Below are 54,319 nucleotides of genomic sequence, written 5' to 3'. Positions count from 1 at the left end.
TGACTCCGGGGTTGCGCTGCTGCTTCTTGTACGAGGCGTTGGTGATCGCCCACGGCACGGTGTGGTCCTTCTCGCCCGAGATGAGCAGCAGCGGGCCGCGGTCCGGGTTCTCGGAGTCGACCTTCACCTCGGTCCACGGGTTGACGTTGGCGGTCGCCGCCTGGAACAGCGGGGCGCCCGGCGCGGGCACGGCGAAAGTGTCGTACAGCTCCTTGGCCTCCGCCTCGCTGACCGCGTTGGCGAAGCCGTACCGGAACTGGTCGTAGGTCAGCGGCACGGCCCGGTTCCGGTTGGCCGGGTTGCTCAGGACCGGTGCGGCGGAACGCAGCGAGGAGAACGGCAGCGGCAGCACGCCACGGAACGGCGCGGGGTCGATCGCCACGGAGACGGCGGACCGGCCGCGGCCGGCGAGGATCTGCGTGAGCAGTCCGCCGAACGAGTGACCGATCACGGCCGGCTTCCTGTCCAGGCCGACGATCAGCCCCTCCAGGTGGTCGGCGACCTGCCCGACCGTCTTGCCGGCGAGTACCTCGGGGTGGGCGTTGGCCTCGGTGACCGTCTCGGGGTCGTCGGGCCAGGACAGGGAGACCGGCGCGTACCCGGCCTTCTCGAAGTGGGTGACCCAGCGGTCCCAGCTGCTCGGCAGCAGCCACAGTCCGTGGACGAACACGACCGGCGTGCGGCCGGTCGCGTTGGCCCGCTCGATCTGTTGTGCGTCGTGGGTGGACATGCCTTCGACGTTAGGCTCCCGCGGCGCTCCCGCCATCTGTCACATGACTGCATTCACGGACCTGAGCCGCGGCCGGCGGAGCTCGGCCCGGCTGATCACAGCTCCGGTTCGTCGAGTACGCCGTCCAGTGCGAGCCGCATCGCCGCCTCCGTGCTCAACTCCCGTCCCTCGCGCACCGCGTCGGTGAATCCCACCTCGCCGAGGGCCGCGCGGAGATGACGTGCGTACTCCCTGCGGAAGACGGTCGTCTCGATGTCGCCCAGCTGAGGAAGACCGGCCGCATACCAGAGGCGGGTGCCGACGCCCAGGAGCCGGGCGGCGCGTTCGGGTTCGCCGCGGGAGGCCTCCGCGGCGACCAGGAGGTCGGCGACGGCCGCGGCGCCGAGGCGATCGTGGACGCGCCACTTGGCGGCCAGCGCCACGCGCGCGGAGCGCAGGGCGTCGTCCGGCCGCCCGAGTCCGATCCCGGCGAGGGCGACGAAGAAGTCGCCCCAGGCCCGCATCCACAGTTCGCCGTGCTTCGCGCAGTCCGCGCGCAGCCGCTCGGCCACCGCCGCACACCGCTCGAACGCGCCCTGGCCGGCCAGCAGATACGCCTGCAGCGCCAGCGTCAGCAGCTGGAAGAACTCCGCTCCGCCTCCGCCGCCCGGCCCCCGCGGGCTGCTGCCGTACAGCACGGCCGACCGCGCGGACTCGCCGCGCACCGCGAGACTCGCCCCGGTCAACGGCAGGGCGGGCACCGGGAGTCGATGTTCGTGCGCCAGCCACACGTAGGCGGCGCTGACCGACTCGGCCGCTTCCAGATCGTCCGGGTCGACCGTGACCAGACGGTGCGCCCAGATCGCCAGGGCGTGCTCGGGACCGCCGTCGTGCGCCCGGCGCAGCGCTCGCTCCAGGTAGCCGCGCCCCTCGTCGGCGAAGCCGCAGGCGAACCAGAAGTACCAGAGGGTGCCCGCGAGTTCGAGCGCTGTCTCGGGCTCCGGCGCCGCCAGGCACTCCTCCAGCGCGAGCCGCAGGTTGGCGTGTTCCACGGTGAGCCGTTCGGCCCACATCCGCTGGCCCGGGCCCAGCCACTCGGCCTCTCCCTGACGGGCGATCCAGCGGAAGTAGTCGCGGTGACGCAGGCGTACGGCGGCCTGTTCGCCGAGACCGTCGAGCCACTCGGCACCGAAGCCGCGGAGAGTTTCGAGCATGCGGTAACGCCCGGCCACGCCGTCGCCCTCACGGGTCACGATCGACTTCTCGGTGAGCGACGCGAGCAGCGCCAGGATCTCCTCGGCGTCCAACGGGCCACCGTGGCACACGAATTCGGCCGCCTCCACGTCCCAGCCGCCCGCGAACACGGAGAGCCGGGCCCACAGCAGCCGCTCCAGTGGCGTGCACAGTTCATGACTCCAGCCGATCGCCGTGCGCAGCGTCTGGTGCCGGGCGAGCCGTGGCCGGGCGGGCGAGACAAGCAGTTCGAAACGGGAGTCGAGGCCCTCAAGCAGCCGGTCGAGGGGAAATCCGCGCAGCCGCACCGCGGCCAGCTCCAGGGCCAGCGGGATCCCGTCGAGGCGGGCGCAGACCGCCGCCACGTTCGTCCGGTTGGCGTCGGTCAGCGCGAACGACGGCACGGCGGCCGCGGCGCGTGCCGCGAACAGCGCCACCGCGTCGTCGCGTTCGCCGAGCGGCAGCGGCGCCACGGACAGCAGATGCTCACCCGGCACGCCCAGTGGCTGCCTGCTCGTGGCCAGAACCTGTAACTCGGGTACGTGCGCGAGGAGTTCCTGTACAACCCGCGCACACTCGTCCAGTACGTGTTCACAGGTGTCCAGGACGAGCAGCAGCGGCGCGTCGTCGAGATGCTCGCAGACCGCTTCCAGGAGCGGACGGAGCGTCTGCTCGGTCAGCCGGGTCGCCTCGGCCAGGGCGTTCGTCAGCAGGTCCGGGTTCTTCAGGTCGGACAGCTCCACCATCCACACCCCGCCGGAGAACGCGGGCCGTACGGAGTGCGCGGCCCGCAGCGCCAGCCGTGACTTGCCGACCCCGCCGGGGCCGGTGAGGGTGATGAGCCGTGCGGTGTTCAACAGGGCGGTGATTTCGGCCAGTTCGGCTTCGCGGCCGACGAAGGCGTTGGCCTCGGCGGGCAGATTGCCGGTCCTGCCGTTGCGTACCGAGGACGCCATCGTTCCCCCTATACCCGACCGATGGCGGTCACCCTAACCCTCCGGAACGCCCCTGTCCGATCCCCCGGCGGGGTGACCGGGAATCGGACCCGCGCCCTCACGCCGAGCCCGCTTCGGGCGTAGCGTGGACACGACCCGGCACGCCGAGCGGCGACCTTGGGAGGTGCGGGGGATGGAGACTGTGCCCGCATTGAGAGCGGTCGGCCAGATGCGCGCCGGCGACCATCTGCTGCTCGGCTACGACACGGACGAGGAGCGGGAGACCGTACTCGCCGCGTTCCTCCTCGACGGCCTGGCCAGCGGGCACCGCGGGCTGGTGCTCAGCCCGGCCGGCCTGCCGGCCGAGCTCGCCCTCACCTTCCTGGAGGCGCGCGGCTGCCTTGTCGACGACGAACTCGCCGCCGGGCGGCTGACCGTGGACCCGCACCTCGCCACCCCCGAAGGCCTGTGGGACCTCGACGAGGTGATCCGCCGTGAGACGCGACGCGCGGTCGGCGACGGCTATCTCGGCCTGCGCGTGAGCATGGAGATCATGCGCGGCCAGGCGGGCCAGGGCCTCAAGACACTGCACGACAGCGAACTCCTCCTCGAACCCGTCTTCGCGTCCCTGCCGGTGCTCGGCATCTGCCAGTACGACCGCCGCGTCTTCGACGAGGGCGAGCTGGTCCCGCTCGACGGACTGCACCACGGCCGGGTCGCCGCCGACCTCGTCTGGCGTGACGACCTGCTGTCCATCACGCGCACCTTCGCGCCGCCCGGCCTCGCATTCGCCGGAGAGGTCGACGACACGAACGTGACCGCGGTGGCCCGCGCCCTGCACGCCGAGACCGCCCGTGCCCGTGCCCGCCGCGCGAACGGCGTCCGCACCCGGCTCGACCTGCGCGAGCTGCGTTTCATCGACGTCGGCGCGCTGCGCCTGCTGGTCTTCGCGGCCCTGGCCCAGTCCGCGTCCGGCGGCACCCTCGTCCTGCACGGTGTGGCCCCGCACATCCAGCGGCTGATGCGGGTCACCGGCTGGGACCGTGTCCCGGGACTGCGTGTCGAGGAGGGGGACGAGGTGGTGTCATGAGCCGCACCGGATTCGTGCACCAGGCGCTGTGCTACGGCTCGGACGACGAGTTCCTCGAAGGGACCGTCACGTTCGCGCGTGACGGACTCGACTCCGGCGACGCCGTCCTGGCCGTCGTCGCGTCCCGCAACATCACCCCGCTCGGTGAGGCGCTCGGCCACCGCTCCCGCGAGGTGGAGTTCATGGACGCCGACGACTGGTACGGCTGTCCGTCCCGCACCCTGGGCCAGTACAACGCCTACTGCGCCGCCCACGACACCGACGAGACGGGCGCCCCGCGCCGGGTCCGCGTCATCGGGGAGCCCGTCTGGTCGGACCGCACGGACTTCGAGGCCCGAGAGTGGATGCGCTACGAATCGCTGCTCAACGTGGCCTTCGCGGACACCGGCCACTGGATCCTCTGCCCCTACGACGCCCGCGCCCTCCCCGCCGAAGTCGTCCGCACGGCGACCCGAACCCACCCCGAACTCGCCCTGGGTCCACGCATGTCGGCGCCCAGCGGCCGCTACGCCGACCCGGCCGCCTTCTACACCGAGTGCGACGCGGCTCAGCCGTCCGACGTGCCCGCCGGCCGCGACGACGTCCCCTTCACCCGGGGCCGTTCGGCGCACGTACGCCGCGTCCTCTCCGCGTACGCCCGCGGCCTGGGGGTGCCCGAGCAGCAGACGTACGACATGGTGACCGCGGTGCACGAGACGGTGGACAACTCCGTGCGCTACGGGGGCGGCCGAGGTGTCCTGCGCCTGCGCAGCGACCCCGACTACGTGATCTGTGAGGTCTCCGACGACGGCACGCCCACCTCGTGCGGGGCCCCGCCGTTCCCCGGCCATCTGCCTCCCGACCCGAGGGCCGCGAGCGGCCACGGGATGTGGGTGGTACGGCAGTTGAGCGACCTGGTCACGGAGTCGTTCGGCCCCGCGGGCTCCGTTGTGCGCCTCTACTTCAAGAGGAACGCGGCCGTGTGACCGGCGCGCGACCGCCGTCGGAGGCTGTCATCAGCTGCCGGGAAGTTCGCTCACGCCGTGAATGGCCCGGCCGTGCAGGGCGAACTCCTCGGCGGGTGCGACCGGACGCAGCTCCGTAAGCCGCTGGAACAGCGCGGGCACGGCGATCTGGAGTTCGGCGCGGGCCAGTGACTGGCCCAGGCAGTGGTGCGGGCCGTGACCGAAGGACAGGTGGTGCTGGGCATCGCGGGTGATGTCGAAGGCGTCGGGGTCGGGGAAGGCCCGTGGGTCGCGGTTGGCGGCCTGGAGCGAGACGACCACTCCTTCGCCGGCCCGCGCTCCCCTTGGTGACAAGACGTAGCCGTGCGGGTGTGACGCGGCACTCCTGGGACCCTGGTCGTGGGCTTGGGGTGCCGGATCAGCCCTCACGGCTTCGCCCTTGGAGCGCGGAGTCGCCCTCAGAGCGAGCCGTAGAGGGCGTCGATGAGCGCCATCTTCCGGGGATCGTCGGCGATGTGGGGTCCCATGCGGTTCATGACGTAGCCGAGTGAGACCCCCGACTCCGGATCGGCGAGACCGCAGGAGCCGCCGAAGCCGTCATGTCCGAAAGCCTTCGGGTTGGGGCCGTAGGAGCGGTTGGAGCCGCTCAGCCAGAGGCCGAGGCCGATCTCCGTCTCGCTCTCGAAACCGGCCCCGAGTACCAGGTCACGGCAGGCGCCCTGTCCCTCACGGACCCGCTCGGCGGCCTCCGGCGAGAGGACGCTGTGCCCGCCGTACGAACCCCGCCCGGCGAAGATCCCGTACAGCGCGGCGACCGCGCGCGCCGTGCCGTGCCCGTTGAGGGCCGGGAGCTCGGCGGCCCGCCAGGCCGCCGAGCCGGCCTCGGTCGCACCGACCAGGGGATTGGCCAGGGCGGCCAGCGCCACGGGCGCCAACTGGCTGAAGATCGCCGCCTGTTCACTGGACGAGGCGGTCGGCGGATGCACCAGCTCGGCCGCGCGCCCCGCCTCCTTCTCCGGCAGCCCGATGGTGAAGTCGACGCCGAGCGGCCCGGTCACCTCCCGCTCCAGGAACGCGCCCGGCAGCAACCCCGAGACGCGTCGCACCACTTCGCCGACCAGGAAGCCGTACGTCTGCGCGTGGTAGCCCGACCCCGCCGCCGGCTCCGACCAGGGCTCCATCGCCGCCAGCCGCTTCGTGGTGAGCTCCCAGTCGTAGAGCTGCTCGAGCGAGTGCGGCTCGCGCAGTCCGGCGAGACCCGCCCGGTGTGACAGCAGATGCCGTACGAGCACCGACTCCTTGCCCGCCGCTGCGAACTCCGGCCAGTACGCGGCCACCGGCGCGTCGAGGTCGAGGAGCCCGCGGTCTGCCAGGATGTGCGCGCACAGCGCCGTCGGCCCCTTCGTGGTCGACCACACGTTGACCAGCGTGTCCCGCTCCCAGGTACGCGTCCGTGCCGCGTCCGCCCAGCCGCCCCACAGGTCCACCACGGTCTCACCGCCGACGGTGACGGTCACGGCCGCGCCCAGTTCGTCACGCTCCTGGAAGTTCTCCTCGAATGCCGTGTGCACCGCCTCGAAGCCTGTCGCGCAGTGGCCCTGAACCTGGGACATGGGTCCTCCGTCATCCGCCGGGGAAGCCGGGAGCGGACGTGCGACCCGGCACGCCCGAACATACCGACTGGTCGGATGGGGCGGAACCCGCTGTATCCGACGGGCTACCCCAGGAACAGCGGCCCGGTGGGCTCCTGGTGGCCCGTAGCGGTGTGCCAGTAGTCCCGCGTCTCCACGGCCAGACCGTCCGCGTCGAAGCGTACGAAGACGCAGCCGGCCAGTGTCGAAGGGTCCTCGCCCTCTTGAACGAGGACCCTGAACTCGGCGACGGCAAGGCCCTGTTGACCGATCACCGGCGGACCGAACCGCACGTCGACGACCCGCTCGCCGGCGAACGACCAGCGCAGATACGCGGCGAGTTCGGCCCGCCCGCGATGCGGTTCGCGGAACGGCATCGAACGGTGGACGCACCCGTCGGCGTACAACGCCAGCAGCGCGTCCACGTCGTGCTCCGCCCAGGCGCGCTCCCACACCCGGACGAACCGCTCGGCAGCCTCGCGCGTCCGCATCGGGATCGCGGCTGTCTCAGAAGTGCTTGGGCAGCCAGGCCAGCTTGGCGGCCTCCTGGTAAGGGCCGCCGCCCTCGTGGTCGTTGAAGTCGTAGACCTCGATCGCCTTGTCGTCGTGGCCCCACGCGTTGAAGGCGGCGAAGACCGTCGAGGGCGGGCAGGTCTGGTCCTCCAGGGCCGCCGAGAACAGGGCGGGCGCCCGGCCGCGCGTCGCGAAGTGCACCCCGTCGAAGTAGGAGAGCGTTCGCAGCACCTGCTCGGTACGGCCGCGGTGCGTCTTGAGATAGTTGCCGATCTCCCGGTACGGATCACGGTCCGTGAGCCGCGTCGCGCGCGGGTAGTCGCACAGGAACGGCACGTCCGGCGCGACCGCCACCAGGTCCGCCACCAGACCGCCCACCGCGATCGAGATGCCGCCGCCCTGACTCGATCCGACGGCCGCGACACGCGAGGCGTCGACGAGCGGATGCGAGCGGGCCGCCTCCACGGCCCGTACCCCGTCGGTGAACACCCGGCGGTAGTAGTAGTTCTCCGGGTCGTCGATGCCACGCGTCATGAACCCCGGGAACGCAGGCGCGCTGCCCACCGGATCCGGCGTGGCACCGCCGCCGCCCCAGGCGCCGCCCTGGCCCCGGGTGTCCATCACGAAGTGCGCGAAGCCCGCCGACGCCCACAGCAGATGGGTGTGCGGAAGGCCGCGTCCGCCGCCGTAGCCGACGAACTCCACCACCGCCGGCAACGGCGTGTTCGCCCAGGCCGGCAGCGTCAGCCAGCCCCTCACCGGGTGACCGCCGAACCCGGCGAACGTGACGTCGTACACCTTCACGTTCTTCAGGTGCGTCTCGACCGGTTCGAAGCGGGCGTCCAGCTCGTGCTCGCGCGCCTCCTGAAGCGTCTTGCCCCAGAAGGCGTCGAAGTCCTCGGGCTCGACGGACGCGCTGCGATAGTCCCGGAGCTGGTCGAGGGGCAGGTCGAACAGGGCCATGAAAGACCGCCTTCACTACGGATAAGGGTGCGGATGATCACACCGTACGGGGGTGGCCGGAGGGCCGCCAGGCCTTCTCCTCGGACCGGCCGGCCCTGGCTACGATGGCGCCATGCCGTCTGCCGTGGATCTGCTGGTCAAGGCCGCCGAACTGCTCGTCGTGGACGCGGAGCGCGAGATCCCCGGCGGCTGGGTCGCCGTCACGGACGGCAGAGTGGCCTCTGTGGGCGGGCCCGGGACCGAACCGGAGGCCCGCTCGGTGGTCTCCGCGGCCGGGCGGATCGTCACGCCCGGACTGATCAACACGCACCACCACATCTACCAGAACCTCACCCGCTCCTACGCCCCCGCGGTGAACGGCTCCCTCTTCGACTGGCTCACCACGCTCTACCCGCTGTGGGCCGCGCTCGACGAGGAAGCCGTCTACGTGTCGTCGTACGTCGGTATGACCGAGCTGCTGATGGGCGGCTGCACAACCTCGTCCGACCACCTCTACGTCCATCCCCGCCCGCGTCTGGTGGACGCCGAGATCCGCGCCGCACGGGACATCGGGTTCCGCTTCCACGCCACGCGCGGCTCGATGACCCGGTCCGTGGAGGACGGCGGACTGCCGCCCCGGAGCGTCACGCAGACCGAGGAGGAGGTACTCGCCGACAGCGAGCGGCTGATCAAGGCCCACCACGACCCCGAACCGGGCGCACTCGTCCGGGTCGCGCTCGCCCCCTGCTCGCCGTTCTCGGTGACCAAGGAGCTGATGACAGCCACCGCGGAGCTCGCCGAACGGTACGACGTACGGCTGCACACGCATCTCGCCGAGGACCGCGACGAGGACACGTACTGCCTGGAGACGTACGGCTGCCGGCCCGTCGAATACTTCGAGGACACGGGCTGGCTGAGCGATCGCAGCTGGGTCGCGCACTGCATCTACCCGAACGACGCCGAGTTGCGCCGCCTCGCCGGGGCCGGCGTCGGCGTGGCGCACTGCCCCAGCTCCAACATGCTCATCGGCGGCGGCACCGCCCGCGTGAAGGAGATGCGCGAACTGGGCCTGCCGGTCGGCATCGGCTGCGACGGCTCCGCCTCGACGGACCACGCCTCGCTGTGGATGGAGACCCGTGGCGCGCTCCTGCTCGGCCGCTACCGGGGCGGACCCGGCGCGATGACCGCCCGCGACGCGCTCGACATCGCGACCCGTGGTTCGGCCCAATGCCTGGGCCGCGCCGACGAGTTGGGGCATCTGCGGCCGGGCGCCTGCGCCGACCTGGTCGTCTGGGATCTCCACGAGGTCGCGCTCGCGGGCGCGCTGAGCGACCCCGTCGAGGCCTGGTTGCGCTGCGGACCCGGCCGCGCCTGGACCACGGTCGTCGGTGGCCGCGTACTCGTGGACCGGGGCGAGCCCGTACTGCCCGGCCTGCGTGACGCGCTGCGGGAGCACGGGCGCATCGCGCGGCGGATGCAGCGACTCGGGTAACGGTCCGTCCTCGACCGCCGTCCCGAAACACCTGAGACCCGCACCCCGGCGGCGGCACACCCCTCACGGGGCGAGCCCGGGTCTTGCGCGCCACGGCTCCCCCCGGCCGCTCATGCCCAGTGCCGCCGCCACTCGGGTCCCGTACGGGCCCATTCCCGCCCCCACTCGGCCATGCGACGGCGCTCGGCGACCCGGCCCACGACGAAACGCGCGACCAGGACCACACCCGCCACGAAGCCCGTGGTGCACGCGCTCGCCGCCAGGGCGTGCTGCCAGACCGCGGTGGCGTCCGGCGGGGCGGGTACGATCCGGCCCCGGTCGTCCAGCCAGATGTACGTGCGGTCGCCGATCCGGGTATCGGCGGACACCCGGGTCTTCTCCGTACGCGGCCGCTCGCCCGCCTCGGCCCAGCGCACGGTCACCCGGTAGGCCGGCTGCCTGTCGCCGTGGGTGGTGGGCACCGCGGGGGGCGCGTGCTCGATGACCTCGGCACGCACCCGGTGGCGTTCGGCACGCTGCTCCGCGGCCGTGGCCCGCGCTCCGTCGTACGCTCGCCAGCCGGTGGCGATCCCGGCCAGCGGGGCGCCGACGCACAGCAGGACGGCGACGACCAGCGTCGTCCACGCCTCCACCACGTCCGAGCGGCGGCGCAGTGGATTGTGCCGCCATCGCCAGCCGCGCACCCGCGTTTGCATCTCCCGGTCTCCTCACCGCTCTCGTCCTGTCCCCAGAGCCGTGTGCCGCCCGCATCGGCGTACGGCGCCCGGGTTCCCCACAAGGCCGGGCCGACTCCGCGAGGGCGAGGGGCGCACCCGATCCGCGCCCGAATCGGCCCGCGCACGACTGATCCGCGCCCCGTGTGGAACCCGCGTCCCACCCCTCAGAAACAGGAGCCCCACCATGGCGAAGGGCCGCATGGCAGCGCTCGACGCGCACTGGCGTGCCGCCAACTGCCTGGCGGTCGGCCAGATCCATCTGCTGGCCGATCCCCTCCCGACCGAGCCCCTGAAGCCCGATCACATCAAGCCGAGGCTGCTCGGCCACTGGGGCACCTCGCCCGGGCTCACCCTGGTGCACACCCATCTCAACCGGGTCATCACCGGGCGTGACCTCGACGCGATCTGTGTCTGGGGGCCGGGCCACGGCGGCCCCGCGGTGCCGGCCGACTCCTGGTTGGAAGGCAGCTACACGCAGACGTACCCGGACATCACACGGGACGCATCCGGCATGGAGCGACTTTTCAGGCAATTCTCCTTTCCGGGCGGAGTGCCCAGCCATGTCGCACCCGAAACTCCGGGCTCGATCCACGAGGGCGGCGAGCTGGGCCACTCGCTCGCCCATGCCTACGGGGCGGCCTTCGACAACCCGAACCTGCTGGTCGCCTGCGTGATCGGGGACGGGGCGGCGGAGACGGGCCCGCTGGCCGCGTCCCGGCACTCCAACAAGTTCCTCGACCCCGTGCACGACGGGGCCGTCCCGCCGGTCCTCCACCTCAACGGCTACAAGAACGAGCGGAACGTCATGAACGAAGAAGAGCGAAAGGTACGAAGCATGAGCTTCGAAAGGCACGAGCCATGAGCAAGGACACCCGGAGCGTCACCGTCGGCATCGACGGCTCCCTCACCAGCCTGGACGCCGCCGACTGGGCGGCACGTGAGGCCGAGCGCCGCCGGATCGCCCTGCGGCTGCTGCACGCGGGCGACGAACCAGCCGCACCCGCTTGGTCCCCGGGCGCCCGGCCCGCCCGCACCATCCTCGACCACGCGGCCGTCCAACTGTCGTACGCCCACCCGGCGTTGGACATCATCGCCCGCCGCACCGGCACCCCGGCCGTCCCGGCGCTGCTCGCCGCCGCCGAGGAATCGGAGATGCTGGTCGTCGGCTCCCGCGGCTTCAGCGGCTTCGCCGGGTTCCTGGTCGGCTCGGTCGCGCTCGCCGTGGCCTCCGATGCGGAACACCCGGTGGTGCTGGTGCGCGCCGGTGAACTCCCCGAGGACGAACGTGTGCCCGTCGACGAGACCACCTCGCCCACCCAGGCCCCGTACCTGCCGGTGGTCCTCGGCCTCGACCTGGCGCACCCCGCCGACGACCTCATCGGCTACGCCTTCGACACGGCCGCCGTCCGTGCGGCACCCGTGCAAGTCGTGCACACCTGGACGCTGCCCTCGCCGCGCGGCTACCTCACCGGCGTGCGGACGCCGGCCGACACGGCCGAGCAGGAAGACGCCAAGTGGCGTTCCCTGGCGGCGATCCTCCAGCCGTGGCGCCACAAGTTCCCGGAGACGACCGTCTCCGAGTACGTGCTGTACGGGCACGCCGCGCACCACCTGCTACAGGCCTCCACCCGGGCGGGACTGCTGGTCATCGGCCGCCGCATCAGGGGCGGAACCGGCCGCCTGGGCCGCGAGGCCCACTCCGTGATCCACCACTCCATGTGCCCGGTCGCGGTGGTCCCCCATGAATGAGGGCCTCCCGTCTGGCCCCAGGGCGATCAGCCGAAGCGTTCGATCCGGATACGGTCCACCGGCTGGCCCGCGTCCACCAGCAGGCGTGAGGCATGCTCGGCGAAGTCGTTCGAGCCGCACACATAGGCCTCCCACCCACCCTCGGGCCGGTCGGCCAGGAGTGCCGCCACATGTGCGGCCGACACACGCCCCACCGGCACGCCCTCCGGCGCGCCGCGTGTGAACACGGGCGTGGTCTCGGAGCCGTACTCCGGTGCGTAGATCAGCTCCTCGGGGCTACGCGCCGAGACGAGCAGCCGCAGCGGCACCGACAGCCCTCGAGCGCGATGATGGCGGACCATCGACATCAGCGGTACGACACCGGAGCCCGCGCCGATGAGCAGGGCCGGCCGGTCGCCGGGCCAGGCGAAGAACCCGCTGAGCGGTCCGCGCACCTCGACCTCGTCGCCGGGCTCGGCGACTGTGTGGAACCAGCCGGACACCTCACCGCCGGCGACATGGTCGAGGGTGAGCTCGATGTGCCCGGCGTCGTCGGGCGGCGAGGCGATCGAGTAATGCCGCTGGGCGACGTAGCCGTCGCCCGCCCTGAGCCGCAGCATCAGGTGCTGCCCGGGCAGGTGACCCGTCCAGCCGGGCACGACGAACCGGAAGGTCGCCGCGCGCGGGGTCTCCCGGCGGATCTCGGTGAGCGTGGCGCGCTGCCAGGCGGCCGCCGCCTGCCCGCTCACGGCGATCCGGCCGGGCACGGCGAAACGGGACGGAGGCGTGAAGGACGCCGGGGGTGTGGCGGCCGAGGGTATGAACGCCGTCGAGGGCGTGGAGATCTCAGTCACCGGAGTAGCGCTGCTCTTCCCAGGGGTTGCCGCGGTGGTGGTAGCCGTTCTGCTCCCAGAAGCCCGGCTCGTCGTGGCCGAGGATCCGGACGCCCGCGATCCACTTGGCGCTCTTCCAGAAGTACAGGTGCGGCACGAGCAGTCGCGCCGGACCACCGTGCTCGGCGGGCAGCGGCTCGTCGCCGTACTCCCAGACGATCCAGGCGCGCCCGCCGGTCAGATCCGCCAGCGGGAGGTTCGTGGTGTAGCCGGTGTGCGAGTAGGCGACGGCGTGCGTGGCCTCCGGCGCCGGGCGGACGAGATCGAGGAACGCGTCGAGCGACACGCCCCCGAAGCGCACCCCGAACTTCGACCAGCTCGTCACGCAGTGGATGTCGCCCTCGTACGCCGACGGCGGCAGCGCGTGCGCCTCGTCCCAGGTCCAGGTGCGTTCCTCGGCGACCAGGCCGTCAACGGTGAACGTCCAGTCCGCGGGCGCCAGTTCGGGCGTGACCTCGGCGGACAGGACGGGCCAGTCGTCGCCCGTGTCGTACTGACCGGGCGGCAGTCCGGCATCGGGGACGCGTGGGCGCCCGGTGAAGCCTCGGGTGACGTTCATGCGGGTAGTGCCTCCAGGCCGTCGGAGCCGCGGCCCTTGATCGTCGCGTACGTCATTCCACGGTACCGGGCCCGTCCGCGCATCCCGCCCCCGGATCGTTGCGGCCGTATGAACACCCCGCCGCCCGCAGCCCCGGGAATAGCAGCCCCGTGATCTTCCTTGCCGATAATGCCCACCTCGGCGCGAAGGAGAGTGAGGGAGCAATGCCCAAGGCGTACGTCTTCACGCGGTACGGCGGTCCGGAGACAGAAGCGCTCGTCGACCAGGACCGGCCGGCCCCCGGGCCCGGCCAACTGCTGGTCGCCGTACGGGCGGCGGGCGTGAACCCCGTCGACTGGAAGCAGCGCGTCGGTTACCAGCGTCCCGGCCAGCAGCGGCGCGAGCTGCCCGCCGTGTTCGGCAACGAGGCCTCCGGGGTCGTCGAGGAGATCGGTGACGGCGTCACCGGCTTCGCGGTCGGTGACGAGGTCTTCGGCAACCCGGTCGCAGGCGGATACGCCGAGTACGCGCTGTTCCCCGTGACGGTGATCGCGCACAAGCCCGCCGACATCTCCTTCACCGACGCCGCGGCCCTGCCCGTCGCGGCGGCGACCGCGTACGACGGAATCCGCCAGCTGGACCTGCCGGCCGGCGCGACCCTGCTGGTCACGGGCGCGGGCGGCGGGGTCGGGGTCGCGGCCGCGCAGATCGCCCACGCCGACGGGGTGCGCGTCATCGGTGTCGCCGGCGGGGGCAAGAAGGACCTGGTCGAGTCGCTCGGGGCCGTGCACGTGCCGTCAGGTCCGGACTTCGTCGAGGGCGTACGCGCCGTGGCGCCCGGCGGGGTGGACGCCGTCTACGACCTGGTCGGCGGGGAAGTCCTGGAAGCCGCGGCCGAGTTGCTGACGGACCGGACGAAGTTGATCACCGCGGGCGGCAAGGACATCGTGGCGCGGCTCGGTGGCTCACCCGTCGTACGGGCCCGTACCGCCGCCGTGCTCGACGAAGTGGCCAAGCTTGTGGTCGACGGCTCGCTGCGGCCTCTCGTGACGCGGACCTTCCCGCTGGAGCGGGCGGCCGAGGCCCTGCGAACCGTCGAGGACGGCCACGCCCGCGGCAAGATCGTGATCGAGGTCGGCATATGAGCGTCCGGGCACGGTGGGAGGCCGAGCGGAGCTCCAGTCGGGGGCGGCATCCGCTGGACAACCCCGCGTACGCCTCGCTGACCGGCCCGCACGCCCACTTCGCCGAGCGTCGAGGTCGCGTGCTGCGCTACCCCGTCGACATGGCGCCCTGGCTGGCCCTGCCCGACGACCCGGACGCCTACGACTGGGCGGACGTCGCGGAGCTCGCGGGCCCGGGCCAGGAGATCGTGCTGGCCGCCTTCAGTGGGGAGATCCCGGCCGGCTGGGACGTGACGTTCGACATGGAGGGCGTACAGCTCGTGGACGACGGGCTGGCCGCCGCACCGGACCCGGAGGCCGTACGGCTCGGTCCGGCCGACGTCCCGGAGATGCTGGCTCTGGTCGAGCGCACCAGACCCGGTCCGTTCCTGCCGCGTACCATCGAACACGGCACGTATCTCGGGATCCGCCGGGGCGGCGCCCTCATCGCCATGGCGGGGGAGCGGCTGCACCCGCCGGGCTGGACCGAGATCAGCGCGGTCTGCACTGACCCGGACTTCCGTGGCGAAGGCCTGGCCGCCCGGCTGACCCTGGCCGTCGCCCACGGCGTACGCACCCGCGGCGAGACTTCGTTCCTGCACGCCCATGCCGGCAACACCGGCGCCATCCGGCTCTACGAGTCGCTGGGCTTCCGGCTGCGGCGCAGGACGAGGTTCGTGGGGGCGCGGGTGCCGGAACGGCTGGGGGACGGGCAGGTGGTGGGGTCGGGTGGTGACTCTCTCAGGGAGCCGACCGGGTAGCGGCCGCCCCCCGCCGACCGCGTTCGCGCGTCGCCTCAGTCGCCGCGGGCGCGGCCTCACGCGGCATCCCGCCCGCCCCGTTGTACCGCAGCAGATACCCCGCGAACCGCTCCAGATCCTCCTCGGGCCAGCCCACCAGCCGCTCACGGAACGCCACCCGGCGGCTCACGGTCACCTGGGCGAGGATCTCCGTCCCGGCCGGCGTCAGGTGGAGTACCTGGACACGCTGGTCCTGCGGATCGGCACGCCGCTCGATCAGTCCGGCCTCTTCGAGAGCCCCCACCTGCCGACTCACGGTGGACTTGTCCAGGGCGTAGTGCGCGGCCAGGTCGGTGGCCCGGCAGCCGCCGCTCTCCTCCAGATGACCGAGCAGCGTGTACGAGACCAGGGACAGCTCTGGATGCAGCCGTCCCGCCGATGCCCGGGCACGCCGAGCGAAGGCCGTCATCTCGCGGTGGATCGTCTCGATGGCCTCGTCGGCTGCGTTCATGGCTCTTCCCTTCCAGTTCAAGTTGCATACTACAACTAGTGGTTGTGTAATGCAACTAGATGGCTTTGGTGGGGTCCGAGAATGAGGTGAAGGCGTCCGTGCGCACAGCCGGGATCCGAACTTCGCCAGAGGCCGCGGCCGTGTAATGTTGCCGTCCGGCTGTGGATCGCCCCAGCCGTTGAGGGACCAAGGAGGTGAGCCCCATTACCGCTGTGTCAGTTCGGGTGCTCTCGCCTCAAGGCCTCACCGGCATCAGGTGACCTCGAGGGCGCCCTTCGGCTTCCCGAAAGGCTCTCGGCTTCCATGCCACCTTCTTCCGCTTCTCACGCAACGGTCGTCACCGCGCTTCGTTCCGCGGGCTGTGTCTTCGCCGAGGACGAGGCGCGGCTGATCGTCTCCACCGCCCGTACTCCGGTTCAGCTCGCCGCCATGGTGGACCGCCGCGTCGCGGGCCTGCCCCTCGAACACGTCCTGGGCTGGGCCGAGTTCAGCGGCCTGCGCATTTCTGTGCGGCCCGGGGTCTTCGTGCCCCGCCGTCGCACCGAGTTCCTGGTCCAGCAGGCCGTGGCCCTCGCCTCCGAAGCGCCCGTCGTCGTGGACCTCTGCTGCGGCTCGGGAGCGGTGGGTGCCGCACTCGCCGCGTCCCTCCCCGGCGCCGAACTGCACGCCGCCGACATCGATCCGACCGCGGTGCGCTGCGCCCGCCGGAACATCGGTGCGCGCGGCCATGTCTACGAGGGCGACCTCTTCGATCCGTTGCCGCGCGCTCTCCGGGGCCGCGTCGGCGTCCTGGCGGCCAACGTGCCGTACGTCCCCACCGGGGAGGTCGGGCTCCTGCCGCCGGAAGCCCGCGACCATGAACCTCTGGTGGCGCTCGACGGGGGAGGGGACGGGCTCGATGTCCTGCGCCGCGTGGCCGCCGAGGCCCCCCTCTGGCTGGCCCCCGGCGGCAGCCTCCTCGTCGAGACGAGCGAACGCCAGGCGGACCTGGCCGTCGAGACCTTCGCCCGCGCCGGTCTGATACCGCGACTGGAGGTCTCCGAGGAGCTGTACGCGAGCGTGATCATCGGTATGCGGCCCTGACCGGGGCTCAACAAGTCCGGTGCGCGGGAGCGCCCTTTGGGGGAGGCGCTGGGAACTGCGACCAACCGGGGACGGCCCGAAGTTTCCGACATGCTTCCCGCGGAGCGCTCGGCGTCGGTGAGGCCCTGGTCACATCGGCCCCTCCGTCTTTATGCAACTAGTTGCATAAAGCGCGGCCCGTCGTCTACAACAGGAGTGACGACACCGCGTACGGAGGGGCCGATGACCCGTTACCCGCACCTGCTGAACCCGCTCGACCTCGGCTTCACCACGCTGCCGAACCGCGTACTCATGGGCTCCATGCACGTCGGTCTGGAAGAGGCCGAGCGGGGCTTCGAGCGCATGGCGGAGTTCTACGCCGCCCGGGCGCGTGGCGGCGTCGGCCTCATCGTCACCGGCGGCATCGCCCCGAACGAGGCGGGACGGCCGTACGACGGCGGCGCCAAGCTGACCACGGAGGCGGAGGCCGAGGCACACGCCGGGATCACCGCCGCCGTGCACCGCGAGGGCGGCCGGATCGCCATGCAGATCCTGCACTTCGGCCGGTACGCCTACCACGAGAACCTGGTCGCGCCGAGCGCGATCCAGGCACCGATCAGCCCCTACCTGCCGCACGCCCTCACCGACGACGAGGTCGAGCGGACGATCGACGACTACGCCCGGGCCGCCCGCCTCGCCAGGCGGGCGGGCTACGACGGAGTCGAGATCATGGGCTCCGAGGGCTACCTGATCAACGAGTTCATCGCCGCCCAGACCAACCACCGCGAGGACCGGTGGGGCGGCTCGTACGAGAACCGCATGCGTTTCCCCGTCGAGATCGTCCGGCGCGTACGCGAGGCGGTCGGCGAGGACTTCATCGTCATCTACCGGCTGTCGATGGTGGACCTGGTGCCCGGGGGATCGTCCTTCGACGAGGTGATCACCCTGGCCAAGGCCGTCGAGGCGGCCGGGGCGACCATCATCAACACCGGCATCGGCTGGCACGAGGCGCGGATCCCGACCATCGCGACGTCGGTGCCGCGCGGTGCGTACGCCTGGGTGACCAAGAAGGTCATGGGGGCGGTGTCGATCCCGCTCGTGACGACGAACCGCATCAACACCCCCGAACTGGCAGAGGAGTTGCTCGCCGACGGCTACGCCGACATGGTGTCGCTGGCCCGCTCGATGCTCGCCGACCCCGACTTCGTCGCCAAGGCGGAGGCCGGACGCCCCGAGGCCATCAACACCTGCATCGGCTGCAACCAGGCCTGCCTCGACCACACCTTCAGCGGCAAAATCACGTCGTGCCTGGTGAACCCACGAGCCTGCCACGAGACGGAGCTCGTCCTCACACCGACCCGCCTGCGCAAGCGAGTTGCCGTGGTGGGCGCCGGACCGGCCGGACTCGCCTGCGCGGTCAGCACCGCCGAGCGCGGCCACGACGTCACCCTGTACGACGCCGCGGGCGAGATCGGCGGCCAGCTGAACGTGGCCCGCAAGGTCCCCGGCAAGCAGGAGTTCGACGAGACGATCCGCTACTTCCGCACGCAGCTCGAACTGCACGGCGTGGACGTACGGTTGAACACTGCGGTCACTGCCACGGACGTATCCGAGTACGACGAGGTCGTCGTCGCCACCGGCGTCAGCCCGCGTACCCCCGAGATCCCCGGCGTCGACCACCCCAGCGTCGTCGGCTACCTCGACGTCCTGCGCGGCGGCGCCCCCGTCGGCGACCGGGTCGCGATCCTCGGCGCGGGTGGCATCGGCTTCGACGTCGCCGAGTTCCTGACCGACAGTGGCGACAAGGCGAGCGAGGACCCGGCGACGTACTTCCGGCACTGGGGCGTCGACATGGACTACCGCGCGCCCGGCGGCCTCGGCACGCCCGACAGGCCCGCCCCGCCGCGCATGGTCCATCTGCTCCAGCGCAAGGCGTCCAAGGTCGGCGCCGGACTCGGCAAGACCACCGGCTGGATCCACCGCACCGAGCTGAGGCACCGCGGCGTGACCATGGTCCCGGGCGTCCAGTACGACCGAATCGACGACGCCGGTCTGCACGTGACCGTCGACGGACGGAGTTCCGTCCTGCCGGTCGACACGATCGTCCTCTGCACCGGCCAGGACCCGCGCCGAGACCTGTACGAGGAGCTGAGCGCGGCGGGCCGCAGCGTGCACCTCATCGGCGGCGCCGACGTTGCCGCCGAACTGGACGCCAAGCGCGCCATCAAGCAGGGCACGGAGCTCGCGGCGGCGCTCTAGGCCCGACAGGGACTGGGGGCGTACGGCCCGTCTTTAGGATGACGCCATGTCACTCCCGCACGCGATCCTCACCGCCCTGCTCGAAAAGCCGTCGTCGGGCCTTGAGCTGACCCGCCGGTTCGACAGGTCGATCGGCTACTTCTGGTCTGCGACGCACCAGCAGATCTATCGCGAGCTGGGAAAGCTGGAGGCCGAGGGCTACATCAGGGCCCTCCCGTCGGAGCAGCCGGCCCGCGGGCAGAAGAAGCGGTACGAGGTCCTGCCCGACGGCCGCGCCGAACTCGCCCGCTGGACCGCCGCGTCGCAGGACCCGAAGCCCCTGCGCGACACGCTGCTGCTGCGGCTGCGGGCCGCGGCGGTGGTCGGCACCGCGGGCATCGAGGCGGATCTGCGTCGCCATCTCGACCTGCACCAGCGGCAGTTGGCGGAGTACGAGGAGATCCAGGAGCGGGACTTCCCGCCGGGCAAGGAGGCGCCCCAGGACCGCCTCCAACACCTCGTCCTGCGTGCGGGGATCGACCTGGAGACCTTCTGGACGCGCTGGCTGACACATGCGCTGCAGGAGTTCGAGCGGCTGCCCGCGGAGGACCCGGCCTCCTGACGCCCCGACGTCCGTGTGCGTTGTGGGGGACAGCGACGGCCCGGGCCTCGACCTTGACCGGGGTGCCGGACCGCCGCTGTGTTCAGAGCCGATGCGGCTTGGAACGCCGACGCAGGACCCAGACCGTGGCTCCGGTGCCCGCCACGACCAGGACCCCTCCCACCACGTAGGTGACGGTGCCGTAGTCCTTCCTACCGCCGCCCATACCGCCCATGACTCCGAGCGACGGAGACGGAGACGGAGACGGGGACAGAGACGGGGGCGGGGACGGGGGCAGAGACGGAGACGCGGTCGTGGAGATGGTGGGCGTCGAGGCCGGGGAGACGATGACGGACTGGGTGCCCGCCGTCGTGCCGTCGGCGCAGACCACGATGACGGTGTAGGTGCCGGCGGTGACGTTCGACCAGGCGGCGGACTGACTGGTGCTGTTTCCGGACAAGGTCGCCTGGCGGCCCTGCGCGAAGTTCGTCTGGCCGCCGGAGAGCAGTGAGGCACTGCCCATCGAGCCGTTGGCTCTGGTCACGCACGTGGTGGTGGTCACCTGCACCGTCGATCCACTGGTGGTCACATTGATCTGCGTGGGCACCGCGGTGGCCTGCCCGGCGGTGAGGGCCAGCGGCAGCGCGGCGGCGGCCGCAACGGTCAGGCCGGAGCGGACGAGTATCTGAACGGTACGCATAGGACTGCCCTCCGACGGCACGGTTGGCGGTACATCCCATGCGCCGCCGAGGGTTGGGAAACAGCCGTGCTGCCTTCGCACCGAGCCAATGCGACCATCCCCGGGTCCGCACGCGGACCGCGACCGAGCAGGTGACGAATTCCTTCGTCCGGCCGACCGCCGATGGGTGTCACCGGGGTCGGCCGGCGTCCTCCCGGCGACCGGTCACCAGGTGCGGCCGGCCGCCAGCAGCCGCTCCCGGACGAGCGCGACATGCGGGTTGTCCGGTACCCCGGGCCGTTGCACCAGGTACACGGTGTTGATCGGCGGGTCCTCGGGGACCAGAAGGGGGACCAGCCTGCCGGAGGCCAGTTCGTCGAGGCACAGATAACGGGGGAGCACCGAGATCCCGGCGCCCGCTACCACCGCCGCGAGAACGCCGCGCAGATCCGGCACGGTGATCGCGGCCTGACCGGTCAGCCGTACGTCGAAGACGTGCCGCCAGTAGCGCCGCGCGATGGGCAGATCCTCGGCATACGTGACCAGAGGCGCCCGGTGCAGCGTGGCGGGCCCCTCGGCGGCCACCCGGTCCGGCCCGATCCGGTCGGCCCACTCGGGCGCGGCGACCAGGATGAACTCCTCGTCCGCCAGCGGCACCGCGCTCAGCGTGCGCCCGCGCGGCCGTGACGTGGCGATCATCAGGTCGAAGCGGCCGCCGCGCAGCCCCTCCAGCAGACCGTCGGTCAGCCCGGTCGTGACCCGCAGCCGCACCCCCTGCCCGGTCAGCGGGGCGAGGACGGGCAGCACCCGTGTGCACAGCAACTCGGCGGGCCCCGCCACATGGACCGGATCGGGCACCAGGTCCGCCCCGAACCCGCCCCGGTCCGTGACCACCGCGAGCGCGTCCAGCGGCGTCGCGACCTGCGCGGCCAGCTCGTCCGCGACCGAGGTGGACACCACTCCGCGCGGCCGCCGCTCGAACAGCTCCCGCCCCAGCTGGTCCTCCAGGGACCGGATCTGCGTCGTCACCGTCGGCTGCGACAGCCCCAGAAACCGCGCCGCCGCCGTGAACGACCCCGCCCGGTGGACGGCGAGAAAGGTGCGCAGCAGCGAGAGATCGAGCGGCCCGGCGGAGCCGGTGCCATTGGAATCCCTATGGGCCATGCCATGAATCCTAGGCTGCCCCTATGGCCCGGCGGTTCCTGCGCTCACCGTCCGCCCCGTAAGGGGCGCGAGGAACTGCGCGACCAGCCCCCACCGGCCCGCACCCGCGGCGGAGCCGCACGTCGATACAGCATCACCGTTCTTCCAGCGGAGCGCTCAGGCCTCGCCTACGGCCGAGCCGCTCCCGTGGTCACCGTCCGCTCCGCCGAGAAACCGCCCCAGGTCCCGTCCGGCAGCTTCGCCCTGATCCGCACCCGCTGCGTGACCCCGGCCTCCCGCCCCACGTAGAAGCTGTACGTCGCCTTGTCGCGGGGCGGCGTCCCGCCCCAGACGAGCGAGGTGGCCGGCTGCCCGTCGAGTTGGATCTGGTACTCCGTGATCACCCCGTCGATCATTCCGGCGTTCGGCGGGATCCACGACAGGTCGAGGTAGTACGCGCCGTCGGCGCGGTGCGTCGTCGCACGGAACCCGGTCGGCGCCGTGCCTGCACCCGTACCCTCCCCGTCGTCGGAGCCCGCCGCGGTGGTGATCCGGACGGCCTCGCTCGCGGTCGAGACGTTGTCCGCCGCGTCGCGTGCCCGGACGGTGAAGGAGTAGCGCGTGCCCGGCCGCAGCCCGGTGACCACGGTCGCCGTCTGACCGCCGTCCACGCTGTGGATCTTCGTTGTGCCCTGATAGAGGTCGTACGAGGCCACGCCCCGGTCGTCCGTGGACGTGCCCCAGGACAGCTGGGCGGCCCGGCTTCCCGCCGCCTTGCCGCGCGGCCGTTCCGGGCGGCTGGGCGGCTGGTCGTCGGCGGCGGCCGAAGCGGGCGTCGTGGCCCGTACACGCTCGCTGGGCGGACCGAGCCTCCCGTCGGCGTCGCGCGCTCGTACGGTGAAGGCGTAGGAGGTCGACGGCTTCAGCCTGGTGACGTCGACCATGTGCTGTGCACCGGGTACCTCCCGCACCTTTGTGGTGCCGCGATACACCTCGTACTGGGCGATCGCGGGTTCCCCGGAGGCCCGGTTCCACATGACGTGCACGCTGGTCGCGCTGCCGGCGGCCGCGGTGACGCCGGCCGGGGCCGTCGGCAGCCGGCCGCCCCCGTCGGTGTCCTGCCCGCCCCAGCCGCAGGACACCACCACGAGCAGCGCGCCGCAGACCACAACGGCTCGCAGGGGAACGCGTCGCACGGGCCCTGCCCTCCCTCGACGGCATTGGTCCGGACCAATATGGCCCCGTCGCCGTGACGACATCAAGAGGGCCGTCGTTGGCCGTGCCGGTGGAACGTTACGTATGCTGATCCTCTTCACGGCTGAACTCGGCCTCGTCGCAGGGGAGTTCAAGCCGAACGGTGCGGACGCTGTCGTCGCTGATCCCGCGCCGGCGAGGGCGGCCGGGGGGGCCGGAGGCGACCACGCCTCCGGCCCCCCCGGCCCCCGACGAGACGTCAGAGAGCGTGCACCGTACGGACCCCCAACGGTGGCCACGTGATCGATTCGACCCCAGATTGGGCTGAGTGTCCGTCAGTGCCGCCCAGGAGAGGGTCTTATCGTGCGTGCCCAGTCGCTGACGCTGGCCGCGGCCGGCGCCGCCCTGCTCGCCCCCACCGCGCTGCCCGCCACCAACGCCGTTCCCGCTGCCGTCCTGCCGCCCGAGGCCGTCCACGAGCGCGAGGGGAACGTCCGGGCCGCGGACCTCCTGGCCGCGGTACGCGGCTGCGCGCCCGTGTCACGCGGGCGCTATCGCGGCGACTACGGGACGCCCGCGACCATCCCCGTCTGCGGAAAGCGCGGCGCCGTCTTCTGGAAGGCAGACATGGACATCAACTGCGACGGCCGACGCGGTCCCCGCTGCAACCGGCGCACCGACCCGCTCTTCTCCGCCGCCACCGCCTACCAGCAGTCCGACGGGCGCCACCTGAGCGCCGAGCGCCTGCCGTACGTCGTCGTGCCCGCCCCGAGCCGCATCTGGAACTACCACAAGCACGGGGTCCGGGGCGGCACGGTCGCCGCCGTGATCCACCGCGACCGCGTCCAGTACGCGGTCGTCGGCGACGTCGGCCCACGGGGCATCATCGGCGAGGCGTCGTACGCCACGGCCCGGGCCTTCGGCATCCGCCCCGACCCCCGGGGCGGCGGTACCGCCTCAGGGGTCACGTACATCCTGTTCAAGAACTCCAGCGCCTCACCGATCGAGAACCACCGGGCGGCTGTCGCCCAAGGGGAGCGACTGGCACGGGAGTTCATTCGACGCAACTGACGCAACTGGCAACTGACGGACGCGACGGAACCGACGGACGCGACGGAACCGAGCGGGGCGGGGAGCGCCGTGATCCGGCGGGTGTCACACCTTCCGATAGGTGTACGCCTCCGAAGCCGCTGCCTCCACCGCCGCCAGGTCCGCCCCGGCCGACGCGGTGACGACCGCCGCCACGGCGCCCTCGACGAAGGGGGCGTCCACCAGCCGGGTGCCCGCCGGGAGTTCGTCGCCCTCGGTGAGGAGGGTTTTCACGGTGAGGACCGCGCTGCCGAGATCGGTGAGGACGGCGACACCGGCGCCGCGGTCCACGGAGGCGGCCGCGGCGGAGATCAGCTCGGCGCTGGTCCCCAGGCCACCGCCCTCGACACCGCCCGCCGGGGCCACCGGAGCCGTCGTACGGCCGCCCGCGAGCCCCGTCGCCAGCTCGGCGACCGAGGCGGCCACCGCGGCGCTGTGCGACACGAGCACGATGCCCACCAGTTTCTCGCCGCCTCCCGCCGCACCCGTCACGTCACTCACCTGCCGTCTCCGCGAGCGCCGCGACCAGGAGTGCCGAGGAGGTGGCACCGGGGTCCTGGTGCCCGATGCTGCGCTCGCCCAGGTAGCTCGCCCTGCCCTTGCGGGCCTGCAACGGCGTGGTCGCGAGGGCTCCCTCCTCGGCGGCGGCCCGCGCCGAGGCGAAGGACTCGCCGAGCGCGTGAACCGCGGGCACGAGCGCGTCGATCATGGTCTTGTCGCCGGGCGCCGCCCCGCCGAGCTGCATCACCGCGTCCACGCCGGTGCGCAGCGCGTCAGTGAGCTCCTGCTCGCTGACCTCGGCCGCGTCACCGAGCGCCTTGCCGGTTCGGCGCAGCAGGGTGCCGTACAACGGACCCGACGCACCGCCCACCGTCGAGATCAACTGCCGTCCGGAGACCATGAGGACGGCGCCGGGCGTGTCCGGTGCCTCCTTCTCCAGCGTGGCCGCCACGGCCGTGAAGCCGCGCTGCAGATTGCTGCCGTGGTCGGCGTCGCCGATCGGCGAGTCGAGGGCGGTGAGCCGTTCGGACTCGCGATCCACGGAAGCGGCGGTCGTCGTCATCCAACGGCGGAAGAAGTCGGCGTCGAGCACTGAATCTCCTTGCGGGGTAAGGGGGTTGCTGAGGGTGCGGCGGGCCGGTGCGCTCTCACATGCCCCAGCGCAGACCCGCCGTACTCACCGGCGCGTCCCACAGCCGCAGCAGGTCCTCGTCGATCTGGCACAGGGTCACCGAGGCGCCGGCCATGTCGAGCGAGGTGACATAGTTGCCGACGAGCGTGCGCGCCACGGGGACTCCGCGCTCGGTCAGCACCCGCTGCACCTCCGCGTTGAAGCCGTACAGCTCCAGGAGTGGGGTGGCGCCCATGCCGTTGACCAGGACCAGGACGGGGTTGCGGGGGTTCAGGTCCTCCAGGATCGCGTTCACCGAGAAGTCGGCGATCTCCCGCGAGGTCATCATCGCCCGCCGCTCACGGCCCGGCTCGCCGTGGATCCCGACGCCCAACTCCAGCTCCCCGGGCGGCAGATCGAAGGTGGGGCTGCCCTTGGCCGGTGTGGTGCACGCGCTCAGCGCGACGCCGAAACTGCGCGAGTTCTCGTTGACCTGGCGGGCCAGCGCCTCGACCCGCTCCAGCGGTTGGCCCTCCTCGGCCCCGGCGCCCGCGATCTTCTCCACGAACAGCGTCGCGCCGGTGCCGCGGCGCCCCGCCGTGTAGAGGCTGTCGGTGACGGCGACATCGTCATTGACGAGAACCTTGGCGATCTGTACGCCCTCGTCCTCGGCCAGCTCCGCCGCCATGTCGAAGTTGAGCACGTCACCGGTGTAGTTCTTCACGATGAACAACACCCCGGCGCCGCTGTCCACGGCCGCCGCCGCCCGCACCATCTGGTCCGGCACCGGGCTCGTGAACACCTCGCCAGGACAGGCCGCCGACAGCATCCCCGGACCCACGAACCCGCCGTGCAGCGGCTCGTGCCCCGAACCACCGCCCGAGACGAGCCCCACCTTCCCGGCCACCGGAGCGTCCCGCCGTACGATCACCCGGTTCTCGACGTCCACGGTCAGCTCGGGATGCGCGGCGGCCATGCCTCGCAGCGCATCCGCGACGACCGTCTCCGCGACGTTGATGAGCATCCTCATGGGTACCTCCTGGTGGGCTCGGCAGGCGGGGCCCCGTCCTGCGTTTGCTGGTCAGAGTAGGTAAGGCTAGTTGTCGATCTCGGCGATCCGTGGCGGCTCATGGCGGGTTGTGGCGGTGCTGATGCTGACTCGATGCTGACTTTGGTGACGGGATGTCAGGTCCTCGTTGTGAGTCGGACATGCGGCGGCTGGAGTACTGCTGTGGGCAGTATCAACCTTGGGGCAGCGAAGGTCACCTGCGCCTGCGCCGTGGCTTACCCCTACAGTGCACCTCGCGGTTCGGGTGACGTCGTGCCGCCCGTTGAACCGCGCCGTCGAACTGCCACCTCGTCGAGTGGCCGCCAAGAGCGGAAGGTCAAGGCACCGCGCGTGCTCCGGTTTCGGGGTGGTGCCGGCCAGCGGGTTCTTGGTCTGCTGGTGGTACGGCGCCCGCACCCCGTGAGCTGCGGCGATGATGCAACGCGTGGCATTCGCGGCTGGTCCGGTCCGCTTACGGTTCGATCTTGGCTGTTCCATCGAGCCGCGTCCAGGGCAGGGGCTGAACGCCAGGTCAGGGCCTCACGGTCCGGGGGAGTCCGCACAGTTGGTGAGACCTGCCTGAGAGCGCGTGGACGACGAAACCCCGCCGGTTTGCCAACGGGGCTTCGTCGCGCGGCGGTTACGACGGCGTGCAGTGTCCGGCGTGGGTTCCCTTGCACTCCGGCTCTCCGCTTTCGAGCACGCGGAGCAAGGGCGCAGCGTGTGCAGGCTGCGGCTCTCCGTCTGCCCCCGGGACGGCCGCCGGCTCAGCGTAGGCCGGCGAACAGGTCGTTCTCGGGCAGGGGCACGCCGGTGGTGTCGTGGACCCGGACGAACGTCTCCACGCCCATGAGCTGCGTGAACCTCTCCTTGCCCATCCGCAGGAAGAAGATGTTCTCAGCCTGGCTGGCATGCGCGGCCAGCGCGTCGAACTTCTGGCTGCCGAACTCAGTGGTGTCCACCCACGTGGTGATCTCCTCGTCGGGCAGGCCGATTTCGGGCTCCGCTCCGGCCTCGGACGGATCCGGCTCCTCCCAGTCCCCGCCGAACTCGCGCACGATCTGCCCGAACTCCTTCATCATCGAGTGCGGCGCCGTCGTCCAGTACACCTTCGACGCCATCCCGGTCAGCGACAGCGCTGCCATCGTGATCCGGTTCGCCTGGATGTGATCGGGGTGGCCGTAGAACCCGTTCTCGTCGTAGGTCACGACGACATCAGGCTGGTAGCGCAGCATCAGTTCGGCCAGCCGGGCGGCTGCCTCATCCACGGGCGTACTCCAGAACGATCCGGGCGCGGTGTTGGCCGGCCAGCCCATCATCCCGGAGTCGGCGTACCCGAGCAGCTCAAGATGACCGACCCCCAGGACTTCACAGCTCGCTTCGAGCTCGCCTCGACGCATCACGGCAACGGCAGCCGGATCATGCCCTGGGTCGCCGGGCTTGGCACCCCCCGGACCATCACCGCAGCCACCGTCGGTACACGTGACGAGCACCGTGCGGACGCCCTCCGCCGCATAGCGCCCCAGGACACCCCCCGTTCCCGTAGCTTCGTCGTCCGGGTGGGCGTGCACTGCCATCAGCGTCAAAGGCCGGTCAGCCATTAAATCCATCCCCTGGTCGGTCAAGCGATCAGTGCCAGTCTGCGGCACCAGGGGTACGTGACCGCCCGCAGACCGCCGAGTCCGTCCGGTATCCCCCAGTATCCGACCGGCCTGGGTTCACCCGCTGCTGCCCTTCAACTGATCATTTCAGAACGGGGGCCGCGGCCGGGGACAGACCCTTCTGGGAGGGAGAGCCTGGTCACACCGCCTGCGGCCACAGCGCAAGAACTGCTTGAGGGTCTCGTCGATCGTCGGGTGGCGGAAGGTGAAACCCTCCCGCGGCAGGCCCGTGGGCACCGAACGGCAGCTGCCGGTGATGCCCGAGGCGAACTCGCCGAGCGCGACGCGAAGCGCGGCGAAGGCCGGAGGAGCGCGGCGGCGAAGGCCGACACGGTGCCGTTCTGCGTGTCGAGCGCGGGATTCTTCAGCCGTCGACGGGCCACATGGCGGGGCGGGCCGCAGTTGATCAGAGCGTCCGACCCCGCATCCGGTCCATCGACATCTGGTCCATCGACGGGTCGGACATCTCCAGGCCGGGCAGCAGCCAGTCCTGGAACGGGGCGAGGACGGCGAGGACGAGAAAGACGACACCGACCGCCCAGCTGAGCCAGGGGCCGCCGCGCCACAGCTTCTCCAGGAAGATCACCGAGGCCAGTCCCGCCATCGCGGCCACGTTCATGAAGCCGAGCGGGATCAGGACGATCATCAGGCCCCAGCAGCAGCCGACGCAGTAGAGACCGTGGTGCGCGCCCACCCGCAGATCCTTCGCCCACGGCCGGAAGCGCGCGTACCGCAGCAGCTGGAACATCGGGCTGCGGCAGTGCCGCAGGCAGACCCGTTTCAGCGGGCCGAACTGCTGCAGTCCCGCGAGCAGGAACGCGCCCGCGCCGATCCAGCGGCCCGCGCCCGGGTCGTTGTCGACGATGCGCCCGGTCGCGGCCAGGGCCCCGTATGCGAGCAGCCCGAACCCCGTCCAGGCGAGCAGGTAACCGCCGACGAACTCGGCCGTGCGCAGGGCCCGGACGCGGCCCGCGGTGCTGCGGCGGATCGCCTGCACCCAGGTAAGGGCGACGGGCGCCAGCGACGGCAGCATCATCGCCGCCATCATGACCACCCACAGGAGGAGGAAGAGCGGGAGTGCCAGCCCCATGGTGCCGGGCTCCATCCCCATGTCGCGGGACTGTGCGACCGTGAGCAGCCAGGCCAGGGCGGCGATCAGCACCAGGAGAACCCAGCCGAGAGCCAGCTCACGCCTCAGCAGCAGCACTCCCGGCCGGGTGGGTGCCGGCGGAGCGAACCGGAGACTGGGCATGGCACGCCTCCCAAGGTCGCCCACGGCCCGATGAGCGCAGTGGCCCGCGCAGCTCCGGGGCTGCGAAACGCCGGGAAGTGCGGCGAGTACCGCGCAGCCATCTCCAGCAGAGCACAGAATCGCAAGCCTCAAAAGCGGAAGGCTGGGAAGCGGCTGCTCCAGGTGGTGACCGGACCTACCCCGTGCGGCGGCCCTGCGCAGGACCGGGGCTCCTCGCCGGGCAGGCGCATGCTGGAGATGAGGCCGCTCCGCCGTCGTGGCCGGCGGGCTCTGCGCGGGGACAGCCTCGTCGCTCCTGGAACCTTGCGGTAACGGGATTTGGAGGGCAGCGACATGACCGAAGCAACCACCAGCCCGGCCTGGCGCCTGGTCGGCGACTGGTTCGACACCTGCAAATGCGCCATCCCTTGCCCCTGCACGTTCGCCCAGCCCCCGACCGAGGGCGACTGCGACGGGGTGCTCGTCTGGCACATACGCGAGGGCCGGTACGGGGACGTCCGGCTCGACGGGCTGAACTTCCTGATGCTCGGGTCCTTCACGGGGAACATCTGGGCGGGCGAGGCCACGGACTCGTACGCCGCCTTCTTCGTCGACGAGCGCGCCGACGACCAGCAGCGTGCCGCGCTCGGCACGATCTTCAGCGGTGAGGCGGGTGGCTGGCCGAAGGAGTTCAACCAGCTCGCCCCCTTCGAGGTGCGCGGTATGCAAGTCGCCCCCGTCATCGTGGAGATCGACGACGACCTGGGGTCGTGGAGCGTCGAGGTTCCCGGCCACGTCACCGCCCGCGCCGAGGCCCTCGCCGGTCCCACCACACCCGCCGGCGCGCGGGTGCAGGTCCACAACGCCGGCGGTGCCGAGGTCGGCCCGGGCCAGATCGCCACGTGGGGCCGTGCCACGACGGACCAGGCCGACGCCTTCGGCTTCAGCTGGGACCGAAGCGGCAAGTCCAGCAAGCATTTCCCGTTCGACTGGAGCGGCCCGGACTGACCGAGCGACCCTGTTCCATGCCCGACCGGAGTGCAGGCCGAACGTCCACCTGTCCCCGATGGCCTCCACAGCGGCATCGATGGGCGGACCGTCCGAGCCCTCGTTCCGCGGAGCTGAGCCCGACCTTGCCACCCCCGGCCTCCCAGCCCCGTTCCCGGAGCAAGGCGGCCGTCAGTGGTCCGTTGTGTGTCACTCGGGCGTGTTCTGGGGCCGGGCACTGGTGCCGCCGGGCGGAGGCGGAATGTAGATCCCCGCGTGAAGGTCGGGACCGGATGTAGATCCCCGCGTGAAGGTCGGGACCGGACGGCCATTCAGGTCTTGCCGTACTCGTCGTGGCGGCGCAGCCAGAACATCTCCGCGCCCTCCTCGTGGCGGCCCCTCGGCGTCCGGTCGAGGAGGCCGTAGTAGGCCATGGCAGGCTCGAGTCCGCGCGCGGTGGTGACATACGTCCGGTAGACGGTGCCGTCCGAGAGCGCGTAGGCGCTCAGCCCGGGCCCCTCGGTGACGTACCCGAGCACGTCCGTGCCGGTCGCCTCTGCCATCTGGCTCACGGTCGGCGGGATCTCGCCATCGAGGAACCCCCTCAGCTCCTCCTCGGTGTACTGGAAGCCGAGATCGCGGTGAAAATCACCGCCGCCGGAGGAGACCCAGCCGAGGCTCCAGCCCATCCGCTCCCGATAGGCGAGGAGCTTGTCGAGCGGCGCCCGCGAGGAGCAGATCAGCGTCACGTCGCGCGCGTTGAGGTGAACCGCGTTGGGGTCGAGGGTGTCCGCGATCGAGGAGCAGACCGGGCATCCGGCCTCGTACGGCGGACCGAACATGAAGTGATAAATGAGCAGCTGTGAGCGCCCGTCGAAGAGGTCCACGAGCGACTTGGTGCCGTCCTCGGTCTGGAAGCTGTAGCCCTTCTCGACCCGCACCCAGGGAAGCTCTCTCCGCTTCCGCGCGAGCTCGTCGCCGCGCCGGGTGAGCTCCTTCTCCTCCGCGAGCAGCTCCTGGCGGGCCGCCTCGAATTCCTCCTGTGTGCCGACCCTGTGCTCGGGCATCGCCTTCTCCCTCCTGCGCGGGAGCAGACCACCGGCGCTTGCGGTCGCGCAGCGGCTGCCGGCAGTGCCTGCACCGACGCACCCGTCCGGCCTCATTTCCACCGTACGCGCGCGGCGGCGGGTCTTCGAGGCAGCTACGGCTGACACCGGCCTGGCCGGTGCCTTCGCCTGGCTCGCCGCGACGACGCTCATCGCGGGGGCAGGTCGCCGGCCGTCGCGCCCGTGGGCTGCCCCCGAGCACGACTCACTGCCACCATGGCCGTGGCCGTCGGTACCGCGGCGCCTCGCCGGGCGCCGGCCAGGTGGGGATGCCCGGCGTCGAGGCCGGTGTGCTCGTGCTCCACACCGGCCTCCGCGACCGTGTGTCGCGCGGCCCGCGACGGCCACAAGCGCACCGCTAGCAGCGCCGAGGCCAGGGCGATCGTGCCCAGGCAGAGCACGGCCCATGGGAGCCCGGCCGTCGCGCCCAGCCACCCGGCCAGCGGATACGTCAGCAGCCAGCAGCTGTGCGAGAGCGAGAACTGGGCGGCGAACACCGCCGTACGCTCCTGGGGCAGCGCCGAGCGGCGCACCAGCCGCCCGGTCGGTGTGAGCACCATGGAGCAGGCGGCACCGAATGCCGCCCAGGTGGCCAGGAGTGCGGGCCAGCGCCAACTGCCGCTTGGGGCGGTGGAAATGGCGCCGAGTGTGGCGAAGACGAGCGAGAGCAGCAGGGCGCCGCAAAGCATCACGGCGCGGTCCGAGACCTTGTCGAGGAGGCGCGGCAGGAGAAGCGCGACGATCATCGAGCCCGCGCCGTAGGCGCCGAGCGCGAGCGGGACCGCCCCAGTGGACAGGCCCAGCACGTCGCGTACGTAGACCACGGAGTTCACCGTGACCATCGCGCTGGCGGCGGCGACCGCGAGGTCCAGGGCGAGCAGCGCACGCAGTTGCGGGACGGCGAGGAAGAGGCGGGTGCCTGCCGTGGCCTTCGCGTAGGCGCTGCCGGTGCGCGGGGCGGTGGGCGTCGGTTTGGGCAGGGCGGCGGAGACGACCAGGGCCGCCGAGGCGAGGAAGCCGAGCATGGTGCCGGTGAACAGCCAGTTGTAACCGATGACCGACAGCAGGGCCGCGGCGAGCGCCGGGCTGAGGAGGTTCTCCAGGTCGTACGCGAGCCGCGACATGGACAGAGCCCGCGTGTAGTCGCGCTCCTCGGGCAGTACCTCGGGGATGACGGCCTGGAACGTCGGGGTGAACGCGGCCGAGGCGGACTGGAGCAGGAAAACCAGGACGTACACCTGCCAGACCTGGTCGACGAAGGGCAGGAACAGCGCGACCCCGGCGCGGGTCAGGTCCGTCGTCACCATCAGCGCCCGGCGCGGCAGCCGGTTGGCTGTCGCACCGATGGCCGGGGCGATCAGGACGTAGGTCACCATCTTGATCGCGAGCGCGGTGCCGAGCACCGATCCGGCGTCGGAGCCGGCGATGTCGTACGCGAGCAGACCGAGCGCGACGGTGGCCAGGCCGGTGCCGACCAGGGCGATGACCTGGGCGGTGAAGAGGCGGCGGTAGGTGCGGTTGCGCAGGACGGCGAGCATGCGGCGGTCTCTCCCTGGCCACGGCGGTCGGGTCGGCGCCTCCGAGTGTAGCCTTCATGTGCGCACTTGCGCACATGAAGACGGGAAGGTGCCGGCTGACCGGTGTCCGTGCGCCCCGGCCGGCTGGCTCTGGGGGTGTTTGGTGTTTCGAAAGTCCCGTGTGGTGCCCGCGGTGTCCGGTGCGTGCTCTGGGGGCCCCGGCCGAAGGCTGGGTGAGTGCCGGCCGAAAGCCCTCGCACTGGACGTACTTGGGCTTTCGGCCGGTTCGAGGGTGGCGGCGCGTGCCGGGCGCCGGGTGCCGTGCCGGACTGTCCAAGCACCCCCTAGGCTGGGCCCATGCCCGAACGCAACCTCATGCCACTTGCACCCGACGGGCATCTGCGCGCTCCGGACAGTGCGCGGCTCGCCGAGGCGACCGGGGTGTTCGCGCTGCTCTCGGACGCGACCCGGCTGCATCTGCTGTGGCTGCTCGCGCAGGAGGAGTCCGACGTCGGCTCACTCGCCGAGCGCTGCGAGGCGTCGCGGACGGCCGTCAGCCAGCACCTGGCGAAGCTGCGGCTCGCCGGTCTCGTGGACACGCGCCGCGAGGGCCGGCACATCTACTACAGCCTGCACGACGGGCACTTGCGGCGCCTGGTCATGGAGGCGCTGAGCCACGCCGACCACCGGGTGAGCGGGAAGGCACCGCACGACTGAGCCGTAGTGCCCCGCGGTGGTGCCGCGAACGAAGGCCCTTTCACCCCGAACAGGCCGGAGTGGAAGGGCCTTCGGTTTACTGCTGTGCGCTACCCCGGCGGCGTACGACGAAGAACACCGCCGCGATCACGACGAGAACCGCCGCGGCGATGCCGACCCAGGCGCTCGTGGACAGCCCGCCGTCGTCGTCGCTCGCGGACTCGGCCTCGGCGTGCGGGGAGGGCGAGGCCGCGGTGTCCTCGGCGGCCGTTGTCTGTGTCGGTGACGCGGAGGGGCTTTCCCTCTCGCTGGGAGAGGGGCTGACCGGCTTGGCGCCCGGCGCGGCGGCCTTGAGATCGAGGACCGGGGCCTCGTTGCCGTGACCGTCGGCGCCGGCCTCGCCCAGTTCGATCCAGCGGTCGATCTTGCCGTCGCTGTAGGTCTGCAGCGTCTTGAACGCCAGCTCCTTCACGTCCGGCAACTGGCGTACGACGACGGAGTACTCGGCGTCTCCGCCGACCTTCACGGCCGGGCCCTTGACGGTGTATCCGTCGTCCTCGGCGGTGAACTTCCAGCCCTTGGGCCCTTCGCCGTACGTCACGTCGGCCGGGGCGATGCCCTCGGGCAGGACGACGCGCAGCTCGGTGATCCCGGCGGTGGCGGACTCGGACTCGGCCGCGAATTCGAGGGTGACGTTCTCCGCGAGGGCCTGGGCGTTGTCGGACTCGACCTCCACGTGGGCGGCGGCGGGAACGGCGGTGAGCAGTATGGCGGTTGCGGCGACTGCGGTCGCGACGGTCAGGCGTCGCGCGGTGCGCGGCCGGGTGATGCGGGCCATGGGTGTCTCCAGGCATGGGGGATGGCGGAGGCGGCCGAACAGGCGTCCCCGCAGGGTCAGTCAGATGACGAGCTCCAGCCCGGTCGGCGGGGGACCCCGCCGTACCACCACATCCGCGAGGATCGGGCCCAAGGGCGGTGGCCGCTCGGCCCCGGCCGGTGCGAGAACCGGTAGCGCGGGTCGCATCGCGTCCGTCGGCCGTCCGGCCAGCAGGGCCCACACGGCCTCAAGCCGCGTCCGCACCGCGTCGAGTGCCGATGTGAGACCGCGGGTCAACGACCAGCACGCCGCGTCCGCACGGTGCAGTAGGACGGCGACGAGCACGGCGACCAGGGCGTGTGCCGCGGTCATGGCCGCGGAATCGTGCAGGCGCTCCTGCCAGGCCGTATGGGCGTCGTCGGCGTACTCACCGCGATGACTCATGGTCATGACCGCCGCGTCATGGGCGTGCGCGGTCAGTGTCAGCCACAGGTGCAGGCCGCTCTGCGCCAGCACGCTGGAGGCCACGACCGTGACCAGGGAGCGCGGGCGACGTGTGCCGACGAGCCCCAAGGCGAAGAGCGCCGCTGCCGCCATCATGCTCGGTGGCCACGGCACCGGTCCTTCGGCGATCAGATGGTGGGCGCTCACCCCCAGCACCGTGCCGACGACGGCGAAGACCGCGGCCCGGAAAACGGGCAGTGGCGCGGGAGAGGTCGTGAGCGGCTGGTGCATGGCCCGATCATCATGAGGCATCGCCCGGACGGTTGGCAGGCGGATCCGGGAAAGAGGTGGGTGGCTCCAGCCGGTCGGCGGGGTATCTGCGGCTGCCCGCTGCCCGCCTGCCTGCCGGATGGACCGGGGCCCCTGCCCACCAACCCTGGACCGCATGACACGGTGCATCACCGCCTCGCCTGCCCCATGCGGACTGCGCGCTGGGCAGGCGGCGACGGGGATGCCGCTCTGGGCCGCCCTGCCCACGCCTCGGACGTCGAGCCACAGCCCGACGCCGGAACCATCCGCACGGCGACGCGACCACGACCGCCCCCCCGTGCTCGGCCGACTACAACCGTCCAGTCAGACCCGGTGTCACCGTTCGGCAGCGGTTCGACAGCGGACCGGCGGACCGGGACGCCGGCGCGGGTTGGTCGGGGAAGAGCCGATGCAGGGGGCGTACGAGCAGACGTGTGGTGAGCCAGGCGGCCAGCAGCGCCACGGCACGGGCGGGGTGCCGGTCACCGTCGCGTTCTCTCTGCTGACCGCGATCGGCCGGCTCCTCAGCCTCGGCGCGACCATGACCGGTCCGTCGGTCAGCGGAGGTCGGCGGATGCCAGCAGGGCGGGGAGATCGGCGATGGAGTCCAGGACGTGGTCGGGGTCGCCGGTGGCTGCCTGATGTGTTTCGGGGAGGTACTTGCCGGTCTTGACGAGGACGCCGGTGACGCCGGTGCGTTGGGCCGCCAGGACGTCGGACTCGATGTCGTCTCCGACCATCAGTGCCTGGCCGGGGTCGACTCCGAGGCGGGCCAGCGCTGTCTCGAAGAACGCGGGTGCCGGTTTGCCGGTGATCTCGGCCTCGGTGCGGGCTGCCTGCTCCAGGCCGATCAGGAACGCGCCGGTGTCGAGTTGCAGGCCCCGGTCGGTACGCCAGTAGAGGTTGCGGTGCATGGCGACCAGGCGGGCGCCTCTCTGGAGATGGCCGAAGGCCCTGTTGAGCGCGGTGTAGTCGAACTCGGGACCGGCGCCGCCCACGATGACCACATCGGGGACGGTGTCGTGGCCGGCGTCCGCGTCGGCCTCGCCGAACACCGTGACACCGGCCAGGTCCTCACCGATGTCACCGCTGTTCAGCAGCGCGCACCGGGCGTCCGGGAAGTGCTCGGCGATATACGCCGCGGTGACGGTGGGTGCGGTGAGGATGTCCTCGGCGTCCACGGGGAAGCCCGCCCCGGCCAGGCTCTCGGCGATCGACGCACGGGTCCGGGACGTCGTGTTGGTGAGCAGCGCTACACCGAGACCGGATTCGCGGATCCGCCGCAGCGCCTCGACGGCGCCGGGCAACGGCTTCCACGAGACCGTGAGCACACCGTCGATGTCGATCAGGACCGCACGTACCGACTCCATGGCAGGACGATACCCATGGAGCGCGACGCGGCGCCGAAGGCAAGGCGGAGGGCACAAGCCGCGGGACACAGGACACAAGCCGCACGGCACAAGCCGCACGGCACAAGCCGCAGGACGCAAGGCCGCAGGACACAAGCCGCGGGACAAGGGAGAAGTCGCGGGCATCAGGCCAGCGGGCGATGGCCTCGAAGGGGCCCTGTCCCGCAGTCGCTACGAAGGAGTAGGCGAAGGCCCCGATGCGGGGTCGATGTCGCACGTCAGCCGGTTTTCCGCCCCCACCGCGTGTCGATCCGCTCCCACTCCGCGTCCCACTGCGCCATACGCCGCCCGTCCAGGCGAGCACGCACCACCCAGGTGGCACACAGCATTACCGCGCCCCCACCCGTCGCGGCCAGCACACCGCCCAAGGCCGCGTGGATCCGTGCCTCCCCGTCGGTCAGGGGCGCTGTCGTGATTCCGCTCTCGTCGACCCATACCTTGATCCGGTCCCCGGACTGGGTCCTGGCCGGTACCCGGGCCTCATCCGTGCGCGTCGAACCGTCCGGCGCGGTCCAGCGCACCGTGGCCCACACCCGGTGGTCGCTCACTGCCCTGGCGGGCGCCTTGTCCTCCGCGTCCTCGGCGAGCACGGCCGATACGGCGCGGCTCTGCGCCCGCTGCCGATCGGCGGCGCGCTCAACCGCACCCGCCGCTACAAGGCCCGCGAGCAGGCCGCCCACCACAGCGAGCAGCAACCCGGCGAGCACGACCCAGGCTTCGATGACGTCGCTGCGCCGCCTGAGCGGGTTACGCCGCCACCGCCACAACCGCACCCTCGTACGCCGTGACTCAGCCATCGGTCGACACCCCCTTGTGAGCACCGACAGCACACTTCCAGTGTGCTACGGGAGAGGCTGAACGGCCCCAACCGATCAGAGTTCGACCAAAGATGGCGATCACTGGCGGTAATGGATGGTCGCGAATGGTAATGAGAGTGGCGTGATCCGCCCTCATCACGGACCGCGGCGTATGTTTCGTGTCAATGACCTGGCCACGCGCTGAACGTGTACGACGCTGGGTACAGGGACGTTTCAAGCAGCTGGAGGAGCCGATCGTGCGTGCTCGGGACCTGGCGGTCGGATACGAAACGGTGAGCGTCGACAGCGATGCCATGGAGGCGGCTCGGCTCATGGCCGAGCACAAACTGCCCGGCCTGCTGGTGCTCGACGAGCGCGGCGAGCCGAAGGCGATCCTGCCCGCCTCCCAGATGATCAAGGTGCTGGTTCCCGCCTACGTGATCGAGGACCCGACGCTCGCCTCGGTCGTCGACGAGAAGCACGCCGATCGGCTCTGCCAGGCACTGACCGGCCGCCGCGTCGGCGATGTCCTGTCCAGCAAGGCGGAGCCACCGCCGATCGCCGCCCCGGACGACACCGCCCTGGAAGTCGCGGCGCTGATGGCGCAGGTGCGCAGCCCTCTCGTCGCGGTGGCGGAGAAAGCCAAGGACGGCACGCATCTGCTGGGTGTGATCACGGCCTCGCACCTTCTCCATGAACTTCTGGGCGCGGCGGGGGCGGCGACTACCGCGTGACCACGGCCGGCATCTGCGGCCTCGTGAGCTTGCGGGGGCAGCGCACCATCAAGGACACAGCATCACAGAGGAGAACGCGTGACACGGCCGGAGATCCCCGACGAGTATCTGGCGGGGTACACACAGATACTGGCCGACGTCTGTGCCACCGGTCGCCTCCTCTCCCGGGACGAGTTGGAGTCACTGCGTGTTCAGGGCGAGCGGGCCGCGGAGGCGGGTTACGGGCTGCGGGTCCTCGTACGCCGACACCTTGCCGCGACTCGCGAAGCCCGGCCCCACCTCACGTCCGCCGAGATGGACCGTCTGCTTCCCGCGGTCGAGCAGGCGGTGGACGCGTTCGCCGAAGGACACGAGCGGGCGCAGAAGCTCGCCGTGCGCCAAGAGGAGGCCGTCCGCCGGGAGTTCATCGACGACCTGCTCTACGGCCGCAGCGATCTGGGCCGCCTGGCCGAGCGCGCCGTACGCTTCGGCCTGCTCCTCTCCCGGGCCCACGTGGTCGCCGTCGCCCAGAGCCGCGAACACGTCGACGACACCCATCCGGCCACCCGGCACGTGGAGAGCGCACTCGTCAGCCGGTTCGGTGAGCGGCGCATCCTGCTCACCACCAAGGAGGGGCGGCTCATCTGCATCGCGCCCAGCGACCAGGAAGAAGTGCTGACGTTCTTCGCCAAGCAGGCGCACGCGGTCACCGACGGCGGTCAGGTCGCCATCGGACGCCCTCACCCCGGTGCCGGAGGCGTCGTCCATTCCTACGAGGAAGCCCTCAACGCCCTCGATCTGGCTCCCCGACTGGACCTCGAGGAACCCGTACTGTACGCCGCCGACCTCCTCGTCTACCCGGTCCTCACCCGAGACCGGCAGGCCATGGCCGACCTCGTGCTCAACGCCCTCGGCCCGCTGCGGTCCGCGCGGGGTGGCGCGGTCACCCTCATGGACACACTGACCGCGTACTTCGACACAGGGTGCGTCGCGGCCGAGGCGGCCCGTCGCCTGAATCTGAGCGTGCGCGCCCTGACGTACAGACTGGAGCGCATACAGAAGCTCACCGGCGCCAACCCGGCGGATCCCGTGCACCGTTACACCCTGCAGACCGCGGTGATCGGCGCGAGGCTGCTGGGCTGGCCGGAGAAGGAGGTGTGACGGGCCGGCCCCAGAAGGCGCGTTCCTGGGGCCTCAGCCTGAAGGCGGCAACAGGTCAGCGGAGGTGCCGCTCGAAGAAGTCCATCGTCATGTCCATCGAATCCGGCCATCGAGGCGCGAACGTGTGGCCCTCGCCCTCGTACACTCGCAGCTCGACGTCCTTGTCCGCCGCCTCGAACGCGGCGGTGGTCTGCCTCGACCAGGCGATGGGACACGACGCGTCGGCGGTGCCGTGGTGGATCAGGAGTGGCTCGGTCACCCGGTCGACGTAGGTGATGGGCGAGACCTCCTTCCAGAAGGTCGGGTTCTCTTTGGGAGTGCCGTGCTTCGCCTCGATCTGCGCGACGACCGGGTCGCCGTCACTGCGCTGGAAGCGGTCGATGTTCTCGGCCGGACGTGAGCTCACCGGTGCGAAGACCACGGCGGCGTCGACGAGGCCGGGCGCCACGACCAGCGTGTTGTACACGACGCCGCCGCCCATCGACCGTCCGAGCAGGCCGATCCGTTCGTCGTCGATCTCCGGGCGGCCGGACGAGCGCAGCGCCATGACGGCGCCGATGACGTCCTCGGTGTAGCCGAGGCGGAGGTTGACGTCGTTGTCGGGGTCGTCGTCGGAGCGGGCGTGGTTGCGGTAGTCGCTGTGCAGGACCACATAGCCGTTGCGGGCCAGCAGGTCCTGCTCCCGCGCCAGCCCGCGGCCGCTGGTGTAGACGGCCGGGTCGATGTAGCCGTGCGCCAGCACCAGTGCCGGGAAGGGTCCCTTGCCCTCGGGGATGTTCATGATTCCCGAGATCGTCAGCCCGTTGGCTTCGTAGGTCACCGCGTACCGGGTGTATGTGCCGGTCCGGTCGAGTACGTCGCCGAGCCGGAGGTCGGAGCCCCGGTGCTCGCGCGCGATCAGGCCCGGGATCGACACCGGGCTGGCCGCCGTGGGCGTCGGAGTCGAAGTCGGGGTGGGCGCCCGGCTGGGGTCCTCGGTCGTGGCTCGGGCCGACGTCGGCGCGTCCGTGCGCGCGGCGTCGTTGTCGCCGCCCCCGGTGCAGCCGACCGCGGCCACCAACACGAGCCCGGCGGCGATGCCGGCCATGCCCTGCCATCGCATGCGGTCCATTGTCTCCGGCAGCCTTCGGTCAGGCGAGGGCGAAGTAGCGCAGCCACACGTAGAGGAGGGAGAGGCCTACGGTGACGGCCGTGACGACCAGGCCGTACTTGGTGAACTGCCAGAAGGTGATGGGTTGTCGGTTGCGCTCGGCGATGCCGAGGACGACCACGTTCGCGGAGGCGCCGATGGCGGTGGCGTTGCCGCCGAGGTCGGCGCCGATGGCCAGGGCCCACCACATGACGTGGTCGCCGGAGCCGCCCATCGCCTGGACCAGGTCGCTGGTGATGGGCGCCATGGTGGCGACGTACGGGATGTTGTCGACGATGCCCGACAGCACGGCGGAGGAGCTGAGCATCAGCATCGAGCCCCCCAGCTCGTTGTCGCCGATCGCCTCGGCGAGGGCTGTGGAGACCTCACCGATGACGCCGGTCTCGATCAGTCCGCCGATCATGATGAACAGGCCCGCGAAGAAGGCCAGAGTGGGCCATTCCACCTCACCGAGCACCTCGCCGGTCTCCGCGGTCGAGATGGCGATGAGCAGGCCCGCGCCCAGCAGCGCGACCACGCTCGGCTCGTAGTGCAGGACCGGGTGAAGCACGAAGCCGACGACGACCAGGGCGAGCACCACGAGTCCCTGGACGAGCATGCGCGGGTTCTTGATGGCCTCGCGCTCCTCCAGTTCCATGACTTCCGCGGCGCGCGCCTCGTCATACACGAACGATTTACGGAACAGGAAACGGCAGAGCCCGATCAGCACCACGGTCAACACCGCGGACAGCGGGGCGAGATGGACCAGGAAGTCGTTGAAGCTGAGCCCGGCGCGGCTGGCGATGATGATGTTCGGCGGGTCGCCGACCAGGGTCGCGGTGCCGCCGATGTTGGAGGCGAACACCTCTGCGATCAGAAAGGGCGCCGCCGGCAGGGACAGCCGCTCGCACACCAGCAGGGTGACCGGCGCGATGAGCAGCACGGTGGTGACATTGTCGAGCATGGCCGAGGCGAACGCGGTGATGACGATGAGCATCACCATGACTCGGAACGGTTTGGCCCTGGCCCGTTTCACCGACCAGATAGCCAGATACTCGAACATGCCGGTCTTCTTCAGCACGCCGACGATCATCATCATGCCCATGAGCAGGAAGATGACGTTCCAGTCGACGCCGCTGTGCTCGGAGTAGAAGGCCGACGCGTCGTCGGTCGCGCCGATCGCCAGCATCAGCGCGGCGCCGCCGAGCGCGGCCGCCACACGGTGGATCTTCTCGCTGATGATCAGTCCGTACGTCGTCACGAAAACGACGATCGCGGCCCAGCTCTGCCAGCCGTTCACGATCCTCCGATGAGTCGTTCAATGTGGTTCATGGTCATGAACGGGTGGTCCGTGGTCATGAACGGGCGAGTGCGATGACGTGGCCGCCCACCGGCAGGCCCCGGAAGAGCCACGGATTGCGCAGCGCGCCGAACACCAGCAGCGCCGCGAAATCCCCCAGCTCGGCCAGCGCCGCGAGGTAGTGGGTTGGCGCGAGTGAGGCGGCACGTGGCGTACAGGATCACGCTGATCGCCAGCGGCAGTAGCGGCTGTAACGTCGGCTCGGTGGCCGGCAGCCGGAAGCGTACGAGGCCGATCACGGCCGGTGGCAGTACGACGCCGAAGACCACGATGAGCACCACGGCCGGACCCCGATCGGAAGAGAGAGTGATCCCCTACTCGCCGACCAGGCTTCCCGGCACACCGGTGGGAACCTTACAGGCCCTTGACGCGTCTTTAATAGATCGCCATTACGCACGATGGGCGCTGTGACATTGCCGGATTCCGGAAATCCAGAGGATGGCGTCCGCTGCCCGACCGGAGCCTCAGAGCCTCAGAGCCCCAGTGGTTCAGCTGAGTTCGGCGAAGACGTCCACCGCGTGGGTCTTGCCGGTGACGACGATGACCTCGCCCTTCTGGACGACGGTCTCGCCGGTCGCGTACGTGAAGTCCTCGCCGGGGCGTTTCATTGCCACGACCGTGACGCCGTACGTGCTGCGGACGTGGCTCTGGCCGAGCGGGATGCCGGTGGCGACGGCCGGGGCGACCGTCTTCACCAGGGCGTGGTCGTCGTCGAATTCGACGAAGTCCAGCATTCGGCCGGTGACCAGGTGGGCGACGCGCTCGCCCGTCTCATGATCGAGGAGCACCACGGGGTGGACTCCGAGGCCGTCGAGGATCTGGCCGCGCCGGCGGCTGATGGCCTTGGCCCAGATGTGGCGCGAGGGCTGCCGAAGCGGCCGAGGCCGATGACGGCGAGCCGTTGATCGCCGCCTGCGACGGCCGCCGCCATGCCCGTGTCACCTGTCTCGCCACGTCGCTGTCCATTCCCCGGCTGGCTACGTATCCGCGGTTCTCGGATGTCCGGCATCGAAAACTCGCCAAGATCCCGGGCGCACCTACCTGCGAGGACGCCGGCCGGCGTTCGAGGGCACGCGGCATTCCCGGAAGGTGCGGCGCAGGTCGTCGACCCAGGCGTCGGGGATCTCCCAGGGTATGAAGTGGCCGCCGCGCTCGTGAGCGGTGAGGTTGATGTGGTGGTACCAGTCGGCGCGGTCGCTCGACAGCCAGCTCTGGATCCGCTGCTCGGAGGTGGTGACGCCGGGCGGGTTCTCGTGGCCGACGAAGGTGATGCCGGTGGGGGCTTCGACGGTCGGTCGGCGGTCGTGGGAGGGAGTCCAGGGGTAGCGGTTGGCGTTGGCGTAGTAGCGGATCGACGTCCCGATGGCGTTGTTCACCCAGAAGATCATGGCGTGGGTGAGGAGATCGTCCTTGGAGAAGACGTTCTCCACGTCACCGTGGTTCTCGCTCCACTTGTCCCAGCGCTCCAGGATCCAGGCGAGCAGGCCGACCGGCGAGTCGCTGAGCCCGTAGGAGAGGGTGCTGGGGGCGAGCATGTGGGCGGCCAGGTGGACGGCGAAGCGCCGCTCCAGGGAGACGAGTTGGCGGTGTGCGGGCTCGGGCAGGCCCTCGGGGATCGGCCGGCCGCCGCTGAGGTCCCAGGCCCGGTCACCGTTGAAGAAGGTGAGCTTCTGGCCGGAGCCGATGTGGATGCCGTGCAGTTCGTCGGCGTACTTGTGGCCGAGCTGGCCGGTGACGAGGGCGCCGACATCGCAACCGCCGGCGGCGTACTTCTCGTAGCCGAGCGTGTCGGTCATCAAGGTGTGCCAGAGGTCGGCGACCTTCCAGAAGTTCATGTCGGGGTGGTCCGGCAGGGGAGCGGAGAAGCCGAAGCCGGGCAGGGAAGGCACGATGACGTCGAACGCGTCGGCCGGGTCTCCTCCGAAGGCGGCGGGGTCGGCGAGCGGGTCGACGACCTTGGACCAGTGCCAGAAGGTCCACGGCCAGCCGTGCGTCAGGATGAGCGGCGTGGGAGCGGGGCCGACGCCGGGCCGACGCATGAAGTGCACCGGGACGCCCCGGACACTCACCTGGTAGTGCTCGTAGGCGTTGATCGCGGCTTCGGCCTTGCGCCAGTCGTAGCGGTGGAGCCAGTGGTCGGCGAGTTCCTGGAGGTAGCCACGCCTGACGCCGTAGTAGCCGTCGTCGTTGCCCGAGTCGTCGGGCCACCGCGTGAGGCGCAGCCGCGCCTTGAGGTCGTTCAGCACGGCGTCGGGGACGTGCAGGGGAGCGGGGTCCAGCGGGAAGCGGGCGGTGCCTGCCATGGGAATCCTTCCGTGGTGGGACGGGACAGGGGGAAGCGGCCGTGTCGCGGGTCAGCTCTCGGCCTCCATGAGCGCGGCCATCCGTGCCAGCGCGGGCAGCGCGGCGCCGATGGCGTGCCGTTCGTCGGGAGTCAGGGTTTCGGCCAGTTCCGCGAACCGGCGGACGCGCTCCTGGTGCCGGGTCCGGATGATCCCCGCACCGGCCGGGGTCACCTGGACGAGTACCGCGCGCCTGTCCTCGGGATCCGCGCGGCGCTCCACCAGCCCGTCCCTTTCCAGCCGCTGGACGAGTTGGGTGATCGCGGGCTGGGTGATCTGCTCGGTCACCTTCAGCGCGGTCAGCCGCATGGGGCCCAGGTGGGCCAGTGTGTGCAGGACCGACAGCGTGGTGAAGCTGTGCTTCTCGGCGGCGGGGAGCCGGATGGAGGCCCTGGTGAACCTCCCCAGCACGGTGGCGAGGCCGTCGGCGTCGAGGTCTTGTGGGCTGCGTGGGACCATGGCGCCAATATATCGCTGATTTATTTAAATTGCTTATGTAGTTTCGGACGGGCGACTCCACGGGTCGTTCGCAGGGCCCTGGTCGGGTTCCGGGGCAGGCGCGCATCACGCAAGCTAATAAACTTTGACTAGTGACCGCGCCGAAGCGTACGTTCGAGGTCCGATCGCGCCGCTGTGCGCAGGCGCCGGGTGTCCTGAGAGACCTGGGAACCAGCTGGACAAGGTGGGGGACTGTTGCCGGAGACGACGTACGCAAATGAGACGACGGTGCCTGTACTGCCGTGCGCGGCGGTGGAGGAGACGTTGGAGTTCTACCGGGCCCTCGGCTTCGAGGCCACCTACGAGCAGACGAAGCCGTACCTCTATCTCGCACTGAGCTGGAGCGGCTTCGAGGTGCACTACGGCAGGGCGCCCCAGGGGCACGAGCCGAGCCGGGAGGACGGCGGCTGTTGTCTGGTCATGGTCGACACGGTCGCGCCGTATCACGCGGCGTTCACCCAGGGCATGCGGGCCGCCTACGGCAAGGTCCTGGCCACGGGGCGTCCGCGCATCACGCGCTTCCGCCCCGGTCAGACCCGCTTCACTCTGGTCGACCCGTCCGGCAACTCGCTCATCTTCATTCAGCGGGACGAACCGGCGGAGCTGGCGTACGGCGGTTCCAAGAAGCTGCACGGACTGGCGAAGGCCCTCGACAACGCCCGTATCTTCCGCGAGTTCAAGAACGACGACCGTGCGGCGTTCAGAACGGTCAACTCGGCGCTGCGCAGGCACGGACCGCAGGCCTCGGCCGTCGATCGGGCGCTGGCCCTGGCGACCCTGGTCGAACTCGCGACCGCCTTGGAGGAACCGGACAAGATCGACGAATGGATCGGGGAGTTGGAGACGATCCGGCTCACCGACGCGGAGCGGCGGCGAGTGGAGAGCGAACTGCGCAACGTCGAACTCCTGACGGGGTGGCTGACGCCGGGACCTGCGGCCTCCGACGACAACACGGGGGACTCCTGACCGCCCGTACTGGTGACCGCGCGTACTGGGGTCCTGCTCAACCGGGGTGCCGCGGGGTGGAGTTCGCGGCGTGAGGCAGGCGCCATCAGGTAAGTGAGGTTCTCAGAGGCGGCCCGGACGAGTGGTGCACCGGCGGGCGAACTCGGGCCGCCGCTGAGGTTGCCTCTCCCTGTACTCCGAGGTGCCCCTGGCAGGGAGTGGTCGGCCCGTCGTGCGTGCCGGGCGGCTGATGGAGGGTCATCGGGCCGCGTACGCCGCAGATTGCCCGGCGGTTCGTCCCCGGTAGCCGAGTGGTTGGGGGACGAGTTCGAGTATTTGAGGCGTGTTCGCGTGGTTGGGACGCGTCCCAACCGTTTCTTCGTCGTGTGCGTCGCATGTGTCCGCGCGGCTCGGCCTCCCGTCCTCGTCGCCGGACCCTGCTGTGCCCGGAGTGACGCCCGCGCGGCACTGAGGCGCAGCCACAGCGTTGAGGTGCGTTTCTCTGCGCGTTACCGGAGTTGGCCGGATGCGTTCTGCGCGAAGCGTTGACTAGAAAGCGCTTGCCCCCTACGTTTCCCGTTCAGCAGCGTGACCCGCTCCTGACACCTCGTATATGAGATGTCAGATGCCGGAGGCGGCTTGGCCTGGGAACGTGCACTTCTCGGGATGCCGTCCGGAGCCGCATCCGTGGCGCTGCGCTCGCAAGGCGATCCAAATGACGTACGTCGTTCATGTATCTGAAGGATGGAACGCTCTCGGAAGGGACGCACCCCCATGCGTACTCGCCCCCCACGCGCCACCCCCAGGAGACCGGTCCTCCCGACGGTCGCGGCAGCCGCTCTCGCGATCACCACCGCCGTCGTCCTGCCGCAGTCCGCGGGCGCCGCCGAAACCTCCCCCATTGGTTTCGGCGCCGGTACCACTGGCGGCGGCGGCCGAACGCCGTCACCGTCTCCTCGCTCGCCGTCTTCAAGACGGCCGTCACCGGTAACGCGGCGAAGGTCGTCAAGGTGAGCGGACTGATCTCGCTCTCCGGGCAGGTCGACATCGGCTCCAACACCACGATCCACGGCTACACCGCCGAACCCGCCTCGTCGGTCGTCGCCTCGGTGACGTCCGGAGCGGGCGCCGGAAAGCTCTGACCTTCCTCCTCCCCATCGACAGAAGAAGGAATCGGGACATGACTTCACAGGCACGGCCGCGTATGCGGCAGTTACGCGGGAAATCCTCGCGCCAGACGTTGATCGGCGGCCTGGGCGCACTCGGTCTTACGGTTGGCATGATCATGTCAGGTAGCGGGCTGACCGGGGCGAGCGCCGCCACCTGGCCGACCCCCACCAGCAGCGAGGGCGTGTCCGCCACCATCCAGGTGTCCGGTACCAAGGACTACGGGATGAAGCGTTTCTACGGCACCGGCGACCTGGCCGGCGACGGCCAGGAGGAGGGCCAGGACCCGATCCTCAGGCTCGCCGACGGCGCGGTGCTGAAGAACGTCATCATCGGCGCGCCGGGCGCCGACGGCATCCACTGCTACGGCAGCTGCACGTTGCAGAACGTCTGGTGGGAGGACGTCGGCGAGGACGCCGCCACCTTCCGGGGCGGCACGGGCGCCACGTACAACGTGAGCGGCGGAGGCGCGAAGAAGGCCGCGGACAAGGTCTTCCAGCACAACGGCGGCGGCACGCTGAACATCTCGAACTTCGCCGTGCAGGAGTTCAAGACGCTCTACCGCTCCTGCGGGGACTGCTCCACGCAGTACACGCGGAAGGTGAACCTCAACACCATCGACGTGACCGGGACGGGATCCACGGCGCGGCTCGTCGGCATCAACGTCAACCGCAATGACGTGGCGACGCTGCGTGGCATCACGATCCGCAACGACTCCGGCCGGAAGGTCGTTCCCTGCCAGAAGTACAACAACAACACCGCGGTCGGCACGGGCCCGGACAGCACCAACTGCCTGTACTCCAGCTCGGACATCACCTACAGGTAAGCCGGTGCAGGTGACGCGTACAGGTGAGCCGGTGTACGTGACGCGATTCAGGTGAGCCGACGTCTCGGCGGTCGAACGAACCTTCCTTCCCCTGGAGGTTCGCTCGGCCGCCGAGCGCGTTCCGGTAGTCGGGTCAGTCGGGTCAGTCGGGTCAGTCGGGTCAGCCGGTCGTCACGAGTCAGGAGTCAGGTGTCAGCGATAGGCGTCAGACGTCAGGAGTCAGGAGTCAGGTGTCAGCGGTCGACCGGCTGACAGGCAGGGGGACGGTCAGGACGGGGGAGAGGCGGGCTTGTCCGCCACAGCAGCCGATGGGCCCGCGTGTGCGTGCGTCCTCTTCGGCGGCCGCTGCTGCCCGAGCAGGTCGAGCAGGATCATCGCGTCGTGGTCGGGGGTGCCTGGTTCGGCGCAGTACGTGACCAGGCGGTGGCCGGGGGTGCCTGCCACTTGCATGGACTGGTAGCCGAGGGTGAGTTCGCCGCCTCGAGCGGGGCCTTCCGAAAGTGGTCGCGGCGCGGACCACGCCATCTGGGCCGACATCGTGTCAGAGGGCGTCGTTGACTTGGAGTTCGAGAGTCGACGGCTCGGAGTCGGAGCGGATTATCCGGTTCCGGCCCGGGCCGTGGAAGCGTCGGTTTCGAAAAACCTGGTGATCACCCGCAGCGCGTGACCGAGGGTTGCGCCGAGCGGCGGACCCGTCGGCTCGTGGGGCTGCGAGGCCCAGTGCTCGACCGCGATGCGCAGCGTGGTGTTGATCATGCCCGCTTCGAGGCGGACTTCCAGATCGTCCTCCGAGCGATCGGTGGCCTCGGCGATCAGACCGGCGAGCACATTTTCAGCGTCGAAGTGCGTCTCCAGCCAGACGGCGCGCACTCCGGGCTCGTCACGGCTCAGGCGGACGAGGTCGCGCAGTGTTACCAAGTGCTGCGCGACGACCACGCCGGGGTCGTCCATGGCCGAGATCGCCCGGCTGAGAGAGCAGTTTCCTCTCCAGTGGTCCCGTAGGCGCTCGGTCAGCTGGTCTAGCCCTGCGGTGAGCAGGGGGCGCACGCACTCCTCCTTCGAGTGGAAGTAGCGCCACAGGGTGCGTGTGGACACCCCGGCGGCCGAGGCGATGTCCTCCGCGGTGGTTCCCGCCACACCCCGGGCAACGAAGAGCCGGACCGCCTCGTCGGCGATCTCCATACGCGTCGCCTCACGGCGCCGTTCCGCCAACGGCGGTCGCCCCGCGCCCCCACCGGGTCGCCCGGCCATCCAGCCCTCCTCGCCTCAGCGCGACGATCTTAATTCATGGCGCACTGCGACAGCATGGCGCACAACGACACAGGGGAGTACCGTGACGCCGCACCAGCGCCTCAGGCAAGGGAGGTCCCATGAGCACCACAGGCCTGTCCGGTAAGAGCGTCATCGTCACCGGAGCCGCGGCCGGCATCGGCCGCGCCACCGCTCTGCGCTTCGCGGCGGAAGGGGCGAATGTCGTCGTCGCCGACCTGAACGCCGAAGCGGCCAAGGGCGTCGTCAGCGAGATCGAGGCCGGGGGCGGAACGGCCATCGCCGTCACGGGAGACCTGAGTGACCCGGCGGTGGTCGACGAGGTAGTGGCCGGCGCGCTGGGCGTCTTCGGCGGCGTCGACGTCCTGGTCAACAACGCGGGCATCATGGACGACATGTCGGCGGTGGCAGACGTCACCGACGCCGTGTGGGAGCGGGTCCTGCGCGTCAACCTCACGGCGCCGTTCCTGATGGCGCGGGCGGCTCTGCCGCACATGCTCGCCGCGGGAAGCGGAGTCATCGTCAACACCGCGTCCGAGGCGGCGCTGCGCGGCAGCGCGGCGGGCGCCGCGTACACCGCTTCCAAGCACGGAGTCCTGGGGCTCACCCGGTCCCTCGCGGTGATGTACCGGGATCAGGGCATCCGCGCCAACGCCATCGCCCCCGGCGGCACGGCGACAGGCATCACTGCCGACGCCGGCATCGACCGGGAGGCCCATGGGCCGTCCGTCCTCATGCGGCACATGGGCAACATGGGTCGCGTCGCCGCGCCCGAGGAGCAGGCCGCCGCCATCGTCTACCTCGCGTCCGACGCGGCCAGCAGCGTCAACGGCGTCATTCTGCCGGTGGACAACGGATGGGCGGCGGTCTGACTACAGGAGGCAAACAAGCCAACGGCCAGCCAAACAGGGCAGGTTGTGGCCGGCGATTCACATGAGGCGAGTCGTGGGGAATAACGTGGGCGTCCACGACTGGTGTTCGACGGTTTCGTGGTTCTCACACTACGTACACGCAGGAGCGTCCATGACTGATGAGGCAGAGAACTCCGAGCGGGAGGCGCTCTCCAAGATCGATACCTCCGTGCCGCAGTCGGCTCGGATCTGGAACTACTGGTTGGGTGGGAAGGACAACTACGAGGTCGACCGTGTGGCCGGTGACGCGTTCCGCGAGATCTTCCCCGGTATCGAGACCGGAGCCCGCGCCGCCCGGTACTTCCTCGCCCGTGCCGTTCGCCATCTGGCCGCTGAGGAAGGCATCCGGCAGTTCCTGGACATAGGCACCGGACTGCCCAATGTGGACAACACCCACCAGATCGCCCAGCGGGTAGCCCCTGAATGCCGGATCGTCTATGTCGACAACGACCCGTTGGTGCTGGCACACGCCCGCGCGCTGCTCACCAGCACCCCGGAAGGCGTCACCAACTACGTCGACGCCGACCTGCGCGATCCGAGCACCATCGTGCGGGAAGCCGGGAAGACGCTGGACTTCGACCAGCCCGTCGCTCTCATGCTGATGGGCATCCTGGGGCACATCGAGGACTACGACGAGGCGCGCTCGATCGTGCGGGAGCTGGTCGCCGCCCTGCCCTCCGGCAGCTACCTCGTGCAATACGACAGCACCAGCACCAGTGAGGCCTACGTCGAGGCCATCCAGCAGTACAACGAGGGCGGCTCGATCCCGTACATCCTCCGCGGCCCGGAGCAGATCGCGCGCTACTTCGACGGTCTGGAACTGCTCGAACCGGGGGTTGCGTCGTGTTCGCGGTGGCGTCCCGACGCCAGCGCCTGGGGCCTCCCCGCGGAGGTGCATCAGTACGGCGGTGTCGCCCTCAAGCGATGAAACCCGCTGACTGCCGGCCCACGTCTCGGATCAGGTTTCCTGGAGGACGCGATGGAGGATCGTCGGAGTCTCGTCCGGTGATTCGGCTTCGACCACCAAGCGGTTCATGACATCCCAGTAGCACTCGATCTCGGCGGGCTTGTCGGGATAGAGGGCAGTGGCGAGCTGTTCGAGGTAGACCACGTCAGGCAACTGACCGCCGGGCAGACGCAGGACGGTGACCGGACCGGCTTCCGCGGCGTGGCCGCCGACGAGGAACGGCATGATCTGCACGGTGACCTGCGGGAGTTGGCAGATCTCGATGAGATGCCTGAGCTGGGCGCGCATCGTGCTGATGCCGCCCACCGGGCGACGAAGCGCTGCCTCGTCGATCACGGCCCAGAGCTGAACCGGGCGCTGCCGGTGCAGGATCCGCTGGCGTGTCGTCCGCAACGCGACCCGCCGATCGATCTCCTCCGCGGAAGCGCCCGGGTGGGCGAGCCGGACGGAGGCACGCGCGTAGTCGGGGGTCTGCAGGAGGCCGGGAACGCGTTGGACCTCGAAGCAGCGGATGAGACTCGCCGCCTGTTCGGCCGCGAGGTAGGCCTGCATCCAGGCGGGCACCACGTCGTTGTAGTACTGCCACCAGGCGGGGGCGTTGGCCTGTTCGGCCAAGGTCAGCAAGGTGGCGCGTTCGGCCTCGTCCGTGACTCCGTAGAGAGTGAGCAAGTCGGCCACGTCACGCAGTTTGAACCCGTGGCGACCACCCTCCAGCCGGCTGATCTTGGACCGGGAGGCGCGGATGACATGACCCGCGGCCTCACGGGAGATGCGCTGGTCCTCCCGCAGTCTGCGCAGCCGTGCGCCCAGCAACAAGCGCGGCACCATGGGGCCGACCGACCGGCCGTCCAAGACCCCGCTGTCGGACGGCGTACGTGCGGCCTCTTTGGTGCCCATGGGCATTCTCCCTGCGGTGAACGCAACTCTGCACGCGTACAAACACTGCGGCCAGCCATCCTAAGGGCTGTCCGGTACATGCTCTTCGAGCCGGCGTGGACCCCGCTGGACGGCGGGATCCGATGGAGCCCTCCGGCCATAACTTGCGGCGGGTTCATGGGCTCGCGTCCGCCGGAGGGGTGCGCCGTTCCCTGACGCGGACGAGCGAGCGAGCACTTGGAGCGCGAACGACTGCGCTGGTCCTGTCCGCCGAGACGGCTCGCCGGGCAACCGAAGCCGGAGCGGCGGGGATCATCGACCTTTCCTCGCGGAATTTCGACGAGGCGATCGCCGGTCTGACGGACGGCCAGCGTGACGACCTGGCACTGGACCCGTCGGCGGTCCGCGGCTGGGCGACCTGTTGATGGAAATGGCGGCGTGTCAGGGGTAGCCCGTGGGACGGCCTCTCGGTGCGAACAGCCCATGTGTCGGCCGGCCACGGGCAGGGTCCGACATCTCGGCCGTCGGCTCACCAAGTGACACGCTCGGTGAAGCGCGCTTCGCGCCAGTGGCCGCTGCGCACGTTGCCCGCGAACGTATTCGACACTACGGTCCCCAATGATCACCCGGCACACGCCGGAGTGGGCAACAGACGAGGGAACACCACATGCGGGAGCAGTCGGCAGGCGTCATCCGCAACCCGGTCCTGGCCGGCTCGCACCCGGATCCGTCCGTCCTGCGGGTGGGGTCGGACTTCTATCTGGCGACGTCGACGTTCGAGTGGTACCCGGGTGTGCGTCTCTGCACCGTTCCACGGACCTGGTTCACTGGCGGCCCCTCGGCGGTGCCCTCGACAGCACGCGGCTGCTGGACCTGACGGGGTGTCCGGACTCCGGCGGTGTGTGGGCGCCCGACCTCAGCTACGCGGACGGCCTGTTCCACCTCCTCTACAGCGATGTGTCCACCTACACGGGCGGTTTCACCGACAGCCCCAACTGCCTCGTCACCGCCCCATCGATCCAAGGCCCTTGGTCGGAGCCGGTGTTGTTGCACGCCCGTGGCTTCGACGCGTCCCTCTTCCACGACGGTGCGGAGAGTTGGATGCTGAACATCGTCCACGACTGGCGTCCACGACTGGCGTCCAGGACACGGCGGTTCCGCGGGCCTGGAGGCGCGGCGCTACGACCGTGCCGCAGGCCGCCCGACCGGCGAACCGGTCCCTGTCGTGCTGCCGCCGCAGGCCGGTTGGATCGAGGGCCCCAACCTCTACCGCCGTGGCGAGTGGTACTACCTGCTCACCGCGGACGGCGGCACGGGCTACGAACATCAGGTCACCGTCGCCCGCTCGCGCACCCTGACGGGGCCTTACGACCGCGACCCGCAAGGCCCGCTGATCACGGCCCGCGACCACCCCGACCTGTGGTTGCAGAAGGCAGGACACGGCAGTCTGGTGGAGACCGAAGGCGGACAGTGGTACCTGGCCTACCTCGTCGCTCGGCCCCACGGACGACGAGGCCCGTGAGAGGAGGCCCCACCGTCATGTGCGGGTCGCTGTCAGCGTTTGACGGTCAGCGGCACCGTGTCCTCGATCACCGCCCGGCCGTCCTCCGGCGAGTCCCAGTACGCCGTGAGCAGGCCGGCGCCCGAGCGGGTCGCGTTGTAGGGGATCGTCACGTCGAACGTGCCACGGGTTCCGGTCCCCGAGGTCGCTGTGACGTACGGGTTGGCCACTGTGCGCCCGGCGGCATCGGTGATCTTCAGCCGGAGGGTCGCCTCGAACGTGTTGGCGGTACCCCACACCCGGGCCGGGGTGCGGATGGTGTCGCCGATCATCGGCGACTCGACCAGGACGAGCGGCGACATGTCCTCGAAGTCGGCCCGGCCCACCGGCTCTTCGAGGATGATGCCCTCGCCACCGAAAGCCGTCACCGGCTTGCCGTCCAGTTCGAACTGCACCTTGTGGATGGATGGGAAGCGGGTCGCCGTGAACACGACCTGGGCGAGCCTGGCCTGCATCGACAGGCTCCCCCCGCCGTCGTCGTACCGCCCGGACAGATCCACCGTCGCGATGTGACGGTCGACCACGACCGAGTTGAGCTTCGTGCCCGACGGGATGGCCGTGGTGCGGCCGTGGCTCCGTTCGTAGCGGTTGGGTCCGTCCAGCAGGGCGCGCAGGGCGCCGGCTGCGGTGGTGGGCACGGTCACGGTGCGCGGCGCGGGTGAGACCTTCTCGCCGTGCAGGAAGTACACCGCGGTGCGCACCTGGCGCGGGCCGCTACTGGGCGTCGTCGGTGTAGAGGGCGTGCTGGGCGTTCCCGAGGTGGACCCGGATGAACTGCCCTGCCATGGAGCGGCGTTGCCGTTTTCGGTGGTGCCACCGGTGGTGCCCCCGGTGCCCGGTGCGCTAGGCCGACCGGTATCGGAGGACGCACCGGAGGTGGCGGCATCGCTTCCGCATGCGGTCGCTGTGGACGACGCCAGCAGGGCCGCCGCGGCGAGAACCATCGCACTACGCGGCCGGTGGGACGGACGCCTGGTGGAGATCTCTGTGCTCATGTCAGCCTCCTCCAACGATCCCAGGCAACACCCGCTGGAGCAGGTGCCCCAAGTGCCATACGGGCATGGGTGAATGGGTCGTACGGCACCGATCCCGGGCCAGTCGGCCGCAGGTGACGCGGGATCAGCCACGGGCTCCCGTCGTGGCCACGTGCGCGGTGGACTGTGCCCGCCACGTCCTCGGCCCAGCCAACCAGCAGGAAGGCCACGCCGATCAGCGGCCGGGCGAGGACCGAGGGCTCGGCCGCCGTCACGTCGGCTGATACCGGCCTGAAGGTCGTCGGCGCTCTGAGGCGGCACGGCCACTTCGGTCTGCAGCTCGTCAGGGTCGCCCACGTCCTGCTGCGTCATTCCGAGTGCCCGGTCGCCGTCCCTCAGCGAGGTTGACCTTCGGCATGTGGGCCGTACATACCCCTACAGGCGGCTGCTTCGCCAACTGTAGGGCGGTTCCCGAAGACAAGGCGGGCCCGGCGCACTGTCCCGGGACGTACGCCGCCGGGTGCCATGACCGCGCGGTGTCGACGGTGGAGGGTGGCCCAGGCCGCGCAGGATGCCCACGCCACCAAGGACCCTCGGCACGGCTGGTGCGACGTGCATGTTACCGAAAGGGCCGTACATCTCCGGACGGCCGCACGTGAGTACAAGCCGTGGGAGCGTCGGGGGGGGGAGGGGGGGGGGAGGG

General features: G+C 70.6%; 54 protein-coding genes and 5 pseudogenes (1 of these 59 cut by a window edge). 25 read left to right on the top strand and 34 right to left on the bottom strand.

Going from position 1 to position 54,319, the window contains the following annotated elements:
• A protein-coding gene (locus ACTWQR_RS20660) for an alpha/beta hydrolase (protein WP_443228594.1) crosses the window boundary here: on the bottom strand, positions 1-730 show its 5' portion. Its footprint begins 113 nt before the window's first position; the window shows 730 of its 843 coding nt (coding positions 1-730); it begins with the start codon at positions 728-730; its stop codon lies beyond the left edge, outside the window.
• A 95-nt stretch (positions 731-825) separates the two neighbouring features.
• Positions 826-2,898: an ATP-binding protein gene (locus ACTWQR_RS20655; RefSeq protein ID WP_443228593.1), complete on the bottom strand. Its 2,073-nt coding sequence runs from the start codon at positions 2,896-2,898 to the stop codon at positions 826-828.
• Between the two features lie 172 nt (positions 2,899-3,070).
• Between ACTWQR_RS20655 and ACTWQR_RS20650 the strand changes: the two genes are divergently transcribed.
• Together ACTWQR_RS20650 and ACTWQR_RS20645 are read left to right on the top strand one after the other, a co-directional pair.
• Positions 3,071-3,967 carry an MEDS domain-containing protein gene (locus ACTWQR_RS20650; RefSeq protein WP_443228592.1) on the top strand — a complete coding sequence of 299 codons (897 nt, stop codon included), beginning with the start codon at positions 3,071-3,073 and terminating at the stop codon, positions 3,965-3,967.
• A complete protein-coding gene (locus ACTWQR_RS20645; RefSeq protein ID WP_443228591.1) occupies positions 3,964-4,932 on the top strand; it encodes an anti-sigma factor RsbA family regulatory protein in 969 nt (322 codons plus the stop codon). Before ACTWQR_RS20650 ends, ACTWQR_RS20645 begins: the two co-directional genes overlap by 4 nt.
• 30 nt (positions 4,933-4,962) lie before the next feature.
• Here ACTWQR_RS20645 and ACTWQR_RS20640 read toward each other — a convergent pair whose 3' ends face one another.
• From ACTWQR_RS20640 to ACTWQR_RS20625, 4 genes are all read right to left on the bottom strand, one after another.
• Positions 4,963-5,265, bottom strand: coding sequence for a cytochrome P450 (locus ACTWQR_RS20640; RefSeq protein WP_443228590.1), 303 nt, complete (start codon positions 5,263-5,265; stop codon positions 4,963-4,965).
• A 104-nt stretch (positions 5,266-5,369) separates the two neighbouring features.
• The gene (locus tag ACTWQR_RS20635) at positions 5,370-6,524 is read right to left on the bottom strand and encodes a serine hydrolase domain-containing protein (protein WP_443228589.1); all 1,155 of its coding nucleotides are present in this window, start codon (positions 6,522-6,524) and stop codon (positions 5,370-5,372) included.
• Positions 6,525-6,628: 104 nt separating this feature from the next.
• On the bottom strand, positions 6,629-7,033 hold the full coding sequence (locus tag ACTWQR_RS20630) for a nuclear transport factor 2 family protein (protein ID WP_443228588.1): 405 nt from the start codon (positions 7,031-7,033) through the stop codon (positions 6,629-6,631).
• 16 nt (positions 7,034-7,049) lie between these two features.
• Complete coding sequence (locus ACTWQR_RS20625) at positions 7,050-8,018, bottom strand: acetylxylan esterase (protein WP_443228587.1); 969 nt, start codon at positions 8,016-8,018, stop codon at positions 7,050-7,052.
• 112 nt (positions 8,019-8,130) lie between these two features.
• Between ACTWQR_RS20625 and ACTWQR_RS20620 the strand changes: the two genes are divergently transcribed.
• Positions 8,131-9,489 carry an 8-oxoguanine deaminase gene (locus ACTWQR_RS20620; RefSeq protein ID WP_443228586.1) on the top strand — a complete coding sequence of 453 codons (1,359 nt, stop codon included), beginning with the start codon at positions 8,131-8,133 and terminating at the stop codon, positions 9,487-9,489.
• 110 nt (positions 9,490-9,599) lie between these two features.
• Here the strand turns inward: ACTWQR_RS20620 and ACTWQR_RS20615 are convergent, their stop codons facing one another.
• On the bottom strand, positions 9,600-10,184 hold the full coding sequence (locus ACTWQR_RS20615) for an Rv1733c family protein (protein ID WP_443228585.1): 585 nt from the start codon (positions 10,182-10,184) through the stop codon (positions 9,600-9,602).
• Between the two features lie 205 nt (positions 10,185-10,389).
• Here ACTWQR_RS20615 and ACTWQR_RS20610 point away from each other — a divergent pair.
• Together ACTWQR_RS20610 and ACTWQR_RS20605 are read left to right on the top strand one after the other, a co-directional pair.
• A pseudogene (locus tag ACTWQR_RS20610) lies at positions 10,390-10,995 on the top strand (phosphoketolase); the annotation flags it as partial.
• Between the two features lie 68 nt (positions 10,996-11,063).
• The gene (locus ACTWQR_RS20605) at positions 11,064-11,954 is read left to right on the top strand and encodes a universal stress protein (RefSeq protein WP_443228584.1); all 891 of its coding nucleotides are present in this window, start codon (positions 11,064-11,066) and stop codon (positions 11,952-11,954) included.
• Positions 11,955-11,980: 26 nt separating this feature from the next.
• On the opposite strand, the gene ACTWQR_RS20600 is transcribed toward ACTWQR_RS20605, so the two are convergent.
• Both ACTWQR_RS20600 and ACTWQR_RS20595 read right to left on the bottom strand, forming a co-directional pair.
• Positions 11,981-12,787, bottom strand: coding sequence for a ferredoxin reductase (locus ACTWQR_RS20600; protein WP_443228583.1), 807 nt, complete (start codon positions 12,785-12,787; stop codon positions 11,981-11,983).
• Entirely contained in the window at positions 12,780-13,385 is a 606-nt protein-coding gene (locus ACTWQR_RS20595) for a sulfite oxidase-like oxidoreductase (protein ID WP_443228582.1), read from the bottom strand. Before ACTWQR_RS20595 ends, ACTWQR_RS20600 begins: the two co-directional genes overlap by 8 nt.
• 203 nt (positions 13,386-13,588) lie before the next feature.
• Between ACTWQR_RS20595 and ACTWQR_RS20590 the strand changes: the two genes are divergently transcribed.
• Together ACTWQR_RS20590 and ACTWQR_RS20585 are read left to right on the top strand one after the other, a co-directional pair.
• On the top strand, positions 13,589-14,509 hold the full coding sequence (locus ACTWQR_RS20590; RefSeq protein WP_443228581.1) for an NADP-dependent oxidoreductase: 921 nt from the start codon (positions 13,589-13,591) through the stop codon (positions 14,507-14,509).
• Positions 14,506-15,288 (top strand): GNAT family N-acetyltransferase, encoded by a 783-nt coding sequence (locus tag ACTWQR_RS20585; RefSeq protein ID WP_443228580.1) that lies wholly within the window; start codon positions 14,506-14,508, stop codon positions 15,286-15,288. Before ACTWQR_RS20590 ends, ACTWQR_RS20585 begins: the two co-directional genes overlap by 4 nt.
• Here ACTWQR_RS20585 and ACTWQR_RS20580 read toward each other — a convergent pair.
• A complete protein-coding gene (locus tag ACTWQR_RS20580; protein WP_443228579.1) occupies positions 15,269-15,778 on the bottom strand; it encodes a MarR family winged helix-turn-helix transcriptional regulator in 510 nt (169 codons plus the stop codon). The genes ACTWQR_RS20585 and ACTWQR_RS20580 overlap by 20 nt on opposite strands.
• A gap of 303 nt (positions 15,779-16,081) precedes the next feature.
• Between ACTWQR_RS20580 and ACTWQR_RS20575 the strand changes: the two genes are divergently transcribed.
• The 3 genes from ACTWQR_RS20575 to ACTWQR_RS20565 all read left to right on the top strand — a co-directional run bounded on the left by ACTWQR_RS20575 (position 16,082) and on the right by ACTWQR_RS20565 (position 19,700).
• Positions 16,082-16,861, top strand: a complete 780-nt coding sequence (locus tag ACTWQR_RS20575) for a putative protein N(5)-glutamine methyltransferase (RefSeq protein ID WP_443228578.1) — start codon at positions 16,082-16,084, stop codon at positions 16,859-16,861.
• Between the two features lie 222 nt (positions 16,862-17,083).
• Positions 17,084-19,099, top strand: a complete 2,016-nt coding sequence (locus tag ACTWQR_RS20570; RefSeq protein WP_443228577.1) for an oxidoreductase — start codon at positions 17,084-17,086, stop codon at positions 19,097-19,099.
• 46 nt (positions 19,100-19,145) lie between these two features.
• The gene (locus ACTWQR_RS20565; RefSeq protein WP_443228576.1) at positions 19,146-19,700 is read left to right on the top strand and encodes a PadR family transcriptional regulator; all 555 of its coding nucleotides are present in this window, start codon (positions 19,146-19,148) and stop codon (positions 19,698-19,700) included.
• A gap of 82 nt (positions 19,701-19,782) precedes the next feature.
• Here ACTWQR_RS20565 and ACTWQR_RS20560 read toward each other — a convergent pair whose 3' ends face one another.
• The 3 genes from ACTWQR_RS20560 to ACTWQR_RS20550 all read right to left on the bottom strand — a co-directional run bounded on the left by ACTWQR_RS20560 (position 19,783) and on the right by ACTWQR_RS20550 (position 22,697).
• Positions 19,783-20,379 (bottom strand): hypothetical protein, encoded by a 597-nt coding sequence (locus ACTWQR_RS20560; RefSeq protein WP_443228575.1) that lies wholly within the window; start codon positions 20,377-20,379, stop codon positions 19,783-19,785.
• 204 nt (positions 20,380-20,583) lie between these two features.
• Complete coding sequence (locus ACTWQR_RS20555) at positions 20,584-21,522, bottom strand: LysR family transcriptional regulator (RefSeq protein ID WP_443228574.1); 939 nt, start codon at positions 21,520-21,522, stop codon at positions 20,584-20,586.
• A gap of 167 nt (positions 21,523-21,689) precedes the next feature.
• Positions 21,690-22,697 (bottom strand): fibronectin type III domain-containing protein, encoded by a 1,008-nt coding sequence (locus ACTWQR_RS20550; protein WP_443228573.1) that lies wholly within the window; start codon positions 22,695-22,697, stop codon positions 21,690-21,692.
• Positions 22,698-23,058: 361 nt separating this feature from the next.
• Between ACTWQR_RS20550 and ACTWQR_RS20545 the strand changes: the two genes are divergently transcribed.
• Positions 23,059-23,766: a glycoside hydrolase family 75 protein gene (locus ACTWQR_RS20545; protein ID WP_443228572.1), complete on the top strand. Its 708-nt coding sequence runs from the start codon at positions 23,059-23,061 to the stop codon at positions 23,764-23,766.
• 84 nt (positions 23,767-23,850) lie between these two features.
• Here ACTWQR_RS20545 and ACTWQR_RS20540 read toward each other — a convergent pair whose 3' ends face one another.
• The 6 genes from ACTWQR_RS20540 to ACTWQR_RS20515 all read right to left on the bottom strand — a co-directional run bounded on the left by ACTWQR_RS20540 (position 23,851) and on the right by ACTWQR_RS20515 (position 28,856).
• Positions 23,851-24,285, bottom strand: a complete 435-nt coding sequence (locus ACTWQR_RS20540; protein ID WP_443228571.1) for a PTS fructose transporter subunit IIA — start codon at positions 24,283-24,285, stop codon at positions 23,851-23,853.
• Complete coding sequence (gene dhaL, locus ACTWQR_RS20535; protein ID WP_443228570.1) at positions 24,278-24,877, bottom strand: dihydroxyacetone kinase subunit DhaL; 600 nt, start codon at positions 24,875-24,877, stop codon at positions 24,278-24,280. Before dhaL ends, ACTWQR_RS20540 begins: the two co-directional genes overlap by 8 nt.
• A gap of 55 nt (positions 24,878-24,932) precedes the next feature.
• Positions 24,933-25,925 (bottom strand): dihydroxyacetone kinase subunit DhaK, encoded by a 993-nt coding sequence (gene dhaK, locus ACTWQR_RS20530; RefSeq protein ID WP_443228569.1) that lies wholly within the window; start codon positions 25,923-25,925, stop codon positions 24,933-24,935.
• A gap of 785 nt (positions 25,926-26,710) precedes the next feature.
• Entirely contained in the window at positions 26,711-27,544 is an 834-nt protein-coding gene (locus ACTWQR_RS20525) for a PIG-L family deacetylase (RefSeq protein WP_443228568.1), read from the bottom strand.
• A 147-nt stretch (positions 27,545-27,691) separates the two neighbouring features.
• Positions 27,692-28,006, bottom strand: coding sequence for a DUF1731 domain-containing protein (locus tag ACTWQR_RS20520; RefSeq protein WP_443228662.1), 315 nt, complete (start codon positions 28,004-28,006; stop codon positions 27,692-27,694).
• Between the two features lie 4 nt (positions 28,007-28,010).
• Entirely contained in the window at positions 28,011-28,856 is an 846-nt protein-coding gene (locus ACTWQR_RS20515; RefSeq protein WP_443228567.1) for a DUF2182 domain-containing protein, read from the bottom strand.
• A gap of 333 nt (positions 28,857-29,189) precedes the next feature.
• On the opposite strand from ACTWQR_RS20515, the gene ACTWQR_RS20510 reads away from it, so the two are divergent.
• Positions 29,190-29,843, top strand: a complete 654-nt coding sequence (locus ACTWQR_RS20510) for a DUF1326 domain-containing protein (protein ID WP_443228566.1) — start codon at positions 29,190-29,192, stop codon at positions 29,841-29,843.
• Positions 29,844-30,154: 311 nt separating this feature from the next.
• Here ACTWQR_RS20510 and ACTWQR_RS20505 read toward each other — a convergent pair whose 3' ends face one another.
• Together ACTWQR_RS20505 and ACTWQR_RS20500 are read right to left on the bottom strand one after the other, a co-directional pair.
• Positions 30,155-30,889 carry a DUF899 domain-containing protein gene (locus ACTWQR_RS20505; RefSeq protein WP_443228565.1) on the bottom strand — a complete coding sequence of 245 codons (735 nt, stop codon included), beginning with the start codon at positions 30,887-30,889 and terminating at the stop codon, positions 30,155-30,157.
• A 188-nt stretch (positions 30,890-31,077) separates the two neighbouring features.
• Positions 31,078-32,466: an MFS transporter gene (locus ACTWQR_RS20500; protein WP_443228564.1), complete on the bottom strand. Its 1,389-nt coding sequence runs from the start codon at positions 32,464-32,466 to the stop codon at positions 31,078-31,080.
• A gap of 336 nt (positions 32,467-32,802) precedes the next feature.
• Between ACTWQR_RS20500 and ACTWQR_RS20495 the strand changes: the two genes are divergently transcribed.
• Complete coding sequence (locus ACTWQR_RS20495; RefSeq protein WP_443228563.1) at positions 32,803-33,162, top strand: ArsR/SmtB family transcription factor; 360 nt, start codon at positions 32,803-32,805, stop codon at positions 33,160-33,162.
• A gap of 76 nt (positions 33,163-33,238) precedes the next feature.
• Here ACTWQR_RS20495 and ACTWQR_RS20490 read toward each other — a convergent pair whose 3' ends face one another.
• The 4 genes from ACTWQR_RS20490 to ACTWQR_RS20475 all read right to left on the bottom strand — a co-directional run bounded on the left by ACTWQR_RS20490 (position 33,239) and on the right by ACTWQR_RS20475 (position 36,917).
• Complete coding sequence (locus tag ACTWQR_RS20490; RefSeq protein ID WP_443228562.1) at positions 33,239-33,979, bottom strand: DUF1775 domain-containing protein; 741 nt, start codon at positions 33,977-33,979, stop codon at positions 33,239-33,241.
• Between the two features lie 60 nt (positions 33,980-34,039).
• Positions 34,040-34,693, bottom strand: coding sequence for a hypothetical protein (locus ACTWQR_RS20485; RefSeq protein ID WP_443228561.1), 654 nt, complete (start codon positions 34,691-34,693; stop codon positions 34,040-34,042).
• Between the two features lie 575 nt (positions 34,694-35,268).
• The gene (locus ACTWQR_RS20480; protein WP_443228560.1) at positions 35,269-36,081 is read right to left on the bottom strand and encodes an HAD-IIA family hydrolase; all 813 of its coding nucleotides are present in this window, start codon (positions 36,079-36,081) and stop codon (positions 35,269-35,271) included.
• Between the two features lie 257 nt (positions 36,082-36,338).
• A complete protein-coding gene (locus ACTWQR_RS20475; RefSeq protein ID WP_443228559.1) occupies positions 36,339-36,917 on the bottom strand; it encodes an Rv1733c family protein in 579 nt (192 codons plus the stop codon).
• Between the two features lie 257 nt (positions 36,918-37,174).
• Between ACTWQR_RS20475 and ACTWQR_RS20470 the strand changes: the two genes are divergently transcribed.
• Positions 37,175-37,651 carry a CBS domain-containing protein gene (locus ACTWQR_RS20470; RefSeq protein WP_443228558.1) on the top strand — a complete coding sequence of 159 codons (477 nt, stop codon included), beginning with the start codon at positions 37,175-37,177 and terminating at the stop codon, positions 37,649-37,651.
• 78 nt (positions 37,652-37,729) lie between these two features.
• Positions 37,730-38,791, top strand: coding sequence for a PucR family transcriptional regulator (locus tag ACTWQR_RS20465; RefSeq protein ID WP_443228557.1), 1,062 nt, complete (start codon positions 37,730-37,732; stop codon positions 38,789-38,791).
• Positions 38,792-38,846: 55 nt separating this feature from the next.
• Here the strand turns inward: ACTWQR_RS20465 and ACTWQR_RS20460 are convergent, their stop codons facing one another.
• From ACTWQR_RS20460 to ACTWQR_RS20440, 5 genes are all read right to left on the bottom strand, one after another.
• Positions 38,847-39,893 carry an alpha/beta hydrolase family protein gene (locus ACTWQR_RS20460; protein ID WP_443228556.1) on the bottom strand — a complete coding sequence of 349 codons (1,047 nt, stop codon included), beginning with the start codon at positions 39,891-39,893 and terminating at the stop codon, positions 38,847-38,849.
• Between the two features lie 28 nt (positions 39,894-39,921).
• Entirely contained in the window at positions 39,922-41,220 is a 1,299-nt protein-coding gene (locus ACTWQR_RS20455; protein WP_443228555.1) for an SLC13 family permease, read from the bottom strand.
• A 548-nt stretch (positions 41,221-41,768) separates the two neighbouring features.
• Positions 41,769-42,071 (bottom strand): TrkA C-terminal domain-containing protein, encoded by a 303-nt coding sequence (locus tag ACTWQR_RS20450; protein ID WP_443228554.1) that lies wholly within the window; start codon positions 42,069-42,071, stop codon positions 41,769-41,771.
• A 246-nt stretch (positions 42,072-42,317) separates the two neighbouring features.
• Complete coding sequence (locus tag ACTWQR_RS20445; RefSeq protein ID WP_443228553.1) at positions 42,318-43,583, bottom strand: epoxide hydrolase family protein; 1,266 nt, start codon at positions 43,581-43,583, stop codon at positions 42,318-42,320.
• 51 nt (positions 43,584-43,634) lie between these two features.
• Positions 43,635-44,081: a MarR family transcriptional regulator gene (locus ACTWQR_RS20440; RefSeq protein ID WP_443228552.1), complete on the bottom strand. Its 447-nt coding sequence runs from the start codon at positions 44,079-44,081 to the stop codon at positions 43,635-43,637.
• A gap of 267 nt (positions 44,082-44,348) precedes the next feature.
• On the opposite strand from ACTWQR_RS20440, the gene ACTWQR_RS20435 reads away from it, so the two are divergent.
• The 3 genes and pseudogenes from ACTWQR_RS20435 to ACTWQR_RS20425 all read left to right on the top strand — a co-directional run bounded on the left by ACTWQR_RS20435 (position 44,349) and on the right by ACTWQR_RS20425 (position 47,058).
• Positions 44,349-45,086, top strand: coding sequence for a glyoxalase (locus ACTWQR_RS20435; protein WP_443228551.1), 738 nt, complete (start codon positions 44,349-44,351; stop codon positions 45,084-45,086).
• 753 nt (positions 45,087-45,839) lie between these two features.
• A pseudogene (locus ACTWQR_RS20430) lies at positions 45,840-46,138 on the top strand (pectate lyase); the annotation flags it as partial.
• Between the two features lie 107 nt (positions 46,139-46,245).
• Positions 46,246-47,058, top strand: a complete 813-nt coding sequence (locus tag ACTWQR_RS20425) for a pectate lyase (RefSeq protein WP_443228550.1) — start codon at positions 46,246-46,248, stop codon at positions 47,056-47,058.
• Between the two features lie 267 nt (positions 47,059-47,325).
• Here ACTWQR_RS20425 and ACTWQR_RS20420 read toward each other — a convergent pair whose 3' ends face one another.
• Both ACTWQR_RS20420 and ACTWQR_RS20415 read right to left on the bottom strand, forming a co-directional pair.
• A complete protein-coding gene (locus ACTWQR_RS20420; RefSeq protein WP_443228661.1) occupies positions 47,326-47,583 on the bottom strand; it encodes an MmyB family transcriptional regulator in 258 nt (85 codons plus the stop codon).
• A 72-nt stretch (positions 47,584-47,655) separates the two neighbouring features.
• Positions 47,656-48,309: a TetR/AcrR family transcriptional regulator gene (locus ACTWQR_RS20415; RefSeq protein ID WP_443228549.1), complete on the bottom strand. Its 654-nt coding sequence runs from the start codon at positions 48,307-48,309 to the stop codon at positions 47,656-47,658.
• Positions 48,310-48,428: 119 nt separating this feature from the next.
• Here ACTWQR_RS20415 and ACTWQR_RS20410 point away from each other — a divergent pair, with 119 nt between their 5' ends.
• Positions 48,429-49,199, top strand: coding sequence for an SDR family NAD(P)-dependent oxidoreductase (locus ACTWQR_RS20410; RefSeq protein ID WP_443228548.1), 771 nt, complete (start codon positions 48,429-48,431; stop codon positions 49,197-49,199).
• Positions 49,200-49,350: 151 nt separating this feature from the next.
• A complete protein-coding gene (locus tag ACTWQR_RS20405) occupies positions 49,351-50,166 on the top strand; it encodes an SAM-dependent methyltransferase (protein ID WP_443228547.1) in 816 nt (271 codons plus the stop codon).
• Between the two features lie 30 nt (positions 50,167-50,196).
• Here the strand turns inward: ACTWQR_RS20405 and ACTWQR_RS20400 are convergent, their stop codons facing one another.
• Positions 50,197-51,102 carry a helix-turn-helix domain-containing protein gene (locus ACTWQR_RS20400; protein WP_443228546.1) on the bottom strand — a complete coding sequence of 302 codons (906 nt, stop codon included), beginning with the start codon at positions 51,100-51,102 and terminating at the stop codon, positions 50,197-50,199.
• A 179-nt stretch (positions 51,103-51,281) separates the two neighbouring features.
• On the opposite strand from ACTWQR_RS20400, the gene ACTWQR_RS20395 reads away from it, so the two are divergent.
• The 4 genes and pseudogenes from ACTWQR_RS20395 to ACTWQR_RS20380 form a co-directional block, all read left to right on the top strand.
• On the top strand, positions 51,282-51,506 hold the full coding sequence (locus ACTWQR_RS20395) for a hypothetical protein (RefSeq protein WP_443228545.1): 225 nt from the start codon (positions 51,282-51,284) through the stop codon (positions 51,504-51,506).
• A 242-nt stretch (positions 51,507-51,748) separates the two neighbouring features.
• Positions 51,749-51,958 (top strand): family 43 glycosylhydrolase, encoded by a 210-nt coding sequence (locus ACTWQR_RS20390; RefSeq protein ID WP_443228544.1) that lies wholly within the window; start codon positions 51,749-51,751, stop codon positions 51,956-51,958.
• A pseudogene (locus tag ACTWQR_RS20385) lies at positions 51,862-52,131 on the top strand (family 43 glycosylhydrolase); the annotation flags it as partial. The gene ACTWQR_RS20390 and the pseudogene ACTWQR_RS20385, both read left to right, overlap by 97 nt.
• Positions 52,132-52,243: 112 nt before the next feature.
• Positions 52,244-52,603 (top strand): annotated as a pseudogene (locus ACTWQR_RS20380) (family 43 glycosylhydrolase); the annotation flags it as partial.
• A 32-nt stretch (positions 52,604-52,635) separates the two neighbouring features.
• Here ACTWQR_RS20380 and ACTWQR_RS20375 read toward each other — a convergent pair.
• Positions 52,636-53,637, bottom strand: coding sequence for a GerMN domain-containing protein (locus ACTWQR_RS20375; RefSeq protein ID WP_443228543.1), 1,002 nt, complete (start codon positions 53,635-53,637; stop codon positions 52,636-52,638).
• A 255-nt stretch (positions 53,638-53,892) separates the two neighbouring features.
• Between ACTWQR_RS20375 and ACTWQR_RS20370 the strand changes: the two are divergent.
• Positions 53,893-54,024: pseudogene (locus tag ACTWQR_RS20370) on the top strand (universal stress protein); the annotation flags it as partial.
• Between the last annotated feature and the right edge of the window lie 295 nt (positions 54,025-54,319).

Source organism: Streptomyces sp. 2A115 (assembly GCF_052245575.1).
Classification (GTDB): domain Bacteria; phylum Actinomycetota; class Actinomycetes; order Streptomycetales; family Streptomycetaceae; genus Streptomyces.
The sequence above is the reverse complement of the archived record's forward strand: the minus strand, read 5'-3'. Positions and strand labels throughout refer to the sequence as shown.

Coding starts and splice junctions, on each gene's coding strand:
- ACTWQR_RS20565 (WP_443228576.1), top strand. CDS start 19,146: ATGTCACTCCCGCACGCGATCCTCACCGCCCTGCTCGAAAAGCCGTCG.
- ACTWQR_RS20490 (WP_443228562.1), bottom strand. CDS start 33,979: ATGGCCCGCATCACCCGGCCGCGCACCGCGCGACGCCTGACCGTCGCG.
- ACTWQR_RS20560 (WP_443228575.1), bottom strand. CDS start 20,379: ATGCGTACCGTTCAGATACTCGTCCGCTCCGGCCTGACCGTTGCGGCC.
- ACTWQR_RS20415 (WP_443228549.1), bottom strand. CDS start 48,309: ATGGCCGGGCGACCCGGTGGGGGCGCGGGGCGACCGCCGTTGGCGGAA.
- ACTWQR_RS20580 (WP_443228579.1), bottom strand. CDS start 15,778: ATGAACGCAGCCGACGAGGCCATCGAGACGATCCACCGCGAGATGACG.
- ACTWQR_RS20425 (WP_443228550.1), top strand. CDS start 46,246: ATGACTTCACAGGCACGGCCGCGTATGCGGCAGTTACGCGGGAAATCC.
- ACTWQR_RS20400 (WP_443228546.1), bottom strand. CDS start 51,102: ATGGGCACCAAAGAGGCCGCACGTACGCCGTCCGACAGCGGGGTCTTG.
- ACTWQR_RS20500 (WP_443228564.1), bottom strand. CDS start 32,466: ATGCTCGCCGTCCTGCGCAACCGCACCTACCGCCGCCTCTTCACCGCC.
- ACTWQR_RS20570 (WP_443228577.1), top strand. CDS start 17,084: ATGACCCGTTACCCGCACCTGCTGAACCCGCTCGACCTCGGCTTCACC.
- ACTWQR_RS20555 (WP_443228574.1), bottom strand. CDS start 21,522: ATGGCCCATAGGGATTCCAATGGCACCGGCTCCGCCGGGCCGCTCGAT.
- ACTWQR_RS20410 (WP_443228548.1), top strand. CDS start 48,429: ATGAGCACCACAGGCCTGTCCGGTAAGAGCGTCATCGTCACCGGAGCC.
- ACTWQR_RS20620 (WP_443228586.1), top strand. CDS start 8,131: ATGCCGTCTGCCGTGGATCTGCTGGTCAAGGCCGCCGAACTGCTCGTC.
- ACTWQR_RS20575 (WP_443228578.1), top strand. CDS start 16,082: ATGCCACCTTCTTCCGCTTCTCACGCAACGGTCGTCACCGCGCTTCGT.
- ACTWQR_RS20625 (WP_443228587.1), bottom strand. CDS start 8,018: ATGGCCCTGTTCGACCTGCCCCTCGACCAGCTCCGGGACTATCGCAGC.
- ACTWQR_RS20590 (WP_443228581.1), top strand. CDS start 13,589: ATGCCCAAGGCGTACGTCTTCACGCGGTACGGCGGTCCGGAGACAGAA.
- ACTWQR_RS20445 (WP_443228553.1), bottom strand. CDS start 43,583: ATGGCAGGCACCGCCCGCTTCCCGCTGGACCCCGCTCCCCTGCACGTC.
- ACTWQR_RS20630 (WP_443228588.1), bottom strand. CDS start 7,033: ATGCGGACGCGCGAGGCTGCCGAGCGGTTCGTCCGGGTGTGGGAGCGC.
- ACTWQR_RS20390 (WP_443228544.1), top strand. CDS start 51,749: ATGCGGGAGCAGTCGGCAGGCGTCATCCGCAACCCGGTCCTGGCCGGC.
- ACTWQR_RS20420 (WP_443228661.1), bottom strand. CDS start 47,583: ATGGCGTGGTCCGCGCCGCGACCACTTTCGGAAGGCCCCGCTCGAGGC.
- ACTWQR_RS20525 (WP_443228568.1), bottom strand. CDS start 27,544: ATGGCTGACCGGCCTTTGACGCTGATGGCAGTGCACGCCCACCCGGAC.
- ACTWQR_RS20595 (WP_443228582.1), bottom strand. CDS start 13,385: ATGAACGTCACCCGAGGCTTCACCGGGCGCCCACGCGTCCCCGATGCC.
- ACTWQR_RS20615 (WP_443228585.1), bottom strand. CDS start 10,184: ATGCAAACGCGGGTGCGCGGCTGGCGATGGCGGCACAATCCACTGCGC.
- ACTWQR_RS20405 (WP_443228547.1), top strand. CDS start 49,351: ATGACTGATGAGGCAGAGAACTCCGAGCGGGAGGCGCTCTCCAAGATC.
- ACTWQR_RS20515 (WP_443228567.1), bottom strand. CDS start 28,856: ATGCCCAGTCTCCGGTTCGCTCCGCCGGCACCCACCCGGCCGGGAGTG.
- ACTWQR_RS20585 (WP_443228580.1), top strand. CDS start 14,506: ATGAGCGTCCGGGCACGGTGGGAGGCCGAGCGGAGCTCCAGTCGGGGG.
- ACTWQR_RS20440 (WP_443228552.1), bottom strand. CDS start 44,081: ATGGTCCCACGCAGCCCACAAGACCTCGACGCCGACGGCCTCGCCACC.
- ACTWQR_RS20655 (WP_443228593.1), bottom strand. CDS start 2,898: ATGGCGTCCTCGGTACGCAACGGCAGGACCGGCAATCTGCCCGCCGAG.
- ACTWQR_RS20505 (WP_443228565.1), bottom strand. CDS start 30,889: ATGCCCGAGCACAGGGTCGGCACACAGGAGGAATTCGAGGCGGCCCGC.
- ACTWQR_RS20485 (WP_443228561.1), bottom strand. CDS start 34,693: ATGCACCAGCCGCTCACGACCTCTCCCGCGCCACTGCCCGTTTTCCGG.
- ACTWQR_RS20460 (WP_443228556.1), bottom strand. CDS start 39,893: ATGCGATGGCAGGGCATGGCCGGCATCGCCGCCGGGCTCGTGTTGGTG.
- dhaK (WP_443228569.1), bottom strand. CDS start 25,925: ATGAGGATGCTCATCAACGTCGCGGAGACGGTCGTCGCGGATGCGCTG.
- ACTWQR_RS20475 (WP_443228559.1), bottom strand. CDS start 36,917: ATGGCTGAGTCACGGCGTACGAGGGTGCGGTTGTGGCGGTGGCGGCGT.
- ACTWQR_RS20480 (WP_443228560.1), bottom strand. CDS start 36,081: ATGGAGTCGGTACGTGCGGTCCTGATCGACATCGACGGTGTGCTCACG.
- ACTWQR_RS20375 (WP_443228543.1), bottom strand. CDS start 53,637: ATGAGCACAGAGATCTCCACCAGGCGTCCGTCCCACCGGCCGCGTAGT.
- ACTWQR_RS20495 (WP_443228563.1), top strand. CDS start 32,803: ATGCCCGAACGCAACCTCATGCCACTTGCACCCGACGGGCATCTGCGC.
- ACTWQR_RS20510 (WP_443228566.1), top strand. CDS start 29,190: ATGACCGAAGCAACCACCAGCCCGGCCTGGCGCCTGGTCGGCGACTGG.
- ACTWQR_RS20635 (WP_443228589.1), bottom strand. CDS start 6,524: ATGTCCCAGGTTCAGGGCCACTGCGCGACAGGCTTCGAGGCGGTGCAC.
- ACTWQR_RS20650 (WP_443228592.1), top strand. CDS start 3,071: ATGGAGACTGTGCCCGCATTGAGAGCGGTCGGCCAGATGCGCGCCGGC.
- ACTWQR_RS20645 (WP_443228591.1), top strand. CDS start 3,964: ATGAGCCGCACCGGATTCGTGCACCAGGCGCTGTGCTACGGCTCGGAC.
- ACTWQR_RS20605 (WP_443228584.1), top strand. CDS start 11,064: ATGAGCAAGGACACCCGGAGCGTCACCGTCGGCATCGACGGCTCCCTC.